Raw genomic sequence first — 55,686 nt, 5'->3', positions numbered from 1 at the left:
ACGGTGACCTGAACGTCGTGGCCGACGAGTCGCTCTCGTGGATCGACGCCTCGGCGCCCCGCGGTGACGCGAACCACGCGATCGACCTCGACACCTGGCGCATGGTGCCTGGTGACGTCGCCAAGGGCACGCAGACGGTCGACGTGACGCTCGTGGGCGACAACCTGGCAGCCCGGCTCGACCTCACGTCGGTCGCGCCCGGGGCCCTCAACGGCCTGGTCCTCGGCTACGAGGTGTTCGCCGAGGGCGACACCACGACGCCCGTGGCGGCCGGCACGTACGGCGCACCGGCCACGCTCCGCTTCGCCGCCAACGACAAGAGCCTGGAGGCGACCACGCCGACGACGATCCTCGTGGAGGAGGACGGCACGACGACCCTCACGGTGGTCGTGACCGCGACCTTCACGGACACGGGTTCCGGCCAGGCCCGCAACAACGTCACCGCGTCGACCGTGCTCGGCAACGTGGGCGTCTCGCTGACGCAGGTCCGCACGGGCGCCGGCTTCTCGTCCTGATCCCCGGGCGGGGCGGGCCCACGGCCCGCCCCGCCCGTCCGTCCGTACCCCGCCCGTCCGTGCCCCGCCCGATCCCGCACCGTCGACCACCCGAGGAGGACCCCGTGAGCACCACGACCGTCGCCCAGCGCGACAGCTGGCTGTCCGGCCTGGTCTCGGCCCTGGCGACGTTCGCGCTGGTCGTGCTCCTCGCCGCGGCGGTCGCGCTCGCGGTGGTCCCCAAGGCTCTCGACGGTGCGGCACTCACGGTGCTCACCGGCTCGATGGTGCCGACGTACGATCCCGGCGACGTGGTCGTCGTCCGTGGCGTCGATGACGCCACGGCCGAGGTCCAGGTCGGCGACGTCGTGACGTTCCAGCCCGTCTCCGACGACCCGACGCTCATCACCCACCGCGTGGTCGGCAAGCTGTTCACGGCCGACGGGACGATGTTCGTGACGCGCGGCGACGCCAACAGCGCCGACGACGCCCCGCTGCTCCCCGCGCAGATCAAGGCCGTGGCCGTCTACCACGTGCCGTGGGTCGGGCACGTGTCCCTCGCTCTGGGACAGCAGCGCGGGCTGATCGTCGTCGGCGTCGCCGTGGCGCTGCTCGTCTACGGCGCCGTCATGGTCCTGCGCCCGGAGCGGCGCCGGTCGGACGGCACGCCGCAGGCTCCCGCGCCGGGCGCCGGCGCGCTGCCCCAGCAGGCACCCCCGGCCGCAGCACCGGCCGCGCTCCCGGCGGAGGCCGGCCGGTGAGGGCGCGCCGCACGCTGGCGCTGGTGGCGTCCGCCCTGGTCGTCGCGGGTGCGACGGCCGGGATCACGCACGCGCTGTGGGGCCAGGACGCCTCGCTCGCGATGCCTGTCGTCCGGTCGGGGAACCTGGCGCTCGAGTTCGTCGGCACCCCGACCTGGACGGAGACGAGCCCGGACGTCACGCCCGCCCACTCGTTCACGATGCGGTCCGACCAGATGACGGCGAACCACCTCGCGACGCCCGGCGACACGTTCACGCTGCGCCAGCAGTTCCGCACGGTGCTGACGGGAGACAACCTCGCAGCGCGCGTCAACGTGCGCTGGACGAGCCCGCCGAGCCTCCTGCCCGCCGACCGGGTCGTCGCCACCTACGTCGTGACCATGCCCGACGGCACCTCGACGGCGCCGCAGCCGGTCGGCTCGCCCCTCACGGTCCCCGCCGGCGTGGACAACATCACGTCCGCAGAGGTCGCGGCGTGGGGCACGACGCCCTGGTCGGTGACCGTCACCTTCGCGTTCACCGGCACGTCGTCGGTCGTCGTCGCTCCCACCGCGGTCGGCTCGGCGCCCGTGACCTCGCTGGGCACGGTCGTCGTGGAGCTCGCGCAGGTGCGTCAGGGAGAGGGCTTCTGATGGCGCAGGACACGACGCGCCCCGTGTGGCGCCACCCGCACGCCTGGCTGCTCCCGGTCGTCGTGCTGCTGGTGGCGGCCCTCGTGGGTGCCGGCACGGGCAGCACGCTCGCGCTGTGGCGCGCCGAGCTCAGCGGCACGGCGCGCATGCCCGTGGGCGTCACGGTCTTCGGCGTCGGTGCGCCCGCGACGCCCGGCACGCTCGCGACCTACGCGACCGCGGACGGGCAGTCGCTCACCTTCGACTTCGGTCCGGCGCAGGCGGCGGCGCTCCTCGGCAGCGGGCCGACGGGCGGGGCGGTGGCGGTCCCCGTGCAGGTCGACTCGCTCGCGCAGGGCCACCGCGGCCTGACGTACACGGTCACGCCGAGCATCTCCGGCGGCGTCTTCGGGGCCTCGCGCTGGTCGCTGTACAAGGTCGCGTCCGCCGCCGCCTGCACCACGGGGACCACTGCCACGGCGGCGACGTCCTCGACGCCGTGGTCCACGGCGTACACGTCGAGCACCGCCCTCGTCTCCGAGTACTGGTGCCTCGTGGCGCGCTTCGTGCCGGCCACCGGCAGCCACACCAACACGGCCACGGCCACGGGCACGCCCGTCATCCCCGGACTCGGTTCGCCGTCACCGCTGACCGCCACCGACTCCTGGACGGCCACGGCGCGCGCGACGCTCGACCCTGCCGCCGAGCCCACCCACCGGCTCACCTTCGCGTTCGCGACGTCCCGACCTGGCGGCACGCCGTGAGGGCCGCGCGGATCGCCGCGGTGGCGACGGCCGCGCTGCTGGCGACCGTCGCCCCGGCCGTCCCCGCCGCGGCCGTCGACGTCGCCTGGGAGGGCCCCACGGTCTCGCTCGCCTGGGACGGCTCCGCACGGGCGAGCGCGGAGCGGTCGTTCGTGGGCGTTCCTGTCACCGTTCCGGGTGACCGGGCCCGGCGTGCGGTGTCCGTCCGCAACGACGGGCCCACGGGCGGCACGCTGCGTGCCTGGGTCACGCAGGTGGAGCTGCTCGACGCGGACCCGGGCAGCAGCGACGGGTTCTACGACGACCTGCGGCTGGACTGGGTGACGGCGTCGCAGGACGACGGGTCCTCGTTCCGGGAGCTCGACGTCGCAGGCGACACCCTCATCGCGCAGACCCACCTCGCGCAGGGCGCCACCACGCGGCTGGAGGTCGCGTACGAGCTGCCGGTCGACGCCACCACCGGCAACCGGTCCGTCGTCGGGGAGCGCGCGGCCTCGTTCGTCGTCCGCTTCCAGATCTCGGGCGACACGACCGGTCCGGCCCCCTCGGCGGCGCCGTCGACCGGCACCGGCGCGGGGACCGACCCTCGCCCGGCGGCCGACGCTGCGGTCGCAGGAGCGCGTGACGACGCCGGGCAGCTCGCCCTCACCGGGCTCGACGTGCTGCGCGCGGGGCTCGTGGCGGTCGTGGGCATGGGCGTCGGGACGCTCCTGCTGGGGGTCGCGCGCCGTCGTCGCGGCGTCCACCACCTGACCGGGGACAGCAGCACGCCGTCCGCGAGGTAGTCTCTACCGGCGGTCCGTCCCGCTCATCGACGGCGACGGGGTCGGAGGACGGCCCACACAGCAGGAGGACGACAAGTGCTCAGTGCATTCGCTCGGGCGTTCAGAACGCCCGACCTGCGGCGCAAGCTGCTCTTCACCATCGGGATGATGGTGCTCTTCCGCGTCGGGTCGTTCCTGCCGACCCCGGGGGTGAGCTATCCGAACGTGCAGGTCTGCATCGAGCAGACCGCGGACAACGACCTGCTCGGGCTGGTCAACCTGTTCAGCGGTGGCGCCCTGCTGCAGCTGTCGGTGTTCGCGCTGGGGATCATGCCGTACATCACGGCGAGCATCATCATCCAGCTCCTGCGCGTGGTGATCCCCAAGTTCGAGGAGCTCCACAAGGAGGGGCAGTCCGGCACCGCGAAGCTCACGCAGTACACGCGGTACCTGACGATCGGCCTGGCGATCCTGCAGTCGACGACGATCATCACGTTCGCCCGTAGCGGCACCCTGTTCCAGAACTGCACGGTCGACGTCATCCCGGACGACAACCCGCTGACGCTGCTCATCATGGTCATCACGATGACCGCGGGCACCGGCCTGATCATGTGGTTCGGCGAGCTCATCACCGAGCGCGGTGTCGGCAACGGCATGTCGCTGCTCATCTTCACGTCGATCGCCGCGTCGTTCCCCGGCGCGCTGTGGTCGATCGCCGGCGGCAACAACGGTGCGGGCAAGTTCGTCGCGGTGCTGGCCATCGTGGTGCTGATCATCGGGCTCGTCGTGTTCGTCGAGCAGTCGCAGCGCCGGATCCCGGTGCAGTACGCGAAGCGCATGGTCGGGCGCCGCATGTACGGCGGGTCGAGCACCTACATCCCGATCAAGATCAACATGGCCGGCGTCATCCCCGTGATCTTCGCGTCCTCGCTGCTCGCGGTGCCGACGCTGATCGCGCAGTTCGGTGACGCGACCGCGGGCTGGGTGCAGTGGATCAGCGTGCACGTGGCCGACCCGTCTGCGCCGCTGCACATGGCGATCTACATCGTCCTGATCATCTTCTTCTGCTTCTTCTACACGGCGATCACGTTCAACCCGGACGAGGTCGCGGACAACATGAAGAAGTACGGCGGCTTCATCCCGGGCATCCGCGCAGGCCGCCCGACGGCCGAGTACCTCGACTACGTCATCACCCGCATCACCACGCCGGGATCGATCTACCTGGCCCTGGTCGCGCTCATCCCGATGATCGCGTTCATCGTGCTGGGCGTGGGTGCCAACATCCCGTTCGGTGGGGCGTCGATCCTCATCGTCGTGGGTGTCGGCCTCGAGACCGTCAAGCAGATCGAGTCCCAGCTGCAGCAGCGGCACTACGAAGGGTTCTTGCGTTGAGTTCACGTCTGGTCCTGCTCGGCCCCCCCGGTGCGGGCAAGGGAACGCAGGCCGCCCGCCTGGCCGAGCGACTGGGTGTCCCAGCCATCTCGACGGGCGACATCTTCCGCTCGAACATCAAGAACGGCACGGAGCTGGGCCGGCGCGTGCAGGACATCACGGCATCCGGCGCGCTGGTCCCCGACGAGCTGACGAACGAGCTCGTGCGGGACCGGCTCGCGCAGGCCGACGCGGTCGACGGGTTCCTGCTGGACGGGTACCCGCGCAACGTCGCCCAGGTCGCCGCACTCGACGAGATCCTGGCCGCGGCGGGGACCGAGATCGACCTGGCTGTGGAGCTGACGGTCGACCCGCAGGTCGTCGTCGACCGCCTGACGAAGCGCGCGCAGATCGAGGGCCGCGCGGACGACACCGAGGACGTCGTCCGGCACCGGCTCGACGTGTACGCCGAGCAGACCGCGCCGATCTCGCGCGTCTACGCGGCCCGGGGCCTGCTCGTGCAGGTCGACGGCCTGGGTGAGGTCGACGAGGTCACGGCACGGCTCGTCGCCGTGCTCAGCCCGTCCGTCTCCTGAGGGAGCAGTCGTGTTCGGTCGTGAGCGGGTCGAGTACAAGACTCCTGAGCAGGTCGCTGTCATGCGGCGTGCGGGACTCGTCGTCGCGGACGCGCTCGACGCGGTGCGGGACGCGCTCGCGCCCGGCATGACGACCGCCGAGCTCGACGCGGTGGCCGAGGACGTCATCACGTCACGCGGCGGCACGCCCTCGTTCCTCGGGTACCACGGCTATCCCGCGTCGCTGTGCGTCTCGGTCAACGACGAGATCGTGCACGGGATCCCCGGCCCCCGCGTGCTCCAGCCCGGCGACGTCGTCTCGGTGGACTGCGGTGCCGTCGTCGACGGCTGGCACGGTGACTCCGCGTTCACGGTCGTCCTCGACCCCGCGGACCCTGCGGACGTGGAGCTCGCGGCGACGACCGAGGACGCCATGTGGGCCGGTATCGCGGCACTCGCCACCGGTGACCGGCTCGCCGTGGTGGGGGAGGCCGTCGAGGACGTCGTCGAGGCCGCGGCCGCGCGGACGTCGGCCGCACCGTTCGGCATCGTCGAGGACTACGTCGGCCACGGGATCGGCACCGCGATGCACCAGCCGCCCGACGTCCCGAACTTCCGTACCCGGGACCGCGGGCTGAAGCTGCGTCCCGGCCTGTGCGTGGCCGTCGAGCCGATGCTGGTGCGCGGGTCGCAGGAGAACCACACGCTGGCCGACGACTGGACCGTCGTCACCGACGACGGGTCGAGGGCGGCGCACTGGGAGCACACCGTCGCGATCCTCGAGGACGGCGTCCTCGTGCTCACGGCCCGCGACGGCGGCGCGGCGCGCCTGCGCGCCCTCGGTGTCGAGGTCGCCTCGCTCTGACCCGAGCCGCCCGGCCGGCCGTCGAGCCGCCGCCGGGAAGGTGATCGGCCTCGACCCCGGCGAGGTGGTGGACACAGGGTCGACGGCTCCGAAAGCGTGACGTCGCACACGAAGGGGTGAGCGGACGGTGCCCGCGGGCGTGCACCCTGCACCGTCGCGGCCCAGCCTCGTCGCGGAGGGGGAGAGTGAGGGCGGCCGTGGCGTTCTGCGCGTAACGGTGCGTCGCAGCGGCCGACTGGCAGCCGCGACGAAGGAGCAGACACCGATGGACCGCCGCCGTACCACCCCCGACTCGCGCAGCGGGAGTACCTCGCTGCGCCGACGCGCCGCAGCAGTCGCGGTCGCCGGGAGCGTGGTGATGGTCTCCGTCGGGCTCGTCGCCGGCCCGGTCCAGGCGGACGTCGCCGGTGTGTGCGTGGCGGGTGAGACCGTCAACCCCATGGGCGCCGCGACGCCCGTCGGCGCCGAGCACGGCTACACGATCTGGACCTCCGGCGACATGCTGCTCGACAACAGCGAGGTCGAGGGGTCGCTCGCGGTCGGCGGCACCCTGACCGTGGGGAGCGTGCACCAGGGCGACTTCCCGATCGTGCACGCCATCGCCGGGAACGCCGCGTACGGCCTGCCCGTGGTCGACGGCCACGTGAACCGCCTCCTCGCCAACGCCTACACCCCGGGGGCCGGCCCGGTCCGTGCGGTCAAGGTCAAGACGCAGGGCAGCACGGGCGTCACGGGCTACGGGGACCTCGACGGGCACGCGGTGCTCGTGGACACGTCCACGCCTGTCGGCTTCGAGGTGCGGCCGGGATTCGAGGACGCAGATCACCTCGCCTTCTGGGCGGGCGCGACCTCCGCGTGGGGCGGGCTGAACGCGAACCAGCGGCCCGGTATCGAGTCGTTCACGCAGACGACGGCCGAGGCCTCGACGCTCCAGGCGCAGCGCGCGTTCACCGACTACTTCGGGCCGGACGCGGGCGCGGCGCTGCTGGCACAGACCGACGTCTGGCTCACGCCGACCTACCCGTCGGACCAGAACCAGCCGATCGTCCTCGCGCCCGGCGGAGCCAACCGGACCACGTTGTCCGCGGTCGTCGCCCGGTACGGCGGCACCGGCAAGTTCGCTCTGGCGGGGTACGGACCGACCGGCAGCTCCCTCATCGTCAAGGTCGCGCCCGCCGACGTCGTCGGTGGGGTCCTCGTGCTGCCGAGCGTCGCGCAGGCCGGCAAGGACGGAGACATGGCGAGCTACGTCCTGTGGGACCTGTCCGACCTCACCGGGACAGTGACGCTGCGGACGCTGCACGAGCCGGTCCGCGGCGCGGTGTACGCGCCGACGGCTCGTGTCGTGGTCGACGAGCGCGAGTTCGAGGGGCAGATCATCGCCCAGAGCTTCGTCGGGATCGCGCAGGGCAGCGAAGTGCACACCAGCCTCTTCCTCGGCAGCGTGCCGTGCACGAGCAGCGCGGTCGAGCCGACTCCGACGGTGGAGCCGACGTCTGAGCCGACGGCCGAACCCACGTCTGAGCCGACGGCCGAACCCACGTCTGAGCCGACGGCCGAACCCACGGCGACGGCTGAGCCCACGGCGACGGCCGAGCCCACGCCCACGGCCGAGCCGACGTCTGAGCCGACGACTGAACCGACGACTGAGCCGACGTCTGAGCCGACGGCCGAGCCGACGTCTGACCCGACGGCCGAGCCGACGTCTGAGCCGACGCCGACGTCTGAGCCGACGGCGACGGCTGAGCCCACGCCCACGGCCGAGCCGACGTCTGAGCCGACGGCCGGGCCCACGTCTGAGCCCACGGCGACGGCAGAGCCCACGCCCACGGCCGAGCCGACGTCTGAGCCGACGCAGACGCCGACGTCTGAGCCGACGTCTGAGCCGACGTCCGAGCCGACGTCCGAGCCGACGGCGACGGCCGAGCCCACGGCGACCGCTGAGCCCACGCCCACGGCCGAGCCGACGGCGGGTCCGGCTCCGACGGCCGAGCCCACGGTGACACCGACGGGCGAGCCGACCCCGACGGGCGCGCCGGCGCCGTCGGCCACCGCGGAGCCGACCTCGACCACGTCGCCCGACGGCCCGGAACCGACCTCGACGGCAGCCGTCGGCGCCGCGACGTCCGGGCCGGCCTCGGGCGCGGCGGCCCAGGGCGACGACGTGCTGGCGGTCACGGGCGCGTCGGCCGCAGGCGTCGCCCTGTCGGCGGGTGTGCTCCTGCTGGGAGGGGCGCTGATCCTCGCTGCGCGTGCTCGTCGGGTGGAGCCCGTCGAACGCTGAGCGTCTCCCGTGCGCGGACGGCGTCCCGTCCGCGCACGGGCGCGGGGCGCTGTCCCCGCGCCCGCGGCGCGTCGACGACCGGTACCGACCGGCGTCGGGATGCCGTATGATTGCTCGTTGGTTGTGTGCGCCGTTCGTTCGGCGACCAGTCACCCCTCGATCAGCCCGCACGATCTCGTGCGGGTCCGGCGCGTCCGCCGGACGGTCAGCGGGGTGGGGCGACCACCGGTAGGACAAGTCGAGCACGACAGTTAGCGGAGGACATGGCCAAGAAGGACGGCGTGATCGAGATCGAGGGCAGCGTGGTCGAAGCGCTGCCCAATGCGATGTTCCGCGTGGAGCTCGCGAACGGCCACAAGGTGCTCGCCCACATCTCGGGCAAGATGCGTCAGCACTACATCCGGATCCTCCCTGAGGACCGGGTGGTCGTCGAGCTCAGCCCGTACGACTTGTCCCGCGGGCGCATCGTCTACCGCTACAAGTAACCACCACCATCGAGACGCCGTCGGTCGGACCCACGTGGCCCGGGCGCGGCGGCGGAGGAACGAACGCGATGAAGGTCAAGCCGAGCGTCAAGAAGATCTGCGACAAGTGCAAGGTGATCCGCCGGCACGGTCGCGTCCAGGTGATCTGCGAGAACCTGCGCCACAAGCAGCGCCAGGGCTGAGCAGCCAGCACCACCGCCCCCTCGCCGGGGCAGCAAGCGCACCGCCACTCCGTGACCGCGGCCCCCGGGCCCCGGTGACGGCGAACCCCCAGCTCGGAGGCTGGGGCCCGCAAGGACTGCGGGAGGACGGTGCGGCAGACCTCCGAGTGCAGTACAGGAGCCACCAGGCACATGGCACGTCTCATCGGTGTCGACCTTCCCCGCGACAAGCGGGTCGAGGTCGCCCTCACGTACATCTTCGGGGTCGGGCGCACGCGTGCGCACCAGGCCCTGGCCGCCACGGGCATCAGCCCCGACGTCCGGGTCAAGGACCTGGGCGACACCGAGCTCGTCGCCCTGCGCGACTTCCTCGAGGGCAGCTTCAAGCTCGAGGGTGACCTCCGTCGCGAGATCGCCGCCGACATCCGCCGCAAGGTCGAGATCGGCAGCTACGAGGGTCTGCGTCACCGCCGCGGCCTCCCGGTGCGTGGTCAGCGCACCAAGACCAACGCGCGTACCCGCAAGGGCCCCAAGCGCACCGTCGCCGGCAAGAAGAAGGCCGGGCGCAAGTGACGACGCGGGCCGGTCGCGCTCGTCGCTGACCGCCCGCCCGTCGGCCCACCGATTCGTAGACCTCGAGAGAAGAAGAGATGCCTCCCAAGTCCCGCACCGCCGTGCGCAAGCCGCGCCGCAAGGAGAAGAAGAACGTCTCCCACGGCCAGGCGCACATCAAGAGCACGTTCAACAACACCATCGTGTCCATCACCGACCCGTCGGGCGCCGTGATCGCCTGGGCCTCGTCCGGGCAGGTCGGCTTCAAGGGCTCGCGCAAGTCGACCCCGTTCGCCGCGCAGCTCGCCGCCGAGGCGGCCGCGCGTCGCGCCCAGGAGCACGGCATGCGCAAGGTCGACGTCTTCGTCAAGGGCCCCGGCTCGGGCCGTGAGACGGCGATCCGCTCGCTGACGGCTGCCGGCCTCGAGGTCGGTTCGATCCAGGACGTGACGCCGCAGGCCCACAACGGCTGCCGTCCGCCGAAGCGCCGCCGCGTCTGAGTCACGCACGGCCGGGACGGTGCCTCACGGCGCACGTCCCGGCCCTCGCGTGTCCGACACGGACCACGCGCGTCGCCCCGTGAGGGGCCACGGGCGCACGGCACGACGTCGGACCGCACCCGCACTCCCGCCCAGACGTGCAGACCGAGGCACGTCCAGGCACGCAGTACCTGCGAATGCGTCATATGGCGGACGCTCGCGGAGAGGAAACACACCGTGCTGATCGCACAGCGTCCCACCCTGACCGAAGAGGTCATCTCGGAGCACCGTTCGCGGTTCTCCATCGAGCCCCTCGAGCCCGGCTTCGGCTACACCCTCGGCAACTCCATGCGCCGGACGCTCCTGTCGTCCATCCCGGGCGCCGCTGTGACGTCGATCCGTATCGACGGCGTGCTGCACGAGTTCTCGACGATCCCGGGTGTCAAGGAGGACGTCACCGAGATCATCCTCAACATCAAGAACCTCGTCGTCTCCTCGGAGAACGACGAGCCCGTCGTGATGTACCTGCGCAAGCAGGGTGCCGGCGAGGTCTCCGGCGCGGACATCGTGCCGCCCGCCGGCGTCGAGGTCCACAACCCCGAGCTGCACCTGGCCACGCTGAACGAGAAGGGCAAGCTCGAGATCGAGCTGACCGTCGAGCGCGGCCGTGGCTACGTGTCGGCCAACCAGAACAAGTCGTTCGACGCCGAGATCGGCCGCATCCCGATCGACTCGATCTACTCGCCCGTGCTCAAGGTGACCTACAAGGTCGAGGCGACCCGTGTCGAGCAGCGCACCGACTTCGACAAGCTCATCGTCGACGTCGAGACGAAGCCGGCGATCAGCCCGCGTGACGCCCTCGCGTCGGCCGGCCGCACGCTGGTCGAGCTGTTCGGGCTCGCTCGTGAGCTCAACGTCGAGGCGGAGGGCATCGAGATCGGCCCGTCGCCGACCGACGCCGCCCTGGCCGCGGACCTGGCGCTGCCGATCGAGGACCTGCAGCTCACGATCCGGTCCTACAACTGCCTCAAGCGCGAGGGCATCCACACGGTGGGCGAGCTCGTGGCTCGGTCCGAGGCGGACCTGCTGGACATCCGCAACTTCGGAGCGAAGTCGATCACCGAGGTCAAGGAGAAGCTGGCCGAGCTCGGCCTGACTCTCAAGGACAGCCCGCTGGACTTCGACCCCTCGGCGGCCGGTGGCTACTACGGGGACGACGAGACCGACTTCGTCGAGGACGAGCAGTACTGACGTAGGTGCTCCCGTGACCGCGCGCCCAGGCGCCGGCCACGGGACGTCGCCCTCATCGCAGAACCCAAGGAGTAGAGACCATGCCCACGCCCACCAAGGGTCCCCGGCTCGGTGGTAGCCCGGCGCACGAGCGGCTCATCCTCGCGAACCTCGCGACGGCGCTGTTCGAGCACCGGCGGATCACGACCACGGAGACGAAGGCCAAGCGCCTGCGTCCCCTGGCAGAGCGCCTCATCACGTTCGCCAAGCGCGGTGACCTGCACTCGCGTCGCCGCGTGCTGACCGTCGTCCGTGACAAGGGTGTCGTGCACACCCTGTTCACGGAGATCGCGCCCGCCGTCGCCGACCGTCAGGGCGGCTACACGCGCATCACGAAGATCGGCCCGCGCAAGGGCGACAACGCCCCCATGGCCGTCATCGAGCTCGTCCTCGAGCCGCTGTCGCCGAAGCAGGCCGTCGTCAAGGAGGCCACCAAGGCCACCGAGAAGGCCGCGCCCAAGAAGGCGGCGAAGCCCGTCGAGGACGCGCCCGTCGAGGACGCCCCGGTCGAGGACGCTCCCGTCGAGGACGCCCCGGTCGAGGACGCGCCCGCCGAGGGCGACAAGGCCTGACGCACCGACGCACCACGACAGGGCCCGGACACCGCACGGTGTCCGGGCCCTGTCGCATGCCGCGGACGGTTGTCGCCAGGCGCCGACGTCGCGGCGCGGACTAGCCTCGGGCACATGCCCGGACCCGCGACGCCCGTCGTCCTCGTGCACGGCCTGCGAGCGTCCCGCACGATGTGGCGCGCGCAGGTCGAGTCGCTCGAACGCGCCGGTCACGTCGCGCTCGCCGTGGACCTGCCCGGGCACGGTGAGCGCATCGCGGAGACCTTCACGTGGGACGGTGCGCTGCAGGCCGTGCGGGACGGTGTCGACGCCGTCGGGGGACGGGCGCTCGTCGTCGGCCTCTCGCTCGGCGGGTACGTCGCCATCGCGCACGCGGCACGCCACCGGGAGCAGGTGGTCGGACTCGTGGCGGCGGCCTGCAGCTCGCGGCCGCACCCGGCCGTCCTGCGCGCGTGGGGTGCGGCGGCGGACGGGTTCTTCGCGCGGCTGCCCGACCGCGGTGCGGCCATCAACCAGGCGCTCGTCGACCGCACGCTGCCGCCGGCGGCGGCCGTCGACGTCGGAGCGGGCGGGTTCGCCCTCGACGTCGTCGGTGACACCATGCGCGCGATGCGCGCGGCGACGCCGCTGTCCGACCTGGCGCGGGTCGCCGCGCCCGTCTGGCTCGTCAACGGCCGCTTCGACCACTTCCGCGGGGAGGAGCGCCGCTTCCTCGCGGCCTGCCGTGACGGCCGGCTCGTCATCGTGCCGGGGGCGACGCACCTGGTGAGCCTGGTGCAGCCGGTGCGCTTCACGCGGGTGCTGCTGGAGGTCCTGGACACGCTGGACGCCCGCGCCGACGCGTCAGACGTCGTGGCCGTCGAGGTCCCACGCGCGGGCGCCCCCGACGATGCCGGCCTGGTTCGGCACGACGACGACGTCGTCACCGAGCCGCTCGAGCGTCGGGGCCGTCACGCGGCGGGAGTTGCCGCCGCCCAGGTAGAGCCGGTCCCAGTGGAAGACGGGGCGGAACCCCTCGACGACCTTGCGGACCCGCCGTGACCACAGCGCGTCGCCGAGGCGCGCCCGCTCGTGCTCGCCGACGTACGCGTCATAGGTCGTGCCCCACCGCACCGGCGCGTGGGAGAGCTCGAGGTGCGGTGCGAGCCGCCCGCCGTCGAACAGGGCCGCCCCCAGGCCCGTCCCGAGCGTGAGCACCAGCTCCAGACCGGTGCCCGACACGACGCCGGCACCGTGGACCTCCGCGTCGTTCAGCACGAGCGTCGGGACGCCCAGGCGCTCCGCCAGCAGCGCCCGCACGTCGCACCCGGCCCACGCGGCACGCAGCTCAGGGAGCACGGCGCTGCGGGGCCCGGAGCGGGTCACGTAGTGGGGCGTGGAGACGACGACGCCGTGGCGGATCATCCCGGGCACCCCGACGGTGGCGCGCTGCGCGACGGGCAGGCGCGCGGCGATGTCGGCGACGGTGTCCACCAGGCGTGACGGCGGCAGGGGGTACGGCGTGGGCACGCGCACGGCGGGCGCGTGCAACGTGCCGGCGGCGTCGAGCACGGACGCCTTGATTCCGCTGCCGCCGCAGTCGACGGCCAGGGTGTAGGGCTCGGACGAGCGGGGCACCGTGCCACGGTATCCCGCCCGTTACGGTGGGGCCCGTGACAGGCGAGCAGATGCGTTCGGTCCGGCTGCGTCTCGACCTGGCGTACGACGGCGGGCAGTTCGCCGGTTGGGCCCGCCAGCCGGGCCTGCGCACCGTGCAGGGTGAGCTCGAGGACGGGCTCGCGACGGTGCTGCGCACCGGCCCGCGGGGCGAGGCCCGGCCGCGGGTCACGGTCGCGGGCCGCACCGACGCCGGCGTCCACGCGCGGGGGCAGGTGGCGCACGTGGACGTGGGGGTGGACGCGCTCGCCGCGACCCGCGGCCGGTCGGACCGGGACGACGTGGACGCGCTGGCCGTGCGGCTCGCCGGCGTCCTGCCGGGCGACCTCGTCGTGCACACGGTCCGCCGCGCGCCCGACGGCTTCGACGCCCGGTTCTCGGCGCTGCGGCGCCGCTACGCCTACCGGGTCTGCGACGAGCAGGCTGCACGCGACCCGCTGCGCCGCGGCTGGGTGCTGTGGCACCGCCGGCCGCTCGACGTGGCAGCGATGGACGCGGCGGCGCGCACGCTCGTCGGGCGCCACGACTTCGCGGCCTACTGCAAGCCGCGGCCCGACGCGACGACGATCCGCACGCTGGAGGTCTTCGGCTGGTCGCGCCCCGACACCGGACCGGACGCGGGGCTCGTGGTCGCCGACGTGCAGGCCGACGCGTTCTGCCACTCCATGGTGCGCGCGCTGGTCGGCGCGAGCCTCGCGGTGGGGGAGGGGCGTCGTCCGGTCGCGTGGCCGCGCGAGCTCCTCGACGGGCGTGTCCGCCAGGGCGGTGCGACCGTCGTCGCGGCGCACGGCCTGACGCTCGAGCACGTGGCGTACCCGACGGATGACGAGCTGGCCCGTCGCGCCGAGCAGACCCGTGCGCGCCGCAGCGAGCACGACGTGGACGGCGCGCCGCCGGCCGCGGGCTGCTGCGGCTGACGGACGCCCCGCACCACGTCGGCGCACGCGGCGACGCAGGAGGAGGTGTCTCAGACGGCGCCGGGCTCCTCGCCCCCGACGTCGTCGGACGTGACCTCGTCGTCGTCCAGGGTGACGTCGAGGCCCAGGTGGTCCTCGTCGATGACGTGCACGGCCGCCTCCTCGGCGGAGGCGGCGCCCCCGTCCACGCCTGCGTCCAGCGCGAACGTGTCGTTGCCGCCGGCCTCGACCGCGTCGTCGTCCTCGACCAGGCGTCCCGCGCGCAGCTCGTCACGGTTGGCCGCGGGCGGGGCCTGCACTTCCCAGATCTCCGGCTCCTCCTGGGCGACGCGCTGGTCGAGGGTCTCGCCGCGCGCCTCCTCCCACGCGGTCTCACCGAAGTGCGCGGACGCCGGGCGGGGTCGCTCCGGGGGAGCGACGCCCTCGTCCAACGGGTCCTCGACGCCGCGCTCGACGAGCGTGTCCTCGCCGGGGAGCTGGTTGCTGTCGCCCTCGGAACCGAGGGCAGGGTCGGTGCTGGTGGCTGGGGTGTCCTCACTCATGCCCACGACCCAAGCATCGCTCGCACCGTCGCGCCACAGGACGCCGTGGCAGGCCACAGCGTTTCGGCCCACCGTGCACCGGGGCCCACACTGTGCCCCATGGGTCATCTCGACGTCGGCGGTGTCGGCTACACGCTCCCTGACGGGCGTCCCCTCCTGCGGGACGTGACGTTCCGCGTCGGCGACGGTGCCCGGGTGGCGCTGGTCGGACCCAACGGCGTCGGCAAGTCGACGCTGCTGCGCATCATCACCGGTGACACGCCCGCGCACGCGGGGTCGGTGCAGCGCAGCGGCGGGCTGGGCGTCATGCGCCAGGACGTCGGACGCATCGACGACGAGCGCAGCGTGCGCGACCTGCTCGCGAGCCTCGCGCCGGCGGCCGTCCGACAGGCCGCGGCCGAGCTGGCGGCCGCCGAGCTGGCCATGATGGAGGTCGACGACGAGCCGACGCAGATGCGGTACGCGCAGGCGCTCGCGGACTGGGCGGACGTCGGCGGGTACGAGGCCGAGGTGGGTTGGGACCGCGTGACGGACGCGGTCCTGTCCCTGCCGTTCGAGCGCGCCGGCCACCGGTACGTGCGTACGCTGTCCGGCGGCGAGCAGAAGCGGCTGGTGCTGGAGGCGCTGCTGCGCGGGCCGGACGAGGTGCTGCTCCTCGACGAGCCGGACAACGCGCTCGACGTGCCGACCAAGCGCTGGCTCGAGGACCGGCTGGTCGAGAGCGGCCGGACCGTGCTGTTCGTCAGCCACGACCGCGAGCTGCTCGCCCGCGTCGCGACGCACGTCGCGACCCTGGAGCCGACGCCGGGCGGCGCCCGGGTGTGGGTCCACGGCGGCGGGTTCGCGTCGTACGCCGCAGCGCGCGCCGACCGGCGGGCGCGTGACGAGGAGCTGTTGCGGCGCTGGGAGGAGGAGCACGTCCAGCTGCGCGAGCTCGTCGCCTCGCTCAAGCTCAAGGCCACGTTCAACGACGGCATGTCCTCCCGGTACCACGCCGCGCAGACGCGCCTGCGCAAGTTCGAGGAGGCGGGCCCGCCGGCCGTCCTGGCCCGCGAGCAGCACGTCGCCGTGCGGCTGCGCGGCGGTCGGACCGCCAAGCGCGCGGTGGTCGCCGGGGACCTGGGGCTCACGGGCCTGATGAAGCCGTTCGACCTGGAGGTCTGGTACGGCGAGCGCGTGGCGGTCCTGGGCTCCAACGGCTCGGGCAAGTCCCACTTCCTGCGGCTGCTCGCCGCGGGCGGCAGCGACCCCGAGCACGCACCGGCCGGAGACACCCCGGCGGCACCGGTCGCGCACACCGGGACGGTCGTCCTCGGCTCCCGCGTACGGCCCGGCTGGTTCGCGCAGAACCACACGCACCCCGAGCTGGTCGGTCGCACCCTGCTCGAGATCCTGCACCGGGGGGACGGGCACCGCGCGGGCCTGGGGCGCGAGGCCGCGAGCCGCGCGCTGGACCGCTACGAGCTCGTCGAGGCCGCCGAGCAGCGCTACGAGACGCTGTCCGGCGGCCAGCAGGCGCGACTGCAGATCCTGCTGCTGGAGCTCGGCGGCGCGACGCTGCTGCTGCTCGACGAGCCGACCGACAACCTCGACCTGCACTCGGCCGAGGCGCTCGAGGTCGGCCTGGCAGGGTTCGAGGGCACGGTGCTGGCGGTGACGCACGACCGGTGGTTCACGCGGACGTTCGACCGCTTCCTGGTCTTCGCCGCCGACGGGTCGGTCGTCGAGACCCCGACGCCCGTGTGGGACGCTGGACGCGTGCAGCGCGTGCGGTGAACCGTGCGTGAGCACGTGGCACGGGACGCCAGTTTTGCCTGGGGCCCCGCGCCGGGTAGTCTGTTGTGTCGTTGTGCGTCCCCTGTTGCGCACCGGTGGCTTCTCACCACCGAGTGCCGATGGCCGTCCTGGTGCGATCCCACTCGCCGGGCGGGATGCTCCGACAGCCATCCTCGGCCGGTCGCCCGTGAGCGCCCGGCCACGACACGTATCACGAGACAGAGGCACCCCGTGCGCACGTACACCCCGAAGCCCGGCGACGTCGAGCGGAACTGGTACGTCATCGACGCGACCGACGTCGTGCTCGGCCGTCTGGCCAGCCACGTGGCCACCCTGCTGCGCGGCAAGCACAAGGCGACCTTCGCCCCCCACGTCGACGGCGGCGACTTCGTCATCGTCATCAACGCGGAGAAGGTCGCGCTCACCGGCAACAAGCGTGAGACCAAGCTCGCCTACCGCCACTCCGGTTACCCGGGTGGTCTGCGGGCGACCCGTTACGTCGACCTTCTTGAGAAGCACCCGGAGCGTGCGATCGAGAAGGCAGTCCGCGGCATGCTGCCCCACACGACCCTCGGTCGTGGGCAGATCAGCAAGCTGAAGGTCTACCGCGGTGCGGAGCACCCGCACGCGGCCCAGCAGCCGAAGCCGTTCGAGCTCACCCAGGTGGCGCAGTAAGCCACCGGCTGCTGCGGCAGATCAACCCAGAACGCGAGGATCCCGTGGCTCAGACCACCGTCGAGACCGAGTACGAGGGCGACGACACGCCCACCAGCTACACCTCCGAGACCGTTGCGCCCACCGGCCGCGGGCAGTCCCTCACGGCACCGGGCCAGGCGCTCGGCCGCCGCAAGGAGGCTGTCGCCCGCGTCCGTCTGGTGCCCGGCACCGGCCAGTGGAAGATCAACGGCCGTGAGCTCGAGGAGTACTTCCCGAACAAGGTGCACCAGCAGCTTGTCAACTCACCGCTGAAGCTCGTCGACGTCGAGGGTCGTTTCGACGTCGTCGCGCGCATCACCGGTGGTGGCGTCTCCGGCCAGGCCGGCGCGCTGCGCCTGGGCATCGCCCGTGCGCTCAACGCGATCGACGCGGAGAACAACCGCCCGGCGCTCAAGAAGGCCGGCTTCCTCACGCGTGACGCACGCGTGGTGGAGCGCAAGAAGGCGGGTCTGAAGAAGGCCCGCAAGGCGCCGCAGTACTCGAAGCGCTGACGCAACGCTCCGGCCCGATGGCCCCGGAGGTCGACAGACCGCCGGGGCCATCGGCATGCCGGGGTCGCACGCACCGGCACGCGGCTCGCGACGCCGGGAACAGACAGGTACGGCGCCGGCCGCAGGTCCCTGGGGGACGTGGACGGGCGGCAGGACGAAGGAGTCGGGCATGGGTCGACTGTTCGGGACCGATGGGGTGCGAGGCCTGGCCAACCGGGACGTCACGGCGGAGCTCGCGCTCGACGCGTCCGTCGCCGCGGCGCACGTGCTGGCCTCACGCGGGGACTTCGCGGGGCACCGCCCCCGTGCGCTGATCGGCCGTGACTCGCGGGTGTCCGGCGAGTTCCTCTCGGCGGCCGTCGCCGCTGGTCTGGCGTCTGCTGGTGTGGACGTGGACAACGTCGGTGTGCTGCCCACCCCGGCGGTCGCCTACCTGACCGCCGCGCGCGGCGTCGACATCGGCGTCGTGCTGTCCGCCTCGCACAACCCGATGCCCGACAACGGCATCAAGTTCCTCGCGCGCGGGGGCCGGAAGCTCGACGACGACGTCGAGGCGGCCATCGAGGCGCGCATGGGCGAGGATTGGGACCGGCCCCTGGGTGGTGACGTCGGGCGGATCCGCATGGACGTGAGCCTCGCGGGGCAGCAGTACGTGGACCACCTGGTGGGGACGATCAGCACGCGGCTCGACGGGCTGCGCATCGTCGTCGACTGCGCGAACGGCGCGGCGAGCGAGGTCGGCCCGGCAGCGCTGCGCGAGGCGGGCGCGGACGTGGTGGTCATCAACGCGTCGCCCGACGGGCGCAACATCAACGAGGCGTGCGGGTCGACCCACCCCGAGCAGCTGCAGGCGGCCGTCGTGGCGGCGCACGCCGACCTCGGCGTCGCGTTCGACGGCGACGCCGACCGCTGCCTCGCGGTCGATGCGACGGGTGCGCTCGTCGACGGCGACCAGATCATGGGCGTGCTCGCGGTCGCTCTGCACGAGCGTGGCGAGCTGCCGCACGGCACCCTGGTCACGACAGTCATGAGCAACCTCGGCCTGCGGATCGCGATGCGCGACGCCGGCATCGCGACCGTCGAGACGGGCGTGGGTGACCGGTACGTGCTCGAGGCCATGCGTGCCGGCGGGTTCGGGCTGGGCGGCGAGCAGTCCGGCCACATCATCATGGCCGCCCACGCCACGACCGGCGACGGGCTGCTGACGGCGCTGCAGCTCGCAGCGCGCGTCGTCGAGACCGGGCGCCCGTTGGCGGAGCTGGCGGGGTTCGTCCGGCGGCTGCCCCAGGTCCTGGTGAACGTGTCCGGCGTGGACCGTTCCCGCACCGACGACGCCGTGCTCACCGAGGCGGTCGCCGCGGCGTCCACGGAGCTCGGCGACACCGGACGCGTGCTGCTGCGCCCGTCGGGCACGGAGCCGCTCGTGCGCGTGATGGTCGAGGCGGGCACCCAGGAGCAGGCCGATCGCATCGCGCAGGACCTGGCCGACGTGGTCCGGGAGCGTCTGTCCCTGGGGTAGCCACGTCGCGTCGCGTCGCGTCGCGGTGACGGCCAGGTCGAGGAGGAGGAGCAGGATGTCCGGACACGACCGGGTGGTGCGCGAGCTGGTCCAGCGCACGCTCGAGGCGGCGCGTGCCGCCGGGCCCGACTCCGTCGCGCCGATCGTCCAGGCCGGGCACCCGGTCCTGCGCTCGGTCGCCTGGCCGTACGACGGCCAGCTCCGCGCCGGGGAGCTCGACGAGCTGCTCGCGCTCATGCACCGCACGATGCGGGCTGCCCCCGGCGTCGGCCTGGCCGCACCGCAGATCGGGCTGCCGCTCGCGATCGCGGTCGTCGAGGACCCGGGTGCGGGTGACGACGAGGCGGCGCGGGTCCGCGAACGGCCCGCACTGGCCCGCCGCGTGCTGGTCAACCCGGCGTACGCCCCGGTCGGGGACGACGAGGTCGGCTTCTACGAGGGCTGCCTGAGCGTCGTCGGGTACCAGGCCGTGGTCGTGCGTGCCCGCGCCGTGCGCCTGACAGGGCTGGACGAGGCGGGCACCGCGATCGACGAGGTCCTCACGGGGTGGCCCGCCCGGATCGTGCAGCACGAGACCGACCACCTGCGCGGCACGCTGTACGTCGACCGGGCGCTGACGCGCTCGCTGTCCGCGACGGACGCCTGGGGGGCACACTGGGGGTCGGAACCTGTCCCCCACGAGGCCGCGCGGGCGCTCGGGTTCGACCTGCCGCGCACGGCGCCCGGAGGTGCCGGAGAGGAGACGCCATGAGGCCTTTCCTGTTCCTCGGGGTGCGTCCTGAGGACACCCCCGCGGACGACGAGTACGCGGCGATGCTGCGCTGCACGGGCCTCGACGAGGCGACCCTGCACCGGGTGCGGCTCGAGGCGGCCCCGCTCGGCGACGTCGACCTCCGCGCGTGGTCCGGCATCCTGCTCGGCGGGGGCCCGTTCTGCGTGAGCGACGTCGAGGACGACAAGTCGGCCGTCCAGCGGCGGGTCGAGGCGGACCTGGCGCGGCTGCTCGATGTGGTCGTCCCCGCGGACTTCCCGTTCTTCGGCGCCTGCTACGGCATCGGCACCCTCGGCAGGCACCAGGGCGGCGTGGTCGACCGTGCGCACCCCGAGCCCGTCGGCGCCGTCACGGTCGAGCTCACGCCCGCCGGTCGGGCGGACCCGGTGATGGGCGTCGCTCCCGCGCGCTTCGGGGCGTTCGTGGGGCACAAGGAGTCGCTCAGCGTGCTGCCCCCGCGTGCGGTGCTGCTCGCGCGATCGGCGACCGCGCCCGTGCAGGCGTTCCGTGTCGGCCGGAACGTGTACGCCACGCAGTTCCACCCGGAGCTCGATGCCGACGGGCTCGCCACGCGCGTCGAGGCGTATCGCTACGACGGCTACTTCGACCCCGCCGAGGCCGCGCAGGTCGTCACGGACGCGCGGACCAGCGGCGTGCGCACGGTGCCGCCGGTGCTGCGCGCGTTCGTCGAGCGGTACGTCCACCTCGGGGACGAGACCGGTCGGGGACGCGCCATCCCGAGGGACGAGATCGGTGTCTCTCCGGGCTGATTCGGGGGGATACCCGATGTACGGGGGGGTGCGGCGCGCCTAGCGTGGTCACGTCGGCCCCGTCGGGGTGGGCACGACGAGGGGAGGGCACGTGCTCGAGTGGGCGCTGGAGCTCGCGGCGTCGCCGTGGGTGTTCGCGGTGCTGTTCGGGTTCGCCACGATCGACGGGTTCTTCCCCCCGATCCCCAGCGAGTCGTTCGTCATCGCCCTCGCGTCCCTGTCGACGTCGACGGGCAGCCCGGTCCTGTGGCCGGTCATCCTGTGCGCGGCGCTGGGGGCGTTCACCGGTGACCAGATCGCGTTCCAGATCGGCAGGTCCCTGCGCATCCGGGACCTGCGCGGGTTCCGCGGCAGGCGGGGGCAGGTGCTGCTGGACTGGGCGGAGCGTGCCCTGCGTGACCGGGGCGCCGCCTTCATCATCGCCGCCCGCTACATCCCGGTCGGCCGCGTCGCGGTGAACATGACCGCGGGGGCGCTCGGCTTCCGGCGGGGCAGGTTCGTGCTGCTCACGTCGATCGCGGCCGTGACGTGGGCCCTGTACTCGACCCTCATCGGGATCGGCACGGGGACCGTCCTGGGTCACTCACCGCTCGTCGGCGTGGTCGTCGGGGTCGTCGGGGGGTTCGTCATCGGGCTCGTCGTCGACTGGGTGCTGCGGCGGTGGCTGCGCGTCGACGACCCGCTCGTGACTCCGACCGCAGCCACGACGTCGCGGGGTGCAGCGACGGAGCCGTCCGGCCAGCCCGGCGAGGCCGTGATCGCCGAGGTGACCACGCACCGCAGCGAGGACACGGCCGCCTGAGACGTCAGTCGGAGGTCACGATGACCTCACGATGTGAGTCCTGTGACAACGATCCGGTATCAACCGGCCGCCCGGGTGGGTCCGGCCGCCGCGCGCGTCCTACCCTCGAGGTACGCGACGTCGACGTCGCGATCCCCGCCCACCGCGAGGCCTCTGCCGCGAGCGGGGTCCGATCCCGTGCGACCGGGGACGAGACGGCGGAGGACGACGGTGCGGGCAGCAGGACGCGGCGCGGGGGCGGTGCTGGCGGTGCTCGCGCTCGCGGGCTGCGGGCAGACCGTCGCGGCGCAGCCGGTCGTCACGACGGCGGAGGTCCGCACCGACGCGAGCTGCCTCGACACCGAGGTGCTCGACGCGCTCGGCCTGGAGCTCGACGTGTCCCTGCGCACGCAGGAGCCGGCCGGCACGACGCGCGGGCTGCCACCGGCAGGCTTCGTCGCGGACACCGCCCTGCTGTGCGACCGGGGGGAGACGCTCCGCGACTCGGCGGGCACCTGGTGGGCGGTCACGGCGACACGGCTCGAGGGCGACCTCGACCCGCTGGTGCGCGTCGCGACCCGCACACCCGCGGCGTGCGGCGTCGGCGTCGTGGCGCAGGTCTGGCTGGTCGACGCGTTGGGTGCCGCCGTGCTCCTGCCGCGCACCGCCGCGTGCGACGGCGATCTGACCGCGGCGCTCGACGACCTCGACGTCCTCGACCGGACCGAGCACCCCGCCGCACTCGCGCAGACGTTCACGCGGCAGACCCCCGGCTGAGTGGCGCGGATCGCGTGGGCGACGTCAGATCTTGCGGAGCCGGACGCGCTGCACGGCGTGGTCCGCGCCCTTGGTGAGCACCAGCGTGGCGCGGCTGCGCGTCGGCAGGATGTTCTCCTCCAGGTTCGGCGCGTTGATGCTGTCCCAGATGCTCTCCGCCCGGGCGACCGCCTCGTCGTCGGACAGCGACGCGTAGCGGTGGAAGTACGACTCGGGGCGCGCGAAGGCCGTGGCCCGCAGCGACAGGAACCTGTCGACGTACCACTGCTTGACGTCGGACGTGCGGGCGTCGACGTAGATCGAGAAGTCGAAGAAGTCGCTGAGCGCGAGGTTGGACGTGCCCGCCAGGGTGGGGCGTGCCGGCTGCAGCACGTTGAGGCCCTCGACGATGAGCACGTCCGGCTGCCGCACCACCACGTGCGCGCCCGGCACGATGTCGTACGTGAGGTGGTCGTACACAGGAACGGACACCTCGGGGCGGCCGGCCTTGACCTTCGACACGAAGCGCAGCAGCGCGCGCCTGTCGTACGACTCGGGGAAGCCCTTGCGCTGCAGCAGCCCGCGCCGCTCGAGCTCCGCGTTGGGGTGCAGGAACCCGTCGGTCGTGACCAGCTCGACGTGCGGCGTCGCGGGCCAGCGCGCGACGAGCTCGCGCAGCAGACGGGCCGTCGTGGACTTGCCGACGGCGACCGAGCCGGCGACGCCGATGACGAACGGCGTGCGGCCCACGTCCTCCCGCAGGAAGGTGCTCGTCGCGTGGTGCAGGCCGCGCGTCGCCTGGATGTACAGGTCGAGGAGCCGCGACAGGGGCCGGTAGATCGCGTCGACCTCGGCGAGGTCGATGGGGTCGCCCATGCCGCGCAGGCGGTCGACGTCGGCGTCGGTCAGCGGCAGCGGGGTCGAGGCGGACAGCCTGGTCCAGGCGTCGCGGTCGAGGTCGACGTAGGGCGTGGCGGGGACCAGGGACGGCACCCGACGATTCTCCCGCATCAGGGGCCGTGCGACGTGCCGACATGGCCGCGACAGGTCACCCCGTGTGCGAAGTAGGATCGGCCCATGTGCGGAATCGTCGGGTACGTCGGCAGTGCGGGTCCGAGCGAGCGTCCTCTGGACGTCGTGCTCGAAGGCCTGCGGCGGTTGGAGTACCGCGGGTACGACTCCGCCGGTGTGGCGCTGGTGGTGCCCGGCGGTGAGCTGGCCGTGGCCAAGAAGGCCGGCAAGCTCGCCAACCTCGTGGAGGAGCTCGCGGCGCACCCGCTCCCGCCCGCGACAGCGGCGATCGGGCACACGCGCTGGGCGACGCACGGCGGGCCGACGGACGTCAACGCGCACCCGCACGTGTCGGGTCAGGTCGCGGTCATCCACAACGGGATCGTCGAGAACTACGCCCCGCTGAAGGCCGAGCTCCTGGCCGCCGGCGTGGAGTTCCTGTCCGAGACCGACACCGAGGTCGTCGCGCACCTCGTGAGCCGCGCGTACGAGGAGTCGAAGGACCTCACGGCCGCGCTCGCATCCGTGGCGCGCCGCCTCGAGGGGACGTTCACGCTGCTGGCCGTGCACGTGGACGTGCCCGACACGGTCGTCGGTGCGCGGCACGACTCGCCGCTGGTCGTGGGGCTGGGCGACGGCGAGAACTTCCTCGGCTCCGACGTCGCGGCGTTCATCGGCTCGACGCGCGAGGCGCTCGAGCTGGGCCAGGACGAGATCGTGACGATCACGCCCACGTCCGTGACGGTGACGGACTTCGAGGGCGCTCCGGTGGACGTCAAGCCGTACACGGTGGACTGGGACACCGCCGCCGCCGAGAAGGGCGGGTTCCGGTCCTTCATGGAGAAGGAGATCCACGACCAGCCGCACGCGGTGGCGGACACGCTCCTGGGCCGGCTCGACCTGTCGGGCAAGCTCGTCCTGGACGAGATGCGCATCGACGAGTCGGTGCTGCGCTCGGTCGACAAGATCGTGGTCGTCGCGTGCGGCACCGCCGCGTACGCGGGGCACGTCGCCAAGTACGCCATCGAGCACTGGTGCCGCATCCCCGTCGAGGTCGAGCTCGCACACGAGTTCCGGTACCGCGACCCGGTCGTCGACGAGCGCACGCTGGTCGTCGCGGTGTCCCAGTCCGGCGAGACGATGGACACGCTGATGGCCGTGCGTCATGCGCGCGAGCAGCGCGCCACGACGCTCGCCATCGTCAACACGCACGGCTCGACCATCCCGCGCGAGGCCGACGCCGTGCTCTACACGCACGCGGGCCCGGAGATCGCGGTGGCGTCGACCAAGGCGTTCCTGTCGCAGATCACCGCCGCCTACCTGCTGGGCCTCTACCTGGCGCAGCTGCGCGGCAACAAGTTCGCCGACGAGGTCGCCTCGACGCTCACCGAGCTGCGCGAGATGCCGGACAAGATCCAGCAGGTCCTCGACCGCTCCGAGCGGGTCCGTGAGATCGCCCGCTGGATGGCGGACACGCCGTCCGTCCTGTTCCTGGGTCGGCACGTCGGCTTCCCGGTCGCGATGGAGGGTGCCCTGAAGCTCAAGGAGCTCGCGTACATCCACGCCGAGGGCTTCGCTGCCGGGGAGCTCAAGCACGGTCCGATCGCGCTGATCGAGCCCGGGCAGCCCGTGTTCGTCGTCGTCCCGTCGCCGCGGGGCCGCAACACGCTGCACTCGAAGGTCGTCTCCAACATCCAGGAGATCCGTGCCCGTGGCGCGCGCACCCTCGTGGTGGCGGAGGACGGGGACGACGCCGTCATCCCGTACGCCGACGAGGTGTTCTTCGTGCCGCAGACCTCGACGCTGCTGGCGCCGCTGCTGACCGTGGTGCCGCTGCAGATCTTCGCCTCCGAGCTCGCGAACGCCAAGGGCCTGGACGTCGACCAGCCGCGCAACCTGGCGAAGTCCGTCACGGTCGAGTGACCGGGGCGCCCGTGGGCGGTGCCGCGTGATCGTCGGCGTCGGCATCGACGTGGTCGACGTCGCGCGCTTCGTCGCGACGGTCGAGCGGGTGCCCGCGCTGCGCGCGCGGTTGTTCACACCGGACGAGCGCGACCTGCCCGACGCGTCGCTCGCCGCGCGGTTCGCCGCGAAGGAGGCCATCGCCAAGGCGCTGGGCGCACCTCCGGGCATGAGCTGGCAGGACGCGACCGTGCGTCGGGTGGCGGGTGCTCAGCCGGTCGTCGAGATCGTGGGGACCGTGCTGGCGCGCGCGCAGGAGCTGGGCGTCGACCGGTTCCACCTGTCCATCTCCCACGACGCGGGCATCGCCTCGGCCGTCGTCGTCGCCGAGCGCGACGCCCCTCCAGTGCGTGAGAGAGCAATCCAGTCACCCCTGTGACGCCCCCTGTGGGGCGTGAGAGAGCAATCCAGTCACCCCTGTGACGCCCTCTGTGGGCGTGAGAGAGCAATCCAGTCACGAGGGTGGGCGCTGGATTGCTCTCTCACCACCTGGGGGGTGGCTGGATTGCTCTCTCACCATCTGGGGGGGGGGTGGCTGGATTGCTCTCTCACCACCTGGGGGGGTGGCTGGATTGCTCTCTCACCACCTGGGGTGGGGAGGGAGGGGTCAGCGGAGGTGGGGGGTGACCTCGCGGGCGAAGAGCTCGATGCCCGAGCGGTCGTAGGCGGCCTCGGCGAAGTACGTGATCGCGTACGTCATGCCCAGGCCCTGCAGCTCGCGCAGCTTCTCGACGATCTGCTCGGGCGTGCCGACCAGTGGGCCGCGGCGGAACTCCTCGGCGATGCCGGGCGCCTTGCTCGGGACCGTGTTCGCGTAGTGCTCCTCGATCCACGCGATGCGGTCGTCGACCTCGTCCTGCGTCGCGCCGATGACCACGTTGTAGTTGGCCGAGCGCGTGATCTCGTCGAAGTTGCGCCCGATCGCGTCGCAGTGGTCGCGCAGGACCTGCGACTTGTGGGCGAAGCCCGCGGGGGAGCCGTCGAAGTTGGTGTACTGCGCGTGCTCGGCCGCGATGCGCAGCGTCTTCTTCTCGCCGCCGCCCGCGATCCACAGCGGCGGGCCGTCGACCTGCAGCGGCAGCGGGGAGAGCTGCGCGCCGTCCACCTGGTAGTGCTTGCCCTGCAGCGTCGCGGTGCCGTTGGTCCACATCTGCTTGAAGATCTGCACGCCCTCGTCGAGCATGGCGATGCGCTCGCCGGCCCGCGGGAACCCGTAGCCGTAGGCGAGCCACTCGTGCTCGTACCAGCCGGCGCCGATGCCCATCTCGACGCGCCCGCCGGAGATCACGTCCGCGGTCGTGGCCACCTTCGCGAGGTACGCCGGGTTGCGGTACGCCATGCACGTGCACATCTGACCGAGCCGCACGCGCGACGTCGACGCCGCGAACGCGTTGATGAGGCTCCACGCCTCGTGCGTCGCCTCGCCGTTGGGCTCGGGGACCGCGTGGAAGTGGTCGTACACCCAGATCGACTCGAAGACGTCGCCGTCGTCGGCCCATCGGGCGAGACCGTGCATGACCTTCCAGTGGTCCCGGGCGTCGATGCCCGTGAGGTCCTGCCGCCAGCCCTGGGGGATGAAGAGTCCGAATCGCATGCTCGCCACGCTACCGGCGCTCGCACCCCGGTGGCGCGCGGGCCAGGATGGGCGTGTGCTGCACTCCTGGGACGCCGCCGCCGTGCGAACGGCAGAGGAACCCCTGCTGGCCGCCGGCGTGCCCCTGATGGCGCGCGCCTCGTTCGGCTTGGCGACCCACGTGGCCCGGGCGCTGCGCGACCTGCGGGGCCGCGTCGGGGGTGCGCGAGCGGTGCTGCTGGTGGGCTCGGGCAACAACGGGGGCGACACCCTGCACGCGGGCGCCCTGCTGGCGCGCCGCGGCGTGGCGGTGACGGCGGTCCTGACGTCGGTCCGCGTGCACGCCGGCGGGCTGGAGGCGCTGCGGCAGGCGCACGGACGAGTGCTGACCGTCGACGACGCGGCGGACCACCCGTTGCCGGCCCCCGTCGTGGACGCGGTGGCGCGGGCCGACGTGGTGCTCGACGGGCTGCTCGGCATCGGTGGCCGCGGCGGTGTGCGGGGACCCGGCGCGCGGCTGGTCGCACTCGTCGCGGGGGTCGATCCGCGCCCGCTGGTCGTGGCCGTCGACGTGCCGTCGGGCGTCGGCGTCGACGACGGGACCCGCTCGGGAGCGGTGCTGGACGCGGACCGCACGGTGACGTTCGGCGCGTACAAGCCCGCGCTGCTGCTGCCTCCGGCGTCCGCCGCCGCCGGTCGTGTCGAGCTCGTCGACATCGGCCTGCGACCGGACGGCCCGCCGGCGGTCGTCCGGCTCGAGGAGGATGACGTGGCTGCGCTGTGGCCCGTGCCCGGCGTGGATTCCCAGAAGTACCGGCGCGGCGTCCTCGGCGTCGTCGCGGGCTCCGCCCGGTACCCCGGGGCGGCGGTCCTGGCGGTCGCCGGAGCGGTGCGTGCGGGCGTCGGCATGGTCCGCTACCTGGGGGCTGCCGGTCCGCAGGTGCTGGCGGCGCACCCCGAGGCCGTCGTGGGGGAGGGACGCGTGCAGGCGTGGGTGGTCGGGCCGGGCGTGGCCCCCGACGACCGGGCCCAGGCCGCGCGTGTACGCGCCGTGCTCGCCCGCGCGGTGCGGCACGACGAGCCGGTCGTCGTCGACGCGGGAGGGCTGGACCTGCTGCCGGACCGGCTGCCGCCGCACGTGGTCCTGACACCGCACGCGGGTGAGCTCGCGACGCTGCTCGCCGCGCGGGGCGAGCACGTCGAGCGCGCCGACGTGGAGGCCGCGCCGCTCGCGCACGCCCGGCGCGCGCACGACCTGACGGGCGCGACGGTGCTGCTCAAGGGCGGCACGACCGTCGTGGTCGGGCCGCACGGGGCCGCCTACGCCCAGGCGGACGGACCTGCGTGGCTCGCGACCGCCGGGGCAGGCGACGTGCTGGGGGGTGTCCTGGGTGCCGTGCTGGCCGGCAGGGCGGCCGACGCCACGGCCGACCCGACGCTGCCCGCCGCGCTCGCGGCCGCTGCCGCGCTGGTCCACGGCCGGGCGGCGCACCGGGCCAACCCCGGTGGGCCGGTCGCGGCGGGCGACGTCGCGGACGCGGTGCCGGTGGTCGTCGCCGGGCTGGTGCGCGGGTGAGCGGGCGTCCCACGGAGCCGGTCCCGACGCCGCCGCACGTCCTGCCGGAGGCACCCCTCGACCCGGCGCTCGCCGACCGCGTGCGGACCCTGCTGGCGGACGGCCGACGTCGGCTGCTCGGCATCGCGGGCGCCCCGGGCGCGGGCAAGTCCACGCTCGCCGCGCAGGTCGCCGCTGCGTTCCGCGAGGCGTGCGTCGTGGTTCCCATGGACGGGTTCCACCTTGCGCAGTCCGAGCTGGAGCGCATCGGTCGCGCCGACCGCAAGGGCGCCCCCGACACGTTCGACGCCGACGGGTACGTGGCGCTGCTGCGCCGCCTGCGCGAACCGCGGCCCGGGCACGTGGTGTACGCGCCCGAGTACCGCCGCGACCTGCGCAATCCGGTCGCCGGGGCGGTAGCCGTGCCGTCCGACGTGCCGCTGGTCGTCACCGAGGGCAACTACCTGCTGCTCGACGAGCACGGCTTCGGTCCCGTCGCGGACCTGCTCGACGAGACGTGGTTCGTCGCGCCGGACGACGACGTGCGGCTCGCTCGACTCGTGGCCCGGCACGAGCAGTTCGGCAAGCCGCCGGCGGCGGCCCTCGCGTGGTCGACGGGCCCGGACGCCGCGAACGCGCGGCTCGTCGCACCGACCGCACGCCGTGCGGACGTCGTCGTCGGCCCCGGGCTGCCGGGGTGAGCGTGCCGAGCCGTGTGTCGCTCCACGCTGCGCGGGCGGCCGCGGTGCGCACGGGTGCCGCTGCCCGGTGGTGAGAGACTGTCGGGCGTGAACGACTTCCCGGCGCGCGCGGTGGTCGACCTCGCTGCCGTGCGCGGCAACGTCCGTACTCTCGCCTCCCACGCGCCCACCGCGCAGGTCATGGCCGTCGTCAAGGCCGACGGGTACGGTCACGGTCTCGTCCCCAGCGCCCTCGCGGCGCTCGAGGGCGGTGCCACGTGGCTCGGCACGGCCCAGGTGTCCGAGGCGCTGCACCTGCGCCGCGCGGGCGTCACGGGTGCCCGCGTCCTCACGTGGCTGTACGCGCCCGGGGCGCCGTTGCGCGAGGCCGTCGAGGCGGACGTGGACCTCTCGGTCGCGTCCCGGTGGGCGCTCGACGACGTCGTCACGGCCGCACGTGAGGCGGGCCGGACGGCCCGGATCCACCTCAAGGTCGACACGGGTCTGGGCCGCAACGGCCTGCTCCCCGCGGAGCTGCCCGACGTCCTCGCGGCCGCGCTCGCCGCCGAGGCCGAGGGGCCGGTGCGGGTCGTCGGCGTGTGGTCGCACCTGGCCTTCGCGGACGCGCCCGACCATCCCGTGGTCGCGCGGCAGGCCGCGGTCTTCGCTGACGCCGTAGCGGCCGTGGAGGCCGCGGGCGCCCGCCTCGAGGTGCGCCACCTCGCCAACTCGGCCGCGACGCTCACGTCGCCCGCGCTGCACTGGGACCTGGTGCGGCCCGGCATCGCGGTGTACGGCCTGACGCCCGTGCCGCAGCTCGGCGGCCCCGAGCACTTCGGCCTGGTGCCCGCGATGACGTTCGAGGCGCAGCTCGCCACGGTCAAGCGCGTCCCCGCGGGGTCCGGCGTGTCGTACGGGCACGAGTACGTCGTCCCGCAGGACACCGTGCTGGGTGTCGTGCCGGTCGGCTACGCCGACGGCATCCCGCGCCACGCGTCGGGCACGGCCGACCGGTGGGGCGGGCCCGTGCAGGTGGGCGGCCGCCGGCTCGGCATCGCGGGACGGGTCTGCATGGACCAGGTGGTGCTCGACCTGGGACCCGGCGCCGTGGACGTCGCCGGCGACCGCGTCGTGCTGTGGGGCGACGGCCGCGACGGCGCGCCGACCGCCCAGGACTGGGCCGACGTGGTCGGCAGCATCTCCTACGAGCTGGTGACCCGGCTCGGTGCGCGCGTGCCGCGCACGTACGTCGACAGCGAGCGCGACGGGGTCGGTGCCGGGTCGGCCGCGGCCACCACGCGCGTCCCGTTCGTCGCTGCCGCCGCGTCAGCGGGCGGTGCCGCGTGACCGCGCAGGTGCGGCTGCCCGACGCCGACGCGACGCGCGCCTGGGGGCGGTCGCTGGCCGCCCTGCTGCGCGCGGGGGACCTGGTCGTCCTCACCGGTGACCTCGGCGCCGGCAAGACGACGCTGACGCAGGGCCTGGGTGAGGGGCTCGGCGTGCGGGGACAGGTCGCGTCGCCGACGTTCGTCATCGCACGCGAGCACCCGCCGCTGCCGCGCCCCGACGGCACCCGCGGCCCGGCGCTCGTGCACGTCGACGCGTACCGGCTGGGGTCGCTGGACGAGGTCGAGGCGCTCGACCTCGACGCCGCGCTCGACGAGGCCGTCACGGTCGTGGAGTGGGGCGAGGGCTGGGTCGAGGGGCTCACCGACGACCGCCTCGAGCTGCGCCTCGAGCGCCCCCACGGCGGGGTCCTGGACGACGTCGAGGACGCCGCAGCCGGTGAGCGGCTGCTGACCGTGCGCGGCGTGGGGGTGCGCTGGAGCGGGGTCGACCTGCCGGGCGCGCCCGAGGCGGCGTCGCAGGACGACGCCCACGGCACCGACCACCACGGCACCGACCACCACGAGGGGAGCAGGGGCTGATGCACCTGGGGATCGACACGTCCGGGGACGTCGCCGTCTCCGTGGTGCTCGACGACGTCAACGCGGCCACGCTCGGCGACGACCAGCCGCGTCGGCACGCCGAGCTGCTCGCCCCGATGATCGAGCAGCTCCTGCAGCAGCAGGGGCGCTCGCTGCGGGAGGTCGAGAGCATCGTCGTCGGGACGGGACCGGCGCTGTTCACGGGTCTGCGCGTCGGCCTGGTGACGGCGCGCACCCTGGGCCTCGCGCTCGGCGTCCCCGTGCACGGGGTGCCGAGCCTGGACGCCCTCGCCGAGGCCGCGGCCTGGAGCGCCGGGCTCGAGGACGGGACGCCGCTGCTCGTCGTGACGGACGCACGTCGTCGCGAGGTCTACTGGTCGCGTTACGAGGTGCGCGGCCGGACGGCTGCGCCCGTCGCGGGTCCCGACGTGGCAGCACCGGGCGACGTCCCGCGCACGCCCGACGACGTCGTGCTGGGCGCGGCCCGCGACCTGTACCCGCAGACGTTCGCAGAGCCCGACCCGCGGTTGCACCCGGGCACGCCGATGCTGCGCAGCCCGGACCCCTCGCTCCTCGTCCGGGTCGCGCTGCGGCGTCTCGCGGCGGGTGAGACGCTGCCCGCCGACCCGCTGTACCTGCGCCGCCCCGACGCCGTCCCGTCGACCGGGTCCAAGCGGGTCCTGGCATGAGCGCACCGGCCGTCGACGTGGTCGTCCGCCCGCTGGTGGCGGCCGACCTGTCGGCTCTCGACAGCATGGAGCGCACGCTGTTCGGCGTCAGCGCGTGGTCGCGGCAGATGCTCGCGGACGAGCTCGTCGGTCCCGGCCGCACGTACGTCGGCGCCGAGCGCCCCGGTGGCTCGCTCGTGGGGTACGCCGGGATGTGGTTCGACGGGCGGGACGTGCAGATCATGACGGTCGCCACGGACACCGGCTACCAGGGGCGTGGCATCGCGCGCCGGATGCTGGTCACGCTGCTGGAGCAGGCGCGCGCGCTCGGCGCGGAGTCGGTGCTGCTGGAGGTGCGTGTCGACAACGCGCCGGCGATCCACCTGTACGAGACCCTGGGATTCACCCGGCTGGGGTGTCGCCGCGGCTACTACCAGCCGGAGAACGTCGACGCCTGGACCATGCAGCTGCTGCTGCCGCCCGCGGCGCAGGCGCGGCAGGACGGGTCATGACCGGCCGGGACGAGGCGCGCCGCCGGGTGCTGGTCGACCCGGACGAGCTCGCGCGGCTGCTCGCCGACGACGAGCCACCCGTGCTCCTGGACGTGCGCTGGGCGCTCGGTCGGACCGACGGCCACGAGCGCTACCTCGCCGGGCACCTGCCGGGTGCCGTCCACGTCGACCTCGACACCGAGCTGGCCGCGCCGCCGTCGCCGCGCGCCGGGCGGCACCCGCTGCCGTCCGTCGCCGATCTCGAGCACGCCGCACGGCGCTGGGGCGTGCGCGAGGGTGGCGCGGTGGTGGCCTACGACGACTCCGGGGGCATGTCCGCCGCACGCGCGTGGTGGCTGCTGCGGTGGGCCGGTGTGCACGACGTGCGGCTGCTCGACGGCGGTCTGGGCGCGTGGGTCGCCGCAGGGTACGGGGTCGAGCCGGGTGACGTGACTCCCGAGCCGGGGGACGTCGTGCTCGTGCCGGGCGCGCTGTCGACGGTCGATGCCGACGGCGCCGCCGCGCTCGCGCTCGACGGTGTGCTGCTCGACGCGCGCGCCGCCGAGCGGTACGCGGGGCTCGTCGAGCCGGTCGACCCGCGCGCGGGGCACGTCCCCGGCGCCCGCAGCGCGCCGACGGCCGAGAACGTCGGGCCCGACGGACGCTTCCGGGACGCCGGAGCGCTGGCCGCGCGGTTCTCTGCTCTGGGTGTGCCCGTGGACGGCGGCGACGTGCCGGTCGGCGTGTACTGCGGGTCGGGCGTCACCGCGGCGCACGAGATCGCGGCCCTCGCCTCGATCGGCGTCGACGCCGCGCTGTACCCCGGTTCGTGGTCGCAGTGGTCGAACGACCCGACCCGGCCCGCCGCGACCGGCTGAGGTCACACCTCGCGCGCGACCTCGTCCCACGCCAGCCGGGGCGCGCGGGGCCGGTCGGTGCCTTCGCCGTCGGGCCAGCCGACGTTGAGGACGGCCAGCGCGTGCCAGCCCGTGCCGGCGAAGAACTCGGCGTCGACGCCGGCGGCGTCCATGCCCGTCATCGGGCCCACGCCCAGGCCGACGGCGCGCAGCCCGACCACGAGGTACCCGGTCTGCAGCCACGCGTTGTCGCGGGCCATGGCGGCGCGCACGTCCGGGACCCCCGCGAGGCGCTCGCCCATGGTCGGCGCGTGCGGAGCGAGCGTCGGCAGGTGCCGGTGGAAGTCGGTGTCGGCGGCGACGACCAGGGTCACGGGTGCGCCGAGGACGCGCTCGCGGTTGTGCTCGTCCATGTGGACGGCCAGGCGCTCGCGGGCCTCGCGGCTACGGACCACGAGCAGACGCAGCGGCCCGGAGTTGGCGGCGGTGGGTCCCCAGCGCACGGTGTCGTGCACGGCGCGGAGCAGGGCGTCCGGCACGGAGTCGTCGACGAACCGTCCCACGGTGCGCGCGCCCTGGAACACCGCGTCCGTGAGGAGGGCGTCGCCGGTCGGCAGGTGCGCGGTGGTGTCGTCGATCATGTCGGAGAGAGTCACCTCCTCCACAACGTCGTTGCGTTCGCATCGATACCCCCAGGCAACTGTGAGGCCGGTCACGCGTGTCGCCCCGCCTATCCTGAGGGGCGTGAGCGAACCCCTGGTCCTCGGCATCGAGACCTCCTGCGACGAGACCGGCGTCGGCATCGTGCGCGGGTACGACCTGCTGGTCGACGCCGTCGCCAGCTCGGTCGACGAGCACGCGCGGTTCGGCGGGATCATCCCCGAGATCGCGGCGCGCGCGCACCTCGAGGCGATGGTGCCGACGATCGAGCGCGCGCTCGCGACCGCCGAGGTGACGCTCGACGAGGTCGACGCGATCGCCGTGACGGCCGGGCCGGGGCTGGTCGGTCCGCTGACGATCGGTGCCGCCGCCGCCAAGGCGCTCGCGGTCGGGCTGGGCAAGCCGCTGTACGGCGTCAACCACGTCATCGGGCACGCGGTCGTCGACGAGCTCGTCGACGGCCCGTTCCCCGAGCGGGTCATGGCGCTCGTCGTGTCGGGCGGGCACTCCTCGCTGCTGCGGATCGACGACACGGTGAACGTCACCGAGCTCGGCTCGACGCTCGACGACGCCGCGGGGGAGGCGTTCGACAAGGTCGGGCGGCTGCTCGGCCTGCCGTACCCCGGTGGTCCGCACATCGACCGGCTCGCGCGCGACGGCGACCCCACGGCTATCCGGTTCCCCCGCGGCCTGACCGCGCCCAAGGACCAGGCCGCGCACGCGACGGACTTCTCGTTCTCGGGTCTGAAGACCGCCGTGGCGCGGTGGGTCGAGTCGCGGCAGGACGCCGGTGAGCCGATCCCGCTGGAGGACGTCGCCGCGTCGTTCGCGGCCGCCGTCGCGGACGTGCTGACCGCCAAGACGATCGCGGCCTGCCGCCGGGAGGGCATCTCCACGCTCGTCGTCGGCGGCGGGTTCTCCGCCAACTCCCAGCTGCGCGACATGGCCGCCGCCCGCTGCGCCGAGGCCGGCATCGAGCTGCGGATCCCGCCGATCCGCTACTGCACGGACAACGGCGCGATGATCGCGGCGCTCGGCTCGGCCGTGGTGCGGCGCGGGATGCCGCCGTCGCCGCTCGACCTGCCTGTGGACTCGACGATGCCGCTCACGCAGGTCCTCGTCTGAGACGTCCGCGCACCGACGGGCCCGGTGGGTGACGGCGTCCGTCAGCTGACCGGCGTTCGCCTCCACAGGCGCCAGATGCGCGAGCCGAGCGCGAAGCCGAGGGCGCCGAGCCCGAGCGAGACGGCGAACGGCTGCCAGCCCAGCGTGAACGCGATCCCGAACATCTCGTCGCTGTTCTCGGCCGTCATCGGGACGCCCAGCCAGGACAGCTCCGCGCGGCCGCCGCCCATGGCACCCACGGTGTCGACCGCGCCGATCGCCCACGCGACCCACATGTACAGCGGCAGCCCGAAGCCCAGGAGGACGGCCACCACCGCGCCGTCGTTCCAGCGCGGTCCGGCGCTGTCGAGCGCGTCGAGGTGGTCGGCGGCGACGCGCCACGGGCTGCCGATCTCGCGCAGCGCGACGTCGACGCCCAGCCGGGCGGCGTCGTCGAGGAGCGCGGCCCGCAGGTCCCGTCTGATGCGTCGGGCCTCGCGGGACGGGTGGTAGTCCTGCATGGCGAGCGTGAACCGCCACATCCAGCGGCGCACGCGGGCACGGTCACGGAACCCGAGGGCGGCGTGAGCGGTGGGGGCGGTCGCGGTGGTCATCGCGTCTCCTGCGTCGGTCGAGCGGTCGGGGAGCGGTCCGTGACGCCTCACGCAGCGCTGCCCCACAGTCGCCAGATGCGCGACCCGAGTGCGAACGCCACGAGGGACAGCGCGCCGGACAGCGCGACGGGGCCCCAGCCCGCGGTGGTGTGCATCGAGATCGTGTCGTCGGTGTGCGTGAACGTCGCCGGGACGCCCAGCCAGCTGAGGTCGACGGTCCCGCCGCCCATCTCGTCGATCGCGCTGAGTGCCCCCATCTGCCAGGCGATCCACATGTACCCGGGCAGCAGGATGCCGATGAGGCCCGCGAGCACCGCGCCGTCGGTCCACCGGGGGCGCTCGCGCTCGAGGTCCGCGTAGTAGGTGGCGGCGAGGCGCCGTGGGCGGCCCAGGCCGCGCAGCGCGTCGTCGAACCCCGTGCGCGCGGCGTCGTCCAGGACTGCGGCCCGCAGCTCCCGCCGGATCCGGCGGGACTCCCGTGCGGGGTAGTCCTGCATCGCGACGTCGAACCGCAGCATCCACCAGGACAGGCGGACCCGTTCGCGCAGCGGAGGGCGGTACGCGGTAGTGGGCAGGTGGTCGTCCGTCGTGGTCATCGTGGGCTCCCCGTGGGGGCGGGCACGGGCGCGGCTGCGTCCGGCGGGTCGGTCGGTGGCGCGGCCGCGCCGAGCACGCGCTCGGCGGTCGCGACCAGGTCCACCCAGGCGTCGCGCTGGGCGGCGAGGGCGGCGCGGCCCGGTGCGCTGAGCCGGTAGTACTTGCGTGCAGGTCCGGAGGCCGACGCGACGAGACGGGAGATCAGCAGGCCGTCCCGCTCGAGGCGCGTGAGGACCGGGTAGAGCGTCCCGGTCGACAGGTCGTCGAGTCCGGCGTCGCGGAGCACCGTCACCAGCTCGTACCCGTAGGTCTCCTCGCGGGTCAGCGCCGCGAGCGTGAGCATCGGCAGCACGCCCTTGAGGAGCTGGGGGTCACGGGGCTCGGGCACGGGTCAACGGTATGGCCCAGTAGTCGGTAAAGCAAGATAGTGGTCGCCCCGGCGGCCTCCGACCCCGGCGCTTCAGACGGCGCGACCGCGTGCCGACACTCCTGTGGTGACCACCTCGACGCTGCTCGCCCTCGCCGCCCGCGCCATCGGGGTGGGCGGCGGGATGCGGCCCGTCCTGGCCGTGGTGGTCATGCTCGCCGCGGTCGGGATCCTCCTCGTGGCCGTGCCCGTGGGGCCCCTCCACCGCTGGTTGCTGCGCCGTCGCATGCTCGCGACGATGGATCCCGCACTGTCTCCCGACGAGCGTGAGCGGGCGCGCGCCGTGGTGCGCGCGGCCGTCCCGTTGCGGGGCCGGTCGAGCCGTGACGAGCGGCTGCCGGCGGGCCACGACCCCGCGCAGCTGCGCGTCACGCTCACCGTCCCGCCCGGACCGGATGGCTGTCCCGGGTTCCGCATCGCCGCGCCGTGGCACAGCCGCCCGGCCCTCGAGGCCGACGGCGGCAGCCGTCAGGTGACCACGGTGCTGCTCCGTGGTGGTCGCGCGCTGCTCGTCGTCGTCCTGGGGCGCGTCGGCCAGGTCGAGGAGGGTTGCGTCCTGGCGCCGGCCGCCGACCGTCCGCACGTGCAGCGCGCGCAGGCGCGCGCCGGCACCGCGTTCCCCGGCGAGGTCGTCGAGGTGCTCACCCCGGCCGGGCCCGTGTCACGGCACGCATTCGTCGCGGGCCGCACGATGGTGACCGACACGCACGTCGACCGCGACGGCTGGGCCTTCGTCGTGGGGGTGGTGCGCGGCGAGGGCGACACGAGCCTCGACGGCCTGACCGACGCCGTCCTCGCGACGTGGCGCTGGACGCCCGACGCCGGTGAGCCCGCCGGCACGCCGGCCGAGCCCCGCGCCTCGGAGGCCCGGGAGGTCCCGGACGTCCCGGAGGCCCCGGTGGTCCCGGAGGCGCCGGAGCCCGAGCCCGCATCGGTCGACGACGCCGTCCCGGGCCTGGGGCTTGTCCTGGCGGACGACGGCGGTCCCGTCGCCCGCTGCCTGGTGCCGACGGACCCCGTGGCCACCGACGTGCCGTGCCCGGACGGCACCCGCACCTGGGTCTACCTGCGGCTCAGCCCGACGGCGCACCTGGTGGTCACCTCGACGCCGTGGGACGGGACGGCGGGACTCGCGCTGCGCGACCTCGAGCAGCCCCGCCGGACCGCCTGGGGGCCGTCCGTCACGCCCGCGGGCCCGGTGACCGAACGCCGGACGGGTGCGGGCGACGTGCTGGTGCGGACCTTCCGCGTGGACGGCGTGCTGCGCACGCAGGTGCGCCTCGACCGTGAGGGGCGCAGCTGGACGTGGTCGCTGACGCGCGTGCCCGACGAGCGGCACGTGCTCGCCGCCCTCGACGGCGTCTTGCGTACCTGGCAGTGGGCACCCTTCGACGACGCCGAGCCTGCGGCTCGCGTCGACGCCGTCCCGCCGCCGCCTGGCTAGAGCGGCCGGCCGGCCGCGAGCTCGGCGACCAGCGCACGCACCACCGGCTCCAGCTCGCCCGCGTTGCGTCGCGCGACAGCACGCTGCCGCTGGTACGACGCACCCTTCCGCAGGATGACGCGCACCTGCTCGAGCTCGGCCGCGCAGCCCAGGCGCTCGGCGACGGGCGCGAGCTCGGCGAGCCACCGGCTCACCGAGTCGGTCACGAGCTCCTCGTCGCCGGCCGCGTTCGTGATGACGATCGCGTCCATGCCGTAGCGCGCCGAGCGCCACTTGTTCTCCTGCACGAACCACGGCGGCATGGTCGGCAGGGGCTCGCCCGCGTCGATCATCGAGGAGAAGTGCTCGACGAGGCAGTGCGTGAACGCGCTGATCGCGGTGACCTCGAGCAGGCTCGCCGCGCCGTCCGCGATGCGCATCTCGAGGGTGCCGAAGCGCGGCGACGGGCGGATGTCCCAGCGGACCTCGTTGACCTCGTCGATCACCCCGGTGTGGATCATGTCGCCCACGTACTGCTCGAGCTGCTCCCACCGCTCGAACTGCGGCGGCAGGCCGGCGGTGGGCAGCTGCTGGAACAGCAGCGCCCGGTTCGACGCGTACCCGGTGTCCTTGCCGCCCCAGAACGGTGACGACGCCGACAGCGACTGGATGTGCGGGAACACGGTGAGCATCGCGCGGCTCAGCGGCAGCACCTTGTCCCGGTCCTCGACGCCCACGTGGACGTGCACGCCGTAGATGAGCATCTGACGGCCCCACCACTGGGTGCGGTCGATGAGCGTCGCGTAGCGCTCCTTGTCGGTGACGCGCTGCGTCGCCCAGTTGGCGAACGGGTGGGTGCCCGCACCCATGATCTCGATGCGCAGCGGGCGGGCGGCGGTCGCCACCTCGTCGAGCGCGCGCTGCAGGTCGGCACCGGCCTCGGCGACCGTCCGGCACTTGCCCGAGGAGAGCTCGACCGTGTTGAGCAGCAGCTCGGGGGTGATGTGGGGGTGGTCGGTGCCGTCGGCGGGCTGCACGGCCTCGAAGATCGCCTGCGCCGCCTGCCGCAGGTCACCGGAGTCGGCGTCGACGAGCGCCACCTCCCACTCGATGCCCACGGTCGAGCGCTCGGAGCGCGCGAACGGCAGCGAGACCGGCGCCGCCATCAGACGGGCTCCACGACGAGCACCCGCTGCTGCCCGGCGACGCGCGTGAGCACGACCGTGCCCTCGGCGCTCCCGCGCAGGTCGAGCTGCCGGCGCAGCGTCTCGGGCACGACGGCGGTGCCGCGCTTCTTGATCGTGAGCCGCCCGACGTCCCGCTCGCGCAGGTACGTGCGCAGCCGCTTGAGCCCGAAGGGCAGGTCGTCCAGGACGCGGTACGCGGTCGCGAGCGGCTGCCAGGCGGCGCGGTCGGCCAGGGCGTCGGAGGTCACGTAGGCGATCGTGGGGTCGATGAGCCGGCCGCGCACCCGGTACGCGATCGTCCCGACGAGACCGGCGCGGATGACGGCCCCGTCCGGCTCGTACAGGTACCCCCCGACCGGGCCGACGGGCGGTGCGTCGTCGTCGCCGTCGGGGTCGGCCCGCAGGGCGTGCGCGCTGCCCTCGCGCAGGACCAGGGCCGAGCGACCAGGCCCGTCGGGTGCCAGCGGTCCGAACCACAGGCCCAGCTCCACGACCTCACCGCCGGACGACACCCACTGCGCCTCGGCGTCGTGGGGCAGGTCGCGGTGCGCGATGCCTGGTCCCAGCTTCAGCCCGAGCGCGGGGACCGTCGTGCGGACGGCGAGGACCTCGTCGAGCGGTGGGGAGTAGGCCCGGGGGTCGAACACGCGTCGGCCGGTGCCCGTGCGCCGCGCCGGGTCGGCGTACACGCCGTCGACACCCTCGGCCGCCAGGTCGAGCGCCAGCCCGTCGCCCATGCGGACCTCGACCTCGGGGAAGGCGCGCAGGTTGACGGTCGCGAGCGCTGCGGTCGTCTCGTCGACGTCGGTGGCGAGCACGCGGATGCCGATGCCGGCCATCGCGAGCGCGTCGGCCCCGAGCCCACAGGTCAGGTCGGCGACGTATCTGCACCCGGCGTCGCGGTAGCGCCGCGCGTGGTGCGCCGCGACCTCGAGGCGCGTCGCCTGCTCGAGGCCCGCGACCGTGAACAGCATGCCCTCGGCGAAGTCGCCGAGCTTGCCGCGCGCCCGCAGGCGCAACCGGGACTGGGTGAGCGCGGCGGACACCAGGGCGGGGTCGAGCCCGTCCTTCTGCAGGCGCTCGGCCAGCGGCAGCGCGAGCCGCTCGTCGTACGGCGGCAGGGCCTGGAGCAGTGCCCAGCCGTCGGGACTGAGCAGCTTGACCAGTGCGGCGTCGTCCACACCGCCAACCTTCCCACGTCACCGGCCGTCGCTCCCACCACGCCGGGTCGAGAGGGTGCCGTGGAGGCGCGCGTGAGGGTGGGTTCTGGCACTCGGGTTGACCGAGTGCTAACGCGTTCCTAGAGTGAGGAACTGGCACTCTCCTGGTGAGGGTGCCAACCGCTCCCGTGGCCCGGCTCCCGCGACGACGGTGCGACGGTGCGGCGCAGACTCCTGAACTACTCACACATGCGAAGGGGAGGTCCGCTGTGTCGGTCTCCATCAAGCCCCTCGAGGACCGCATCGTTGTCAAGGCCCTCGAGGCCGAGACCACGACCGCGTCGGGTCTCGTCATCCCGGACAGCGCCAAGGAGAAGCCCCAGGAGGGCGAGGTCCTGGCGGTGGGCCCGGGTCGGATCGACGACAAGGGCAACCGCGTGCCGCTGGACGTGGCCGTGGGCGACAAGGTCATCTACTCGAAGTACGGCGGCACCGAGGTGAAGTACGCGGGTGAGGAGTACCTCATCCTCTCGGCGCGCGACATCCTCGCCGTCGTCGCCTGACGACAGCTCTGCTGACCGGGGACCCGTCCCCGGCACGACGAAGGCCCCCTCCCGCGGGAGGGGGCCTTCGTCGTGCGTATGGAGGTTCAGGCCGTGCGGAGGTTCAGGGGCTCAGGCGGTGACGCGGCGCCCGGCGCGCTCGGCGAGGACGGTGGCGCGCTCCTCCTCCGACAGCCCGCCCCACACGCCGTACGGCTCGCGCACGGCCAGCGACTGCTCGCGGCACTCCTTGAGCACGGGGCACGTCGCGCAGATGGCCTTGGCGGCCTCCGCACGGCGCCGCCGGGCCGAGCCACGCTCCCCCTCGGGGTGGAAGAAGAGGTCCTGGTCAGCATCGCGGCAGGCGCCGTCGAACTGCCACTCCCACAGGTCCATCACCGGTCCGGGAAGACGCGAGATCTCGGCCATGTGTTCCTCCTTGGCTACTACGTGGTCGTCCTGCGGTGCTGGACCGGGACGAAAGTCGGTGGCCGACCCGGTACCCCGTGTCGACGTGACGCCACGCTACAACCGCTTCAGAAGTTGTTCAAGGCCCAGTTTCTGACGCGATCATGTGAATCGGTGCCTGGCGCGATCTGGACGCGGGTGCAGGACGCCCGTCCGTGACGACGGTCTGCGCTCGGCGCGCGCTCGTGGGATCGCGCCATGCGGCTGGCACAATCGCTTCATGGACCCCGCAGCCGACGAGCCCCCTGCTGGTCCGGCGCTGACCGTCGCGGCCGTCGCGCGCCGCCTCGGTGTCGCCCCCGCGACCCTGCGGACCTGGGACCGGCGCTACGGCCTGGGGCCCTCCGAGCACTCCGCCGGCGCGCACCGCCGCTACACGACCCACGACCTCGAGCGGCTCATGGTGATGCGCCGGCTCACCATCGACGGGGTTGCCCCGGCCGAGGCCGCACGGCTGGCGCTGTCCTCCGAGGTCCCGGGCGTCGTCACGCACCCGGTCCCCACCGCTGGCAGCGACGACCTCACCGGGCGGCTCCCCGTCCCCGGCGCGACGGCACCGGGCGCGTCCGGGACGTCCCTCGCCAGCGGTCCGGCCGGCGCCGCCGCGGGCGTCGCAGCGCTCGTCGACGCCGCGCTGACCGGCCGCGTCGACCGTTGTGCGGCGCTCCTCGACCCGGCGGGGCTCGACCTGTCGCGGTGGTGGGTCGACCGCGTGCAGCCGGCCCTGGCCGCGCTCGCGCGGCGGACCGTCGTCGAGCGCCCGGGGGTCGACGCGCGCGAGACCCTGGTCGGCGCCGTGCTCGGTGCGCTGCGGGCCCGCACCGCAGCACCCCCGCCCACCGGCGCGCCCGTGGTCCTGCTCCTGCCGGTGCCGGGGGAGCCGCGGCCCGTCGTCGCGCACGTCCTCGCGGCAGCACTCGTCGACGGTGGTGTCGACGCGCGGCTCGTCGGCGGGCCGGTCTCGACGCGGCACGCGGGCGAGCTGGCCCTCATGACGCGGGCGCGCGCGGTGGTGACCCTGTCGGAGTCCGCGACCCCGGACCTGTCGGTCGTGGCGCGCCTCGCGCAGGAGCGCACCGACCTGCCGCAGTTCGTCATGGTGCCCGACGTCGCCGAGGAACGGGTGCCCCTGGACCGTTCGGTGCACCGGTCCCGTACGATCCCGGGACTCGTCCACGAGGCGTTGGCGGCCGTTGCGCAGTCGGCACCCCTGTGACCGTTGTCATGTGCTCACGCCTGCGTGACCCGTTCGCGTGATGCCATTGCACGCGTGAGCCCGCAACCGTGAGGAAACGGCGCGTTCAAGTCTCGGCGGTCGGTGCAGAGGGCTAACGTGACGCACCGGTAACGCCGATGCAGGCATGGACCGTGCACGCATGTGGTGACGGGATCGGCGCGAGGAGGAACCCCATGGCTGGAGTCGTGGTTTGCCACGGCTCGGCGACCGTTCGTGAGCGGCTCGTCGTGACATCGATCGGTGTGCCGTCGTTGGCACCCGTCCGCGCTGCGGCGACGGCCGACGAGCTGCTGGCGCTCGCGCGCCGCATCGCTCCCACCGTCGTCCTGCTCGACGCCCACCTGCCCGGTGCCGGACCCGCGGAGGCCATCCGCCGTCTGCGGTCCGTCGCCCCGTCGGCCGCGATCGTGCTGCTCGCCGGTCCCGACGACGGGGAGGCCCTCGACCGTGCGCTCGCGCTCGGTGCGCGCGGCTTCCTGGCCCCCGACGTCGGCCGCGCCGAGCTCGCCGCGGTCGCCGCGCACGTGCAGGCCAGCCCGGTCTCGTCCGCACCGCCCGGTGCACCGGCGGTGCCGCACCCGGCCTCGCCGCTGCAGGAGACGCACGCGTCGCGGGCCGACGCCGGTGTCGGGCCGCGGCAGGGCGACCCCAACCCCGTGCTGACCAAGCGTGAGATCGAGGTGCTCGTGGGCATGAGCCATGGGCGGTCCAACGCGCAGATCGGGCAGGAGCTCTTCCTCTCGGAGGACACGGTCAAGACCCACGCACGCCGTCTGTTCCGCAAGCTCGGGGCGTCGGACCGGGCGCAGGCCGTCGCCATCGGGCTGCGGCGCGGAATCATCGACTGACCAGGAGTCCCGGCGCCGTCGTCCGCCCCGTATCCTGAGGTGATGACGGCGCCCGATTTCTCCACGTCACCCGCGGACCCGTTCGCCCGGGTCGGTCTCACCTACGACGACGTCCTGCTGCTGCCCGGCGAGACGGACGTGATCCCCTCCGAGGTCGACACGACGTCCCGGCTGACCCGCGAGATCATCGTGCGCGTCCCCCTGGTGTCCGCGGCCATGGACACGGTCACCGAGTCCCGCATGGCGGTCGCGATGGCGCGCCAGGGCGGGGTCGGCATCCTGCACCGCAACCTGTCGATCGCCGACCAGGCGCACCAGGTCGACGTGGTCAAGCGCTCCGAGTCCGGCATGGTCTCCGACCCCGTGACCGTCGGGCCCGACGCGACGCTCGCGGAGCTCGACGCGCTGTGCGGCACGTACCGCGTCTCCGGCCTGCCCGTGGTCGATGACGACCGCCGGCTCGTGGGCATCATCACCAACCGCGACCTGCGCTTCGTCCCCGCCGCGGAGTTCGCCACGCGCCGCGTTCGCGACGAGATGACGTCGATGCCGCTGATCACCGCCCCGGTCGGCATCGCGCGCGCCGACGCGGCCGCGCTGCTCGCCAAGCACAAGGTCGAGAAGCTCCCGCTCGTCGACGAGCAGGGCAGGCTCGCCGGGCTCATCACCGTCAAGGACTTCGTCAAGACCGAGCAGTACCCGCAGTCCACCAAGGACGCTGACGGGCGCCTGGTCGTCGGTGCCGCGATCGGGTTCTTCGGCGACGCGTGGGAGCGTGCGACCGCGCTCGTCGAGGCAGGTGTCGACGTCCTCGTCGTCGACACCGCCAACGGGCACGCGCGCCTCATGCTCGACATGGTCCGGCGCCTGAAGTCGGACCCGGCGACGCGCCACGTCCAGGTCATCGGCGGGAACGTGGCGACGCGCGCCGGTGCTCAGGCGCTGGTCGACTCCGGCGTCGACGCCGTGAAGGTGGGCGTCGGGCCCGGGTCGATCTGCACGACGCGCGTCGTGGCCGGCGTCGGCGTGCCGCAGGTGACCGCGATCCACGACGCGTCGCAGGTGTGCCGGCCGGCCGGTGTGCCGGTCATCGGCGACGGTGGCCTGCAGTACTCGGGCGACATCGCCAAGGCGCTCGTCGCCGGCGCCGACACCGTCATGCTGGGCTCGCTCCTCGCGGGCTGCGACGAGTCTCCCGGTGACCTGGTGTTCGTCAACGGCAAGCAGTTCAAGCACTACCGCGGCATGGGCTCGCTCGGCGCGATGGCGTCGCGCGGGCGCGTGTCGTACTCCAAGGACCGGTACTTCCAGGCCGACGTGACGACCGACGAGAAGATCGTCCCCGAGGGCATCGAGGGTCAGGTGCCGTACCGCGGGCCGCTGTCGGCCGTCGCGCACCAGCTCGTCGGCGGCCTGCACCAGTCGATGTTCTACGTGGGCGCCCACACCATCCCGCAGCTGCAGGAGCGTGGGCAGTTCATCCGGATCACGCCGGCAGGGCTCAAGGAGTCCCACCCGCACGACATCCAGATGACGGTCGAGGCGCCCAACTACACGGGCCGCTGAGGCGCGCGGCACGCGGCGCGCGCCGGGCCACCCCGCGCGCGCCGGTAGGCTCTTCGGGTGACCAGCGACATCGAGATCGGTAGGGGCAAGCGAGGACGCCGGGCGTACTCCTTCGACGACATCGCGGTGGTGCCGTCGCGCCGTACGCGTGACCCGGAGGAGGTCTCGGTCGGCTGGCAGATCGACGCCTACCACTTCGACCTGCCCGTCCTCGCAGCGCCCATGGACTCGGTGATGAGCCCCGCGTCAGCGGTCGCTCTGGGACGCGCCGGTGGTCTCGGCGTGCTCGACCTCGAAGGTCTGTGGACGCGCTACGACGACCCGACGGCGCTGCTCGAGGAGATCGCTGCACTTGACGCGCCGCGCGCGACCGCTCGCATGCAGGAGATCTACGCGGCCCCGATCCGCCCCGAGCTGATCCGTGCCCGGCTGCAGGAGATCCGCGACGCAGGGGTCGTCGTCGCGGGCGCCCTGAGCCCGCAGCGCACGCAGGAGCACTGGCGCACGGTCGTCGACGCGGGCGTCGACGTGTTCCTCATCCGCGGGACCACCGTGTCGGCCGAGCACGTGTCCGGGCGTGCCGAGCCCCTGAACCTCAAGCGCTTCATCTACGAGCTCGACGTCCCCGTGATCGTCGGCGGCGCGTCGACGTACACCGCGGCGCTGCACCTCATGCGCACGGGTGCGGCAGGTGTCCTCGTCGGGTTCGGCGGGGGAGCGGCGCACACGACGCGCGCGTCCCTCGGCATCCACGCGCCCATGGCGACGGCGGTCGCCGACGTGGCCGCAGCCCGGCGCGACTACCTCGACGAGTCCGGCGGCCGGTACGTGCACGTCATCGCCGACGGCGGCGTGGGTCGGTCGGGCGACCTGGTCAAGGCCGTCGCGTGCGGCGCGGACGCGGTCATGCTGGGTGCGGCGCTCGCACGCGCGACCGACGCCCCGGGCCGCGGCTTCCACTGGGGCCCCGAGGCGCACCACCCCCAGCTGCCGCGCGGCGAGCGTGTGGAGGTGGGCACGGTCGGGACCCTCGAGCAGATCCTGTTCGGGCCGGGTCACACGGCCGACGGCACGCTCAACCTCATCGGTGCGCTGCGCCGGGCGATGGCCACGACGGGGTACTCCGACCTCAAGGAGTTCCAGCGGATCGAGGTCGTCGTCTCGCCGTACCAGCCGTACTGACGCGTCGGCGCGGCGACGGGCCCGTCTCGTGGTCGGCCCTCGCCGGTCACGGTACGGGCTGTGCCGCCGGCAGGTCGGCTGGCGAGTCGGGCACGCCCTCCTCCGTCGCCGGCGCGGCCGGGGCGGTGCGGTGCCGGCCGATCGGCAGCACCAGCGGCGAGCCGCTGACCGGGTCGGGCACGACGCGGGCGGCCATGCCGAACACGTCGCGCACCATCGTCTCGGTGACCACGTCGGCCGGGGTGCCCTGCGCGTACAGGCGCCCGTCCGTGAGGGCCACGAGCCGGTCGGCGTAGCGCGCCGCGAGGTTGAGGTCGTGCAGGACCATGACGATCGTCGTGCCACGGTCGCGGTTGAGGTCGGCGAGCAGGTCGAGCACGTCGACCTGGTGGGAGACGTCGAGGAACGTCGTGGGCTCGTCGAGCAGCAGAACGTCGGTCTGCTGCGCGAGAGCCATCGCGATCCACACGCGCTGGCGCTGCCCGCCCGACAGCTCGTCGACCGGGCGGTCGGCCAGGTCGAGGATGTCGGTCGCGACGAGCGCCTGCTCGACGATCTCGTCGTCCTGCGCGGTCCAGCGGCGGAACCAGCCCTGGTGGGGGTAGCGACCACGCCCGACGAGGTCCGCCACGGCGATGCCCTCGGGGCACACGGGGGACTGGGGGAGCAGTCCGAGGATCGTCGCGACCTCCTTGGACGGCATCGTGTCGATCGGGGTGCCGTCGAGCAGGACTCGGCCGCTGCGCGGGCGCAGCAGGCGTGCCATGGCGCGCAGCAGGGTGGACTTGCCGCAGCCGTTGGCGCCGACGATCGCGGTGATCCGCCCGGGCGCGACCTCGAGCGTCATGTCGTGCACGACGACCCGCTCGTCGTACCCGACGGTGATGCCCTCGACCGCGAGGGTGTGGACGGGGTCCGTCACAGGGAGCCTCCGGAGCGGTTGGTCCTGGCGAGCAGCCAGAGCAGGTAGGGCGCGCCGAGCACGCCGGTGACGACGCCGACGGGGAAGCGGTGGACCAGCAGGTGCTGCCCCACCAGGTCCGCCACCAGCACGAGCAGCGCCCCGACGAGGCCGGCAGGGACGACGACCGGCCCGGTGCCGCGCAGCAGGCGGTGCGCGATGGGGCCGGACAGGAACGCGACGAACGCGATCGGCCCGGTCGCGGCGGTCGCCACCGCGATGACGGCGACCGCGACGAGCAGCAGCGCCAGGCGCGAGCGGTCGGGCTGCACACCGAGGCCGGCCGCGGCGTCGTCGCCGAGCTGCAGCGCGGGCAACCGGCGGGCGAGCACCAGGAGCACGGGCAGCAGCACGCCGAGCGCGGCGGCGAGCGGTCCGACGCCGGGCCAGAACGCGGAGTTCAGGGACCCGGTCAGCCAGCGCAGGGCCTCGCCGGCGTCGTACACGCCCGCGCGGGTCAGGGCGTAGCCGATGACGGAGTCGAGCATGGCCCCCACGGCGATGCCGATGAGCACGAGGCGGGCGCCCTGCACGCCGTCACGCCACGACAGCGTGTAGATCACGGCGGCGACGGCGAGGCCCGCGACGACCGCGACGCCCGAGAGCGCCGGGCCGGACAGGCCGAACGCGGTGATCGCGACGACCGCGGCCGCGCTCGACCCTGCGCTGACACCGATGATGTCGGGGCTGGCCAGAGGGTTGCGCAGCATCGTCTGGAACACGACGCCGCCCATGCCGAACGCGACGCCCACGAGCACGGCCGTCAGGACGCGAGGCGCGCGCAGCACGCCGACGTTGAACGACGCACCGGGCACCTGCTCGCCCAGCAGCACGCGCAGCACCTCGGTCGGCGCGTACGAGCGCTCGCCGACGCACAGCGCGACGACGGCGACGGCGACCACCGCGAGGGCGAGGACGGTCAGGACGGTCCGGTAGCGCCGTGCGCGGGCCTGACGGCCGCGTGCGACGACGCCCGCCGCGAGCAGCAGCGTGGTCACAGCTCACGCACCTTGTGCCGACGGATGATCGCGATGAACACGGGTGCACCGAGCACGGCCGTGACGATGCCGACCTCGACCTCCTGCGGCCGCGCGACGACACGCCCCACGACGTCGGCGGCCAGCAGCAGCGCGGCGCCGAGCGCGGCGGAGACGGGCAGCAGCCAGCGGTGGCTGGGGCCGGTGAACGTGCGTGCGAGGTGCGGCACGACGAGCCCGACGAACCCGATGGGCCCGGCGGCGGCGACCGCGGTGCCGCACAGCAGGACCGCGCCCAGGCCACCGACGGCCCGGACGGTGCCCACGCGCTGCCCCAGCCCGACCGCGACGTCGTCACCGAGCGCGATGGCGTCCATGCCGCGCGCGCAGCCGACGGCGAGCACCGCGCCGACCACGAGGAAGGGCGTGACCTGGGCGATCTCCGCGAACGACGCGCGGCCCAGCGAGCCCACCTGCCAGAACCGGAACGTGTCGAGCACGTCGGTGCGCGACAGCAGCACCATGGACACACCCGACCCGAGCGCCGCGGTGGTGGCGGCCCCGGCCAGCGCGAGCTTGAGCGGGGTCGCCCCCTCGCGGCCCATCGACCCGATGGCGTAGACGAGCAGCGCCGCGAGCGCCGCGCCCGCGAACGCGAACCACACGTACTGGGTCAGCGTCGACAGCCCGAGCAGCATGATGCCGAGCACCACCGCGAGCGAGGCGCCCGAGCTGATGCCGAGCAGCGCGGGGTCCGCGAGCGGGTTGCGGGTCAGGCCCTGCAGGACCGCCCCGCCGACGCCGAGCGCGGCACCCACGAGCAGCCCGAGGACCGTGCGCGCGACGCGCGAGCGCACGGCCGCCTGCGCGATGTCCGTCGTGTCGGGGTGCAGCACGCCCGCCACCACGTCGTCCCAGCCGACGACCCGCGCCCCGAACGCGAGCGACGCGACCACGGCGAGGAGCACGCCGACGACGCACGCGGCGAGGCCGAGCGTGCGACGACGGCGCAGGGACGCCGGCCCCACCCGTGCGGGCGGGGCCGGCGTCCCGGCGGTGGCGGTGAGGGTCATCCGACCTTCGCCGCGGCGGCCTGGAACAGGTCGAGGTAGGCGTCGAGCGCCCACGGGACCGACAGGACGGTCGGGCCGGACGTGGCCGAGGAGAGCGGGGCGCCGTCCGGGACGACGACCACGGAACCGCGCGCGACGGCCGGGATCTTGTTCAGCAGCGGGTCGGCCTGCAGCGTGGCGAGCGTCGAGTCGTCGCCGTAGGTCACCAGGACGTCGACGTCGGACAGCGCGTCGGCCTGCTCGGAGGCGAGGTTGACGAAGAACTCCTCGGTGTCGCCCGCGAGCTCGACGACCGACGGCGCGACCTTCATGCCGAGGTCCTCGAGGAGCTGCACGCGCGCGTCCAGCGGTGTGTAGACGCCGATCGTACTGAGGTCGGCCGGGTCGATCCACGTGTACGCGATCGTCGTGCCCTCGACGTCCGGGCGCTCGGCGAGCGCGTCCTCGATCTGCGCGAGGACGTCGTCGACGATCTCCTGCGCCTCGGCCTCGCGGCCCAGGGCCCGGCCGTTGACGAGCGCCATGTCCTTCCAGTTCGTGCCCCACGCGAACTCGGGCCACGACACGGTCGGCGCGATCTGCTGCAGCGTCGTCCAGTCCTCCTGGGTGAGGCCGGAGTAGGCGGCCAGGACGACGTCGGGCTCGGTGTTGGCGACCGACTCGAACGCGATGCCGTCGGTCTCGTCGAAGAGCACCGGCAGGTCGTCGCCCGTGGCACCCAGCTTCTCGAGCGCCTCGAACGTCCACGGGAGCACGCCGTCGGCGTCGTCGTCGCCGTAGGTCGACCCGGCGAACCCGACGGGGACGATGCCCAGCGCGATCGGTACGTCGTGGTTGCCCCAGTTGACGGTCGCCACGGCGGTCGGCTCGGACTCGACGGTCGTCTCACCGAACGCGTTGGTCAGCGTGACGGGGAAGGCGGCGCCGTCCGCGCTCGGCGACGCAGTCGCGCCGTCACCGTCGGCCGCGCCGCCCGTCGAGCAGGCGGCGAGGAGGAGGGCTGCGGCGGTCGCGGCGACGAGCGGTCGCAGGGCGCGGCGGGAGGGCGCAGTGCGCATGGTGTCCTTCGCAGAGGGTCGCAGTCATCGGGACGAGCGACGCGTGCGCGCAGCCTCCCGACGGGCCCGCGGTGGGCGGGCTCAATAGGTGAGGCTTACCTTACGCCACGGGTGGCAGCGTGCGTGGTGTGACGTGGGCGACACCGTCGGCCGGACGCCGTCAGCGGCGCTCCCGCCGGTACGGCGCGCGGGACCACACGAGCCCGACGGCCGCGACCACGACGCCCAGGCCCGGGAGCCGCAGCGTCGTGCGGGTCGTGGTGCCCTCGTCGGCGGCGGGGGGCGCAGGAGGAGCGGACGTGGTCCACCGAACGCGCAGGGCCCCGGCGTACGCTGACGCGATGGCGCACGATCATGCCGACCTGCACGACCCCGAGACCGACCCGCTCGCGACGTACGTGCTCGAGCCCGACGACGTGCGAAGTCTCCTCGCGCGCGTCGTCGCCCGCCCCGGGCACTCCACCGCGTCGTCGTCGGCACCCTTCACGGGAGCGCCCGTGGCCGCGGTGCCGCTGACCGTGCCCGCGGACCTGCCCGAGGCGGCACGCCGCGCCCGCGCGGCGCAGCGGTTGTGGGCGGCCCGCCCCGGGCGTGAGCGTGCCGCGGTGCTGCTGCGCGTGCACGACCTGCTGCTCGAACGGCAGTCCGAGGTCCTCGACCTGCTCCAGGTCGAGACCGGCAAGGCGCGCACCCACGCGTGGGAGGAGGTCGGCGACGCCGCCAACACGGCGCGCTACTACGCGCTGCGTGCGCGCCGCTTCCTGTCGCCCCGCAGCGTGCGCGCGCTGACGGGCCCGTTCTCCTCCGCGCGGGTCCTGCGTCATCCCGTCGGCGTCGTCGGGATCGTCACGCCCTGGAACTACCCGCTGGCGCTCGGGCTGGGGGACTCGCTGACCGCCCTGGTCGCCGGCAACGCCGTGCTGCTGCGTGCGGACCCGCAGACCGCCCTCACGCTCCTGTGGTGCGCCGAGCTGCTCGAGGACGCCGGCCTGCCGGAGGACCTCCTGCAGGTCGTCGTCGGCGGACCGGACGTCGGGATGGCCCTGCTCGAGCACGTCGACCACGCCGGGTTCACCGGGTCGACGCGGTCGGGTCGGGTGTTCGCGGGCCGCGCGGGGGAGCTCGGGGTGCCGGTCACCCTCGAGCTCGGCGGCAAGAACGCGATGTACGTCGCGGAGGACGTCGACGTCGAGGCCGCCGCCGAGGGCGCGGTGCGCGCCTGTTTCGGGTCCGCGGGCCAGCTGTGCGCGAGCATCGAGAGGATCTACGTGCACGAGCAGGTACGGGAGGCGTTCGTCGCCGAGCTCGTGCGCCGCACGGCCGCGCTGCGCCTGGGCTCGGGCCTCGACTACCGCTCCGACATGGGGTCGCTCGTCGGTCCCGCGCAGCTCGCGCGCGTCGTCGAGCACGTCGAGGACGCCGTCGGGCACGGCGCCACCGTCCTCGTGGGCGGCGAGCAGCGGCCCGACCTGGGCCCGTACTTCTACGAGCCGACGGTGCTGGCAGACGTGCCGCCGGCGGCCCGCGCGTACCGCGAGGAGACCTTCGGGCCCGTCGTGGCCGTGTACCCGGTGGCGTCCGACGACGAGGCCGTCGCCGCACTGAACGACTCGGAGCTGGGCCTCGTGGCCGCCGTGTGGACGCGCTCGTCGGCACGGGGCGCCGCGCTCGCGGCGCGCGTGCGGGCCGGTGCCGTGTCCGTCAACGACACGCACCACCTGCTGTGGGGGAGCGTCGGTGTGCCGCTCGGCGGGGTCGGGGCGTCGGGGTACGGGCGCCGCCACGGGCGCGAGGGCCTGTGGGAGACGACGTGGACGCAGGCCGTGGTGGCCCAGCGTGGCGTCCACACCGGGCGCGGGCTCGGCATGCGCCAGGTCCACGAGCTGGGCACCGAGGTCTGGCCGCGCGTCCTCACCCGTCTCCTGCAGGTCGAGCGCAGCCTGCGCCTGCCCTGACCGACGACAGCAGATCGCCCTGTCGCCCCGGGGTACCCGGGGGCGACAGGGCGATCGGGCCGGTCGTGCGGCTCAGGCGCCGACGACCTCCAGTGCCTGGCGGGCGATGGCCAGCTCCTCGTTGGTCGGCACCACCATCACCGTGACCCGCGCGCCGTCGGGCGAGATGACCGTGGGCTGCGACTTGCGGCCCGCGTTGCGCTCGAGGTCGACCTCGATGCCCAGGCCCTCGAGCCCGGTGAGGACACCCGCACGCACGATGTCGTCGTTCTCGCCGACGCCGGCCGTGAACGCGATGACGTCCACGCGGCCGAGCACCGCGTAGTAGGCGCCGATGTACTTGCGCAGCCGGTGCAGGTACACGTCGAGCGCGAGCCGCGCCCCGGCGTCACCCTGCTCGACGAGGTCGTGCAGCGCGCGGAAGTCGTTCACCCCCGACAGGCCCTTGATGCCCGAGCGGCGGTTGAGCAGGTCGTCGATCTCGTCGATGCTCATGCCCGCGTTGCGGTGCAGGTGGAAGACGACGGCGGGGTCGATGTCGCCCGACCGCGTCCCCATGACCAGCCCCTCGAGGGGCGTCAGGCCCATCGACGTCTCGGCGGCCACCCCGCCGCGCACGGCGGACGCCGACGCGCCGTTGCCGAGGTGCAGCACGATCTGGTTGAGGTCCTCCAGCGGGCGGCCCACGAGCTCGGCCACCTGCCGCGAGACGTACTGATGCGACGTGCCGTGGGCGCCGTACCGGCGCACCCGGTGCGCCGCCGCCACGTCGGCGTCGATCGCGTACGTCGCCGCGGCGTCGGGCAGGTGACGGAAGAACGCCGTGTCGAAGACCACGACGTGCGGGACGTCCGGCAGCAGGGCCTGTGCGACCCGGATGCCGGTGAGGTTCGCCGGGTTGTGCAGCGGAGCCAGGGGCGCCAGCTCCTCGATGAGGCGCTCGACCTCGGCGTCGACCAGCACAGGACCGTCGAAGAGCGCACCACCCTGCACCACGCGGTGACCGACCGCGACGACGTGCGCCGCCTCGAGGTCCGGACCGATCTCGTCGAACAGCCCGAGGACGATCCGCAGGCCCTCGGCGTGGTCGGGCACCGGCAGCTCGCGACGAGTCGTCGAGCCGAGCGCGACGTGCTTGACGGAGCCGACGCCCTCGCCGATCTGCTCGACGATGCCCGACGCGATGGCCTGCCCGCTGTCCGGGTCGACGAGCTGGTACTTGATGGAGGACGAACCGGAGTTGATGACCAGCACGCTCGCGGCGGGCTGGTCGGACGGGGTGGACGTGCTCATCGTGCGGATTCCTCCGGTGTCGTGACGGTGCCGGCCGTGCCGGCGGCGGCGGCGGCGAGCGCCTGCGCCTGGATCGCGGTGATCGCGACGGTGTTGACGATGTCCTGCACGAGCGCCCCGCGCGACAGGTCGTTGACGGGCTTGCGCAGACCCTGCAGGACGGGGCCGATGGCGACGGCGCCGGCCGAGCGCTGCACGGCCTTGTACGTGTTGTTGCCCGTGTTGAGGTCGGGGAACACGAAGACGTTGGCACGGCCCGCGACCGCGGAGTCCGGCATCTTCGTCTTGGCGACCGACGCGTCGACGGCGGCGTCGTACTGGATCGGGCCCTCGACCGAGAGGTCGGGACGGCGCTCGCGCACCAGGCGCGTCGCCTCACGGACCTTCTCGACGTCCGCACCGGAGCCCGACTCGCCCGTGGAGTACGACAGCATCGCGATGAGCGGGTCGATCCCGAACTGCACGGCCGTCTCGGCCGACGAGATCGCGATGTCCGCGAGCTGCTCGGCCGTCGGGTCGGGGATCACCGCGCAGTCGGCGTACACCAGGACACGGTCCTCGAGGCACATGAGGAAGCAGCTGGACACGCTGCCCACGCCGGGCGTCGTCTTGATGATCTCGAAGGCCGGCTTGATGGTGTGCGCGGTCGTGTGGACCGCGCCCGACACCATGCCGTCGGCCATGCCGAGCTGCACCATGAGCGTGCCGAAGTAGGACACGGACGACACGATCTCCCGCGCGCGCTCGACCGTCATGCCCTTGTGGCGGCGCAGCTCGGTGTAGACCTCCGCGAAGCGCTCCAGGGTCTCGCCGTTCTTCGGGTCGATGACCTGGGCGCCGTCGAGGTCGAGGCCGAGCTCGGTCGCGCGTGCGCGGATCGCGGCCTCCTCGCCGAGGATCGTCAGGTCCGCGACCTGGCGCTGCAGCAGCGTCGAGGCGGCGCGCAGGATGCGGTCGTCGTTGCCCTCCGGGAGCACGACGTGCTTGCGGTCCGAGCGCGCCCGGTCGAGCAGCGCGTACTCGAACATCAGCGGCGTGACGACGCCCGGACGCGGCACGTCGAGGGTTGCGAGCAGCTCGGCGCCGTCGACGTGCTGCTCGAACAGCGCGAGCGCCCTGTCGACCTTGCGCTGCGCGTCGTACGTCAGGCGCCCGCGCGTGGCCGCGGCGGCGCTCGCGGAGCGGAACGTGCCGAGCGACGTCGTGATGAGCGGCAGGCGCGAGCCCAGACCCCCGATGAGGCGCTCGATCGTCGGCGCGGGCGGCAGGCCGCCGTTGAGGATCAGGCCGGCGAGCGACGGGAAGCCCTCCGCCTGGTGGGCCATGAGCAGGCCGAGCAGCACGTCGGCACGGTCGCCGGGCGTGATGACGACGGCCCCGTCCTGGAGCCGGTCGAGCAGGTGCTCGATCGACATGGCGCCCACCAGCACGTCGAGCACCTCGCGACCGAGCAGCTCCTCGTCCCCGCCGGTCAGCGTGCCGCCGACCGCGTGCATGAGCTGGCGCAGCGTGGGCGCGTACAGCAGCGGCGAGTCGGGCAACGCCCACACGGGCGCGTCACCGGCCAGCGCCTCGCGGACCGCGTCCAGCGCCGTGGGGTCGCACCGGTTGGCGATGACGGACACGACCTGCGCGTGGTTCGCGACGATCTCGGTGCTCGCGACGTCGACCGCGTGGTGGATGTCATCGGGCGTGCGGTTCGCGCCGTTGACGACGAGGACCACGGGCGCGGCCAGGTTCGCGGCGATGCGGGCGTTGTACGCGAGCTCCGTCGGCCCGGCGACGTCGGTGTAGTCGGTGCCCACCACGACGACCGCGTCACAGCGTCGCTCGACGTCGTGGAACCGCGACACGATGCGGGACAGCGCGGCGTCGGGGTCCGCGATGACCTCGTCGTACGTCGC

Annotated in this window: 58 protein-coding genes and 1 pseudogene (2 of these 59 running past the window's edge); 42 read left to right on the top strand and 17 right to left on the bottom strand. The window is 73.7% G+C overall.

Annotation, left to right across the window (positions count from 1 at the left end; all coding sequences use genetic code 11):
• The 16 genes and pseudogenes from NP048_RS13330 to NP048_RS13255 form a co-directional block, all read left to right on the top strand.
• Window positions 1-515, top strand: partial view of an alternate-type signal peptide domain-containing protein gene (locus NP048_RS13330; RefSeq protein WP_227576123.1) — the 3' portion only. It extends 118 nt beyond the left edge of the window; 515 of the gene's 633 nt are visible here — the last part of the coding sequence; its start codon lies off the left edge, out of view; the stop codon is at window positions 513-515.
• A gap of 104 nt (window positions 516-619) precedes the next feature.
• A complete protein-coding gene (locus NP048_RS13325; protein WP_227576122.1) occupies window positions 620-1,255 on the top strand; it encodes a signal peptidase I in 636 nt (211 codons plus the stop codon).
• Window positions 1,252-1,887: a hypothetical protein gene (locus tag NP048_RS13320; protein WP_227576121.1), complete on the top strand. Its 636-nt coding sequence runs from the start codon at window positions 1,252-1,254 to the stop codon at window positions 1,885-1,887. Before NP048_RS13325 ends, NP048_RS13320 begins: the two co-directional genes overlap by 4 nt.
• On the top strand, window positions 1,887-2,630 hold the full coding sequence (locus NP048_RS13315; RefSeq protein WP_227576120.1) for a hypothetical protein: 744 nt from the start codon (window positions 1,887-1,889) through the stop codon (window positions 2,628-2,630). Before NP048_RS13320 ends, NP048_RS13315 begins: the two co-directional genes overlap by 1 nt.
• Complete coding sequence (locus NP048_RS13310; protein WP_227576119.1) at window positions 2,627-3,415, top strand: hypothetical protein; 789 nt, start codon at window positions 2,627-2,629, stop codon at window positions 3,413-3,415. The genes NP048_RS13315 and NP048_RS13310 overlap by 4 nt, the downstream gene beginning before the upstream one ends.
• 75 nt (window positions 3,416-3,490) lie before the next feature.
• Window positions 3,491-4,786, top strand: a complete 1,296-nt coding sequence (gene secY / locus NP048_RS13305; RefSeq protein ID WP_227576118.1) for a preprotein translocase subunit SecY — start codon at window positions 3,491-3,493, stop codon at window positions 4,784-4,786.
• Entirely contained in the window at window positions 4,783-5,361 is a 579-nt protein-coding gene (locus tag NP048_RS13300; RefSeq protein ID WP_227576117.1) for an adenylate kinase, read from the top strand. Before secY ends, NP048_RS13300 begins: the two co-directional genes overlap by 4 nt.
• A gap of 10 nt (window positions 5,362-5,371) precedes the next feature.
• Window positions 5,372-6,205: a type I methionyl aminopeptidase gene (gene map, locus NP048_RS13295; protein ID WP_227576116.1), complete on the top strand. Its 834-nt coding sequence runs from the start codon at window positions 5,372-5,374 to the stop codon at window positions 6,203-6,205.
• 265 nt (window positions 6,206-6,470) lie between these two features.
• Complete coding sequence (locus NP048_RS13290; protein WP_227576115.1) at window positions 6,471-8,489, top strand: collagen-binding domain-containing protein; 2,019 nt, start codon at window positions 6,471-6,473, stop codon at window positions 8,487-8,489.
• Between the two features lie 263 nt (window positions 8,490-8,752).
• Window positions 8,753-8,974, top strand: a complete 222-nt coding sequence (gene infA, locus NP048_RS13285; RefSeq protein ID WP_012867920.1) for a translation initiation factor IF-1 — start codon at window positions 8,753-8,755, stop codon at window positions 8,972-8,974.
• A gap of 68 nt (window positions 8,975-9,042) precedes the next feature.
• On the top strand, window positions 9,043-9,156 hold the full coding sequence (gene rpmJ / locus NP048_RS13280; RefSeq protein WP_013117849.1) for a 50S ribosomal protein L36: 114 nt from the start codon (window positions 9,043-9,045) through the stop codon (window positions 9,154-9,156).
• Between the two features lie 171 nt (window positions 9,157-9,327).
• Window positions 9,328-9,708 (top strand): 30S ribosomal protein S13, encoded by a 381-nt coding sequence (gene rpsM / locus NP048_RS13275; RefSeq protein WP_046528974.1) that lies wholly within the window; start codon window positions 9,328-9,330, stop codon window positions 9,706-9,708.
• Window positions 9,709-9,785: 77 nt separating this feature from the next.
• Window positions 9,786-10,187: a 30S ribosomal protein S11 gene (rpsK, locus tag NP048_RS13270; RefSeq protein ID WP_046528973.1), complete on the top strand. Its 402-nt coding sequence runs from the start codon at window positions 9,786-9,788 to the stop codon at window positions 10,185-10,187.
• A 216-nt stretch (window positions 10,188-10,403) separates the two neighbouring features.
• Window positions 10,404-11,417 (top strand): DNA-directed RNA polymerase subunit alpha, encoded by a 1,014-nt coding sequence (locus tag NP048_RS13265; RefSeq protein ID WP_227576114.1) that lies wholly within the window; start codon window positions 10,404-10,406, stop codon window positions 11,415-11,417.
• An 80-nt stretch (window positions 11,418-11,497) separates the two neighbouring features.
• Window positions 11,498-12,028, top strand: coding sequence for a 50S ribosomal protein L17 (rplQ, locus tag NP048_RS13260; protein ID WP_227576113.1), 531 nt, complete (start codon window positions 11,498-11,500; stop codon window positions 12,026-12,028).
• Window positions 12,029-12,142: 114 nt separating this feature from the next.
• Window positions 12,143-12,760, top strand: a pseudogene (locus NP048_RS13255) (alpha/beta fold hydrolase); the annotation flags it as partial.
• A gap of 111 nt (window positions 12,761-12,871) precedes the next feature.
• On the opposite strand, the gene NP048_RS13250 reads toward NP048_RS13255, so the two are convergent.
• The gene (locus tag NP048_RS13250) at window positions 12,872-13,645 is read right to left on the bottom strand and encodes an ROK family protein (protein ID WP_227576112.1); all 774 of its coding nucleotides are present in this window, start codon (window positions 13,643-13,645) and stop codon (window positions 12,872-12,874) included.
• 50 nt (window positions 13,646-13,695) lie between these two features.
• Here NP048_RS13250 and truA point away from each other — a divergent pair, with 50 nt between their 5' ends.
• Entirely contained in the window at window positions 13,696-14,601 is a 906-nt protein-coding gene (gene truA, locus NP048_RS13245; protein ID WP_227576640.1) for a tRNA pseudouridine(38-40) synthase TruA, read from the top strand.
• Window positions 14,602-14,651: 50 nt separating this feature from the next.
• Here truA and NP048_RS13240 read toward each other — a convergent pair whose 3' ends face one another.
• On the bottom strand, window positions 14,652-15,143 hold the full coding sequence (locus tag NP048_RS13240) for a DUF5709 domain-containing protein (RefSeq protein WP_227576111.1): 492 nt from the start codon (window positions 15,141-15,143) through the stop codon (window positions 14,652-14,654).
• A gap of 99 nt (window positions 15,144-15,242) precedes the next feature.
• Here NP048_RS13240 and NP048_RS13235 point away from each other — a divergent pair, with 99 nt between their 5' ends.
• The 8 genes from NP048_RS13235 to NP048_RS13200 all read left to right on the top strand — a co-directional run bounded on the left by NP048_RS13235 (window position 15,243) and on the right by NP048_RS13200 (window position 22,746).
• A complete protein-coding gene (locus NP048_RS13235) occupies window positions 15,243-16,919 on the top strand; it encodes an ATP-binding cassette domain-containing protein (protein ID WP_227576110.1) in 1,677 nt (558 codons plus the stop codon).
• A 231-nt stretch (window positions 16,920-17,150) separates the two neighbouring features.
• Window positions 17,151-17,594, top strand: a complete 444-nt coding sequence (gene rplM, locus NP048_RS13230) for a 50S ribosomal protein L13 (RefSeq protein ID WP_191782414.1) — start codon at window positions 17,151-17,153, stop codon at window positions 17,592-17,594.
• A 44-nt stretch (window positions 17,595-17,638) separates the two neighbouring features.
• A complete protein-coding gene (gene rpsI, locus NP048_RS13225; RefSeq protein ID WP_227576109.1) occupies window positions 17,639-18,127 on the top strand; it encodes a 30S ribosomal protein S9 in 489 nt (162 codons plus the stop codon).
• A gap of 169 nt (window positions 18,128-18,296) precedes the next feature.
• Window positions 18,297-19,646: a phosphoglucosamine mutase gene (gene glmM, locus NP048_RS13220; protein ID WP_227576108.1), complete on the top strand. Its 1,350-nt coding sequence runs from the start codon at window positions 18,297-18,299 to the stop codon at window positions 19,644-19,646.
• A gap of 55 nt (window positions 19,647-19,701) precedes the next feature.
• The gene (locus tag NP048_RS13215) at window positions 19,702-20,397 is read left to right on the top strand and encodes a peptide deformylase (protein ID WP_227576107.1); all 696 of its coding nucleotides are present in this window, start codon (window positions 19,702-19,704) and stop codon (window positions 20,395-20,397) included.
• Entirely contained in the window at window positions 20,394-21,188 is a 795-nt protein-coding gene (locus NP048_RS13210) for a glutamine amidotransferase (protein WP_227576106.1), read from the top strand. Before NP048_RS13215 ends, NP048_RS13210 begins: the two co-directional genes overlap by 4 nt.
• A gap of 91 nt (window positions 21,189-21,279) precedes the next feature.
• Complete coding sequence (locus NP048_RS13205; RefSeq protein WP_227576105.1) at window positions 21,280-21,990, top strand: DedA family protein; 711 nt, start codon at window positions 21,280-21,282, stop codon at window positions 21,988-21,990.
• A 210-nt stretch (window positions 21,991-22,200) separates the two neighbouring features.
• A complete protein-coding gene (locus tag NP048_RS13200; protein WP_227576104.1) occupies window positions 22,201-22,746 on the top strand; it encodes a hypothetical protein in 546 nt (181 codons plus the stop codon).
• Window positions 22,747-22,770: 24 nt separating this feature from the next.
• Here the strand turns inward: NP048_RS13200 and coaA are convergent, their stop codons facing one another.
• Complete coding sequence (gene coaA, locus NP048_RS13195; protein WP_227576103.1) at window positions 22,771-23,736, bottom strand: type I pantothenate kinase; 966 nt, start codon at window positions 23,734-23,736, stop codon at window positions 22,771-22,773.
• Window positions 23,737-23,802: 66 nt separating this feature from the next.
• Here coaA and glmS point away from each other — a divergent pair, with 66 nt between their 5' ends.
• Complete coding sequence (gene glmS, locus NP048_RS13190) at window positions 23,803-25,659, top strand: glutamine--fructose-6-phosphate transaminase (isomerizing) (RefSeq protein WP_227576102.1); 1,857 nt, start codon at window positions 23,803-23,805, stop codon at window positions 25,657-25,659.
• A gap of 25 nt (window positions 25,660-25,684) precedes the next feature.
• Window positions 25,685-26,077 carry a holo-ACP synthase gene (locus tag NP048_RS13185; protein ID WP_227576101.1) on the top strand — a complete coding sequence of 131 codons (393 nt, stop codon included), beginning with the start codon at window positions 25,685-25,687 and terminating at the stop codon, window positions 26,075-26,077.
• A gap of 228 nt (window positions 26,078-26,305) precedes the next feature.
• On the opposite strand, the gene NP048_RS13180 is transcribed toward NP048_RS13185, so the two are convergent.
• Window positions 26,306-27,292, bottom strand: a complete 987-nt coding sequence (locus tag NP048_RS13180) for an LLM class F420-dependent oxidoreductase (protein WP_227576100.1) — start codon at window positions 27,290-27,292, stop codon at window positions 26,306-26,308.
• 55 nt (window positions 27,293-27,347) lie between these two features.
• Between NP048_RS13180 and NP048_RS13175 the strand changes: the two genes are divergently transcribed.
• The 7 genes from NP048_RS13175 to NP048_RS13145 all read left to right on the top strand — a co-directional run bounded on the left by NP048_RS13175 (window position 27,348) and on the right by NP048_RS13145 (window position 33,471).
• Complete coding sequence (locus tag NP048_RS13175) at window positions 27,348-28,847, top strand: bifunctional ADP-dependent NAD(P)H-hydrate dehydratase/NAD(P)H-hydrate epimerase (RefSeq protein WP_227576099.1); 1,500 nt, start codon at window positions 27,348-27,350, stop codon at window positions 28,845-28,847.
• Complete coding sequence (locus NP048_RS13170) at window positions 28,844-29,527, top strand: nucleoside/nucleotide kinase family protein (protein ID WP_227576098.1); 684 nt, start codon at window positions 28,844-28,846, stop codon at window positions 29,525-29,527. The genes NP048_RS13175 and NP048_RS13170 overlap by 4 nt, the downstream gene beginning before the upstream one ends.
• Window positions 29,528-29,614: 87 nt before the next feature.
• Window positions 29,615-30,853, top strand: coding sequence for an alanine racemase (gene alr / locus NP048_RS13165; RefSeq protein ID WP_227576097.1), 1,239 nt, complete (start codon window positions 29,615-29,617; stop codon window positions 30,851-30,853).
• On the top strand, window positions 30,850-31,434 hold the full coding sequence (tsaE, locus tag NP048_RS13160) for a tRNA (adenosine(37)-N6)-threonylcarbamoyltransferase complex ATPase subunit type 1 TsaE (RefSeq protein ID WP_227576096.1): 585 nt from the start codon (window positions 30,850-30,852) through the stop codon (window positions 31,432-31,434). The genes alr and tsaE overlap by 4 nt, the downstream gene beginning before the upstream one ends.
• The gene (gene tsaB / locus NP048_RS13155) at window positions 31,434-32,123 is read left to right on the top strand and encodes a tRNA (adenosine(37)-N6)-threonylcarbamoyltransferase complex dimerization subunit type 1 TsaB (RefSeq protein ID WP_227576095.1); all 690 of its coding nucleotides are present in this window, start codon (window positions 31,434-31,436) and stop codon (window positions 32,121-32,123) included. The genes tsaE and tsaB overlap by 1 nt, the downstream gene beginning before the upstream one ends.
• Entirely contained in the window at window positions 32,120-32,614 is a 495-nt protein-coding gene (rimI, locus tag NP048_RS13150; protein WP_227576094.1) for a ribosomal protein S18-alanine N-acetyltransferase, read from the top strand. Before tsaB ends, rimI begins: the two co-directional genes overlap by 4 nt.
• Window positions 32,611-33,471, top strand: coding sequence for a sulfurtransferase (locus NP048_RS13145; RefSeq protein WP_227576093.1), 861 nt, complete (start codon window positions 32,611-32,613; stop codon window positions 33,469-33,471). Before rimI ends, NP048_RS13145 begins: the two co-directional genes overlap by 4 nt.
• 2 nt (window positions 33,472-33,473) lie before the next feature.
• On the opposite strand, the gene NP048_RS13140 is transcribed toward NP048_RS13145, so the two are convergent.
• Complete coding sequence (locus tag NP048_RS13140) at window positions 33,474-34,091, bottom strand: malonic semialdehyde reductase (RefSeq protein ID WP_227576092.1); 618 nt, start codon at window positions 34,089-34,091, stop codon at window positions 33,474-33,476.
• Between the two features lie 103 nt (window positions 34,092-34,194).
• On the opposite strand from NP048_RS13140, the gene tsaD reads away from it, so the two are divergent.
• On the top strand, window positions 34,195-35,235 hold the full coding sequence (gene tsaD / locus NP048_RS13135; RefSeq protein WP_227576091.1) for a tRNA (adenosine(37)-N6)-threonylcarbamoyltransferase complex transferase subunit TsaD: 1,041 nt from the start codon (window positions 34,195-34,197) through the stop codon (window positions 35,233-35,235).
• A gap of 41 nt (window positions 35,236-35,276) precedes the next feature.
• On the opposite strand, the gene NP048_RS13130 is transcribed toward tsaD, so the two are convergent.
• The 3 genes from NP048_RS13130 to NP048_RS13120 are packed head-to-tail and all read right to left on the bottom strand — an operon-like array spanning window position 35,277 to window position 36,813.
• Window positions 35,277-35,828: a hypothetical protein gene (locus NP048_RS13130; protein WP_227576090.1), complete on the bottom strand. Its 552-nt coding sequence runs from the start codon at window positions 35,826-35,828 to the stop codon at window positions 35,277-35,279.
• Window positions 35,829-35,875: 47 nt separating this feature from the next.
• Window positions 35,876-36,424 carry a hypothetical protein gene (locus NP048_RS13125; RefSeq protein ID WP_227576089.1) on the bottom strand — a complete coding sequence of 183 codons (549 nt, stop codon included), beginning with the start codon at window positions 36,422-36,424 and terminating at the stop codon, window positions 35,876-35,878.
• Entirely contained in the window at window positions 36,421-36,813 is a 393-nt protein-coding gene (locus NP048_RS13120) for a PadR family transcriptional regulator (RefSeq protein WP_227576088.1), read from the bottom strand. Before NP048_RS13120 ends, NP048_RS13125 begins: the two co-directional genes overlap by 4 nt.
• A 106-nt stretch (window positions 36,814-36,919) precedes the next feature.
• Here NP048_RS13120 and NP048_RS13115 point away from each other — a divergent pair, with 106 nt between their 5' ends.
• Window positions 36,920-38,296, top strand: a complete 1,377-nt coding sequence (locus NP048_RS13115) for a hypothetical protein (protein WP_227576087.1) — start codon at window positions 36,920-36,922, stop codon at window positions 38,294-38,296.
• Here the strand turns inward: NP048_RS13115 and NP048_RS13110 are convergent.
• Both NP048_RS13110 and NP048_RS13105 read right to left on the bottom strand, forming a co-directional pair.
• Window positions 38,293-39,441 carry a glutamate--cysteine ligase gene (locus NP048_RS13110; protein ID WP_227576086.1) on the bottom strand — a complete coding sequence of 383 codons (1,149 nt, stop codon included), beginning with the start codon at window positions 39,439-39,441 and terminating at the stop codon, window positions 38,293-38,295. The genes NP048_RS13115 and NP048_RS13110 overlap by 4 nt on opposite strands.
• On the bottom strand, window positions 39,441-40,643 hold the full coding sequence (locus NP048_RS13105; RefSeq protein ID WP_227576085.1) for a class I SAM-dependent methyltransferase: 1,203 nt from the start codon (window positions 40,641-40,643) through the stop codon (window positions 39,441-39,443). Before NP048_RS13105 ends, NP048_RS13110 begins: the two co-directional genes overlap by 1 nt.
• 248 nt (window positions 40,644-40,891) lie before the next feature.
• Between NP048_RS13105 and groES the strand changes: the two genes are divergently transcribed.
• Window positions 40,892-41,185, top strand: coding sequence for a co-chaperone GroES (gene groES, locus NP048_RS13100; protein ID WP_227576084.1), 294 nt, complete (start codon window positions 40,892-40,894; stop codon window positions 41,183-41,185).
• 111 nt (window positions 41,186-41,296) lie between these two features.
• Here groES and NP048_RS13095 read toward each other — a convergent pair whose 3' ends face one another.
• A complete protein-coding gene (locus NP048_RS13095) occupies window positions 41,297-41,593 on the bottom strand; it encodes a WhiB family transcriptional regulator (protein ID WP_227576083.1) in 297 nt (98 codons plus the stop codon).
• 259 nt (window positions 41,594-41,852) lie between these two features.
• On the opposite strand from NP048_RS13095, the gene NP048_RS13090 reads away from it, so the two are divergent.
• The 4 genes from NP048_RS13090 (at window position 41,853) to NP048_RS13075 (ending at window position 46,465) form a co-directional block, all read left to right on the top strand.
• On the top strand, window positions 41,853-42,848 hold the full coding sequence (locus tag NP048_RS13090; RefSeq protein ID WP_227576082.1) for a MerR family transcriptional regulator: 996 nt from the start codon (window positions 41,853-41,855) through the stop codon (window positions 42,846-42,848).
• 194 nt (window positions 42,849-43,042) lie between these two features.
• Window positions 43,043-43,717 (top strand): response regulator transcription factor, encoded by a 675-nt coding sequence (locus NP048_RS13085; protein ID WP_227576081.1) that lies wholly within the window; start codon window positions 43,043-43,045, stop codon window positions 43,715-43,717.
• 42 nt (window positions 43,718-43,759) lie between these two features.
• On the top strand, window positions 43,760-45,283 hold the full coding sequence (gene guaB / locus NP048_RS13080; protein ID WP_227576080.1) for an IMP dehydrogenase: 1,524 nt from the start codon (window positions 43,760-43,762) through the stop codon (window positions 45,281-45,283).
• A 57-nt stretch (window positions 45,284-45,340) separates the two neighbouring features.
• Window positions 45,341-46,465, top strand: a complete 1,125-nt coding sequence (locus NP048_RS13075) for a GuaB3 family IMP dehydrogenase-related protein (protein WP_227576079.1) — start codon at window positions 45,341-45,343, stop codon at window positions 46,463-46,465.
• Between the two features lie 46 nt (window positions 46,466-46,511).
• On the opposite strand, the gene NP048_RS13070 is transcribed toward NP048_RS13075, so the two are convergent.
• The 4 genes from NP048_RS13070 to NP048_RS13055 all read right to left on the bottom strand — a co-directional run bounded on the left by NP048_RS13070 (window position 46,512) and on the right by NP048_RS13055 (window position 50,534).
• On the bottom strand, window positions 46,512-47,312 hold the full coding sequence (locus NP048_RS13070; protein ID WP_227576639.1) for an ABC transporter ATP-binding protein: 801 nt from the start codon (window positions 47,310-47,312) through the stop codon (window positions 46,512-46,514).
• A gap of 71 nt (window positions 47,313-47,383) precedes the next feature.
• On the bottom strand, window positions 47,384-48,424 hold the full coding sequence (locus NP048_RS13065; RefSeq protein WP_227576078.1) for a FecCD family ABC transporter permease: 1,041 nt from the start codon (window positions 48,422-48,424) through the stop codon (window positions 47,384-47,386).
• A complete protein-coding gene (locus NP048_RS13060; protein WP_227576077.1) occupies window positions 48,421-49,476 on the bottom strand; it encodes a FecCD family ABC transporter permease in 1,056 nt (351 codons plus the stop codon). Before NP048_RS13060 ends, NP048_RS13065 begins: the two co-directional genes overlap by 4 nt.
• Window positions 49,473-50,534 carry an iron-siderophore ABC transporter substrate-binding protein gene (locus NP048_RS13055; protein WP_227576076.1) on the bottom strand — a complete coding sequence of 354 codons (1,062 nt, stop codon included), beginning with the start codon at window positions 50,532-50,534 and terminating at the stop codon, window positions 49,473-49,475. Before NP048_RS13055 ends, NP048_RS13060 begins: the two co-directional genes overlap by 4 nt.
• A 341-nt stretch (window positions 50,535-50,875) precedes the next feature.
• On the opposite strand from NP048_RS13055, the gene NP048_RS13050 reads away from it, so the two are divergent.
• Window positions 50,876-52,489 (top strand): succinic semialdehyde dehydrogenase, encoded by a 1,614-nt coding sequence (locus tag NP048_RS13050; RefSeq protein WP_227576075.1) that lies wholly within the window; start codon window positions 50,876-50,878, stop codon window positions 52,487-52,489.
• Between the two features lie 72 nt (window positions 52,490-52,561).
• Here the strand turns inward: NP048_RS13050 and NP048_RS13045 are convergent, their stop codons facing one another.
• The gene (locus tag NP048_RS13045; RefSeq protein WP_227576074.1) at window positions 52,562-53,782 is read right to left on the bottom strand and encodes an acetate kinase; all 1,221 of its coding nucleotides are present in this window, start codon (window positions 53,780-53,782) and stop codon (window positions 52,562-52,564) included.
• Window positions 53,779-55,686 carry the 3' portion of a phosphate acetyltransferase gene (gene pta / locus NP048_RS13040; RefSeq protein WP_227576073.1) on the bottom strand. It continues 207 nt past the right edge of the window, so 1,908 of the gene's 2,115 nt are visible here — the last part of the coding sequence; its start codon lies beyond the right edge, outside the window; the stop codon is at window positions 53,779-53,781. Before pta ends, NP048_RS13045 begins: the two co-directional genes overlap by 4 nt.

Origin of the sequence: Cellulomonas xiejunii, assembly GCF_024508315.1 — a bacterium.
GTDB classification, from domain to species: domain Bacteria; phylum Actinomycetota; class Actinomycetes; order Actinomycetales; family Cellulomonadaceae; genus Cellulomonas; species Cellulomonas xiejunii.
Note: the sequence above shows the minus strand (reverse complement) of the source record. Positions and strands in the feature narration are given on the sequence as shown.

Excerpts from the sequence above, each read along its gene's own strand:
- NP048_RS13315 (WP_227576120.1), top strand. The coding sequence starts at position 1,887 with ATGGCGCAGGACACGACGCGCCCCGTGTGGCGCCACCCGCACGCCTGG.
- NP048_RS13290 (WP_227576115.1), top strand. The coding sequence starts at position 6,471 with ATGGACCGCCGCCGTACCACCCCCGACTCGCGCAGCGGGAGTACCTCG.
- infA (WP_012867920.1), top strand. The coding sequence starts at position 8,753 with ATGGCCAAGAAGGACGGCGTGATCGAGATCGAGGGCAGCGTGGTCGAA.
- rpmJ (WP_013117849.1), top strand. The coding sequence starts at position 9,043 with ATGAAGGTCAAGCCGAGCGTCAAGAAGATCTGCGACAAGTGCAAGGTG.
- rpsM (WP_046528974.1), top strand. The coding sequence starts at position 9,328 with ATGGCACGTCTCATCGGTGTCGACCTTCCCCGCGACAAGCGGGTCGAG.
- rpsK (WP_046528973.1), top strand. The coding sequence starts at position 9,786 with ATGCCTCCCAAGTCCCGCACCGCCGTGCGCAAGCCGCGCCGCAAGGAG.
- rplQ (WP_227576113.1), top strand. The coding sequence starts at position 11,498 with ATGCCCACGCCCACCAAGGGTCCCCGGCTCGGTGGTAGCCCGGCGCAC.
- truA (WP_227576640.1), top strand. The coding sequence starts at position 13,696 with ATGCGTTCGGTCCGGCTGCGTCTCGACCTGGCGTACGACGGCGGGCAG.
- NP048_RS13240 (WP_227576111.1), bottom strand. The coding sequence starts at position 15,143 with ATGAGTGAGGACACCCCAGCCACCAGCACCGACCCTGCCCTCGGTTCC.
- NP048_RS13235 (WP_227576110.1), top strand. The coding sequence starts at position 15,243 with ATGGGTCATCTCGACGTCGGCGGTGTCGGCTACACGCTCCCTGACGGG.
- glmM (WP_227576108.1), top strand. The coding sequence starts at position 18,297 with ATGGGTCGACTGTTCGGGACCGATGGGGTGCGAGGCCTGGCCAACCGG.
- NP048_RS13215 (WP_227576107.1), top strand. The coding sequence starts at position 19,702 with ATGTCCGGACACGACCGGGTGGTGCGCGAGCTGGTCCAGCGCACGCTC.
- NP048_RS13210 (WP_227576106.1), top strand. The coding sequence starts at position 20,394 with ATGAGGCCTTTCCTGTTCCTCGGGGTGCGTCCTGAGGACACCCCCGCG.
- coaA (WP_227576103.1), bottom strand. The coding sequence starts at position 23,736 with ATGCGGGAGAATCGTCGGGTGCCGTCCCTGGTCCCCGCCACGCCCTAC.
- glmS (WP_227576102.1), top strand. The coding sequence starts at position 23,803 with ATGTGCGGAATCGTCGGGTACGTCGGCAGTGCGGGTCCGAGCGAGCGT.
- NP048_RS13180 (WP_227576100.1), bottom strand. The coding sequence starts at position 27,292 with ATGCGATTCGGACTCTTCATCCCCCAGGGCTGGCGGCAGGACCTCACG.
- tsaB (WP_227576095.1), top strand. The coding sequence starts at position 31,434 with ATGCACCTGGGGATCGACACGTCCGGGGACGTCGCCGTCTCCGTGGTG.
- rimI (WP_227576094.1), top strand. The coding sequence starts at position 32,120 with ATGAGCGCACCGGCCGTCGACGTGGTCGTCCGCCCGCTGGTGGCGGCC.
- NP048_RS13145 (WP_227576093.1), top strand. The coding sequence starts at position 32,611 with ATGACCGGCCGGGACGAGGCGCGCCGCCGGGTGCTGGTCGACCCGGAC.
- NP048_RS13140 (WP_227576092.1), bottom strand. The coding sequence starts at position 34,091 with ATGATCGACGACACCACCGCGCACCTGCCGACCGGCGACGCCCTCCTC.
- NP048_RS13130 (WP_227576090.1), bottom strand. The coding sequence starts at position 35,828 with ATGACCACCGCGACCGCCCCCACCGCTCACGCCGCCCTCGGGTTCCGT.
- NP048_RS13125 (WP_227576089.1), bottom strand. The coding sequence starts at position 36,424 with ATGACCACGACGGACGACCACCTGCCCACTACCGCGTACCGCCCTCCG.
- NP048_RS13110 (WP_227576086.1), bottom strand. The coding sequence starts at position 39,441 with ATGGCGGCGCCGGTCTCGCTGCCGTTCGCGCGCTCCGAGCGCTCGACC.
- NP048_RS13095 (WP_227576083.1), bottom strand. The coding sequence starts at position 41,593 with ATGGCCGAGATCTCGCGTCTTCCCGGACCGGTGATGGACCTGTGGGAG.
- NP048_RS13090 (WP_227576082.1), top strand. The coding sequence starts at position 41,853 with ATGGACCCCGCAGCCGACGAGCCCCCTGCTGGTCCGGCGCTGACCGTC.
- NP048_RS13085 (WP_227576081.1), top strand. The coding sequence starts at position 43,043 with ATGGCTGGAGTCGTGGTTTGCCACGGCTCGGCGACCGTTCGTGAGCGG.
- guaB (WP_227576080.1), top strand. The coding sequence starts at position 43,760 with ATGACGGCGCCCGATTTCTCCACGTCACCCGCGGACCCGTTCGCCCGG.
- NP048_RS13070 (WP_227576639.1), bottom strand. The coding sequence starts at position 47,312 with ATGACGCTCGAGGTCGCGCCCGGGCGGATCACCGCGATCGTCGGCGCC.
- NP048_RS13060 (WP_227576077.1), bottom strand. The coding sequence starts at position 49,476 with ATGACCCTCACCGCCACCGCCGGGACGCCGGCCCCGCCCGCACGGGTG.
- NP048_RS13055 (WP_227576076.1), bottom strand. The coding sequence starts at position 50,534 with ATGCGCACTGCGCCCTCCCGCCGCGCCCTGCGACCGCTCGTCGCCGCG.
- NP048_RS13050 (WP_227576075.1), top strand. The coding sequence starts at position 50,876 with ATGGCGCACGATCATGCCGACCTGCACGACCCCGAGACCGACCCGCTC.
- NP048_RS13045 (WP_227576074.1), bottom strand. The coding sequence starts at position 53,782 with ATGAGCACGTCCACCCCGTCCGACCAGCCCGCCGCGAGCGTGCTGGTC.